Source organism: Sphingomonas sp., assembly GCF_017745215.1.
Lineage (GTDB): Bacteria > Pseudomonadota > Alphaproteobacteria > Sphingomonadales > Sphingomonadaceae > Sphingomonas.
This window is the reverse complement of sequence record NZ_JAGHZV010000001.1, coordinates 277,857-333,368: the sequence shown is the minus strand read 5'-3', so window position 1 is coordinate 333,368 and position 55,512 is coordinate 277,857. Positions and strand designations below refer to the sequence as shown.

Sequence of the window (55,512 nt, the reverse complement as noted above, 5' to 3'; positions counted from 1 at the left end):
GCCGATGCGCAGCTCGACGTCGTCGGCGCGCGCACCTTCCTTTCCGAATGCGCCGCAGACGGCAGCGAATATGTGCTGGTGCTGCGTCCCTCGGGCGCCGAGTCGATGCTTTTCCTCCCTTCGCGCCGCCGCTTCTGGGCGCGGCTGCGCGATCCCGCGACGGGGGTCGAGAGCGTCGAGCAGTTGATCGCGCGCGAGGCTTCTCGGCTCGGCCTGCGCACCGTCGCCCCGGTCGAGCCCGGCCAGCGCCTCGTCGCCCCCGGCCCCGAGCCGATCGAGCTGGGCAACGATTCGGCCGAGCTCGAGTCGATGATCGCGCGCGCTTGGTGCGTCGTGCTGATGATCCCCCCGGGTGCCGCGAATACGCCGGTGTTCGGCTGGGAAGTGCAGGAGATCTTCCGCAAGGGGCTGATCGGCCGCGCCGCGCTGCTCCTCCCGCCGCGCGAGCTCAAGCGCGCCGCGGCGATCGACAGCCTCGTCGAGGCGCTGGTGCCGCATGCCGATCCCGACGAGCGGATGCTGCTCGCCGAGCATCTGATGGGCGAGTCGATCCTCGTCCATCTGACTCCCGAGCCCGAGAGCTGGGGCGGCGCCTCCGGCCGCTTCGGACCCTTCGCGCGCGGCGCCGGCCGCGCCTATGCCCGCGCGATCGCCGCCTGCCTGCGCGAAGTCGCCGCGGTGATGCCGCCGCGCCCCTCGCGCTACCCCTATTTCCACGCGACCCGCGGCCGGATGGGTCCGCGGCTCACGATCGTCCCGCCCGCCGCCGAGGCCCGCGACGCCGCGACTCGCGGTCGCGATTCGTGACGAGTCCGAAATAAATTTCCTCACTTGAACGAGAACGACTCGAATCCCGAACAACAATTCGCGGAACGTTCCGCAATATCCGTTGCGGAGTCGATATAAGTCGAGTCGTCGTCGAGTCCTGATCTAATTCAGCACTATCAATTTCGTATTTCTACTCTTGGACTCACTTGCCATCGACTCTGATCGTCGCTAACCAAGCCGACATCTAGGGAGGTGGGACATGTCCAGGATCGAGATCGTCGATCGTGATCCGCGGCATCGCAGCATCACGCGAGGAACCTCCAGCTGATCGCCGTTGCGGTCGGGCGCCGGTCTACGGTTGCCGGACTGCCACCGGGCGGCGCGGGCGTGGTTTCCCATCCCGCGTTTCTGCGCCGCCCGGAAGGCCTGCTTCATCGTCTGCGCGCATGATTTGCAATGTGGGATTTCGTCTGCTTGGCTGTCGCTGCCGGGCTTGCCTGGCCGCTCTTTGAACCCGGCAGGATCGCAAGACCGGAATCGCCGCGACGCGTCGTGACTCTTGTGACTCTTCGGTATTCGGATACCGTCAATCGCGCCGACTCGGGATCCCCGGGGAAGGCCCTGCGATCGGGCCCGGCCGCCCAGCCAGTTGCGGTTCATCGCGCATCGGCATAGCAGCGAGCATGCGCATTCTCCTCCCCCTGCTCGCAGCAGTCTCGATGGTCGCCGCTCCGCTCCTCGCCGCCCCGGATCCGACCCCCGCCGTCGCGCCGGTCCTGACGACGCCCGAGGCGAAGGACGCCTGGACCCACGCCGAGCCCCAGGTCGCCCGCGTGACGCACGTCTCGCTCGACCTCGTCGCCGACTTCACGGCCAAGCGCATGTCGGGCACCGCGACGCTCGACATACTCGCCGCGCCGGGCGCGACGCAGATCATCCTCGACGACGATGGGCTCGAGATCGCCGGCATCACCGACGGCGCGGGCAAGCCGCTCGCCTACAAGGTCGGCGAGAGGGACAAGGACACCGGCGCGCCGCTGACGATTCAGCTGTCAGGCGCCACGAAGATCGTGATCCGCTACACCTCGGCACCCGATGCCGGCGCGCTGCAATGGCTCACCCCCGAGCAGACCGCGGGCAAGAAGAAGCCCTATCTCTTCAGCCAGGGCCAGCCGATCAACAACCGCAGCTGGATTCCCACGCAGGACAGTCCCGGCATTCGCCAGACCTGGGACGCCAGGATCACCGTGCCCGACGGCCTCGTCGCGGTGATGAGCGGCGACCGGATCGACGGCGCCAAGGGCCAGAAGGCCGGCAAGTCCAGCAATGGGGGCGGCCTTCGCAGCTTCCGCTTCCGCATGGACAAGCCGGTGCCGCCCTATCTCATCGCGATGGCGGTCGGCGACCTCGCGTTCAAGGCGGTCGGCCCGCGCTCGGGCGTGTGGACCGAGCCTTCGATGCTCGATGCCGCGGCCTATGAGGTCGGCGATGTCGAGAAGATGATCGCCGCCGCCGAGGCGCTCTACGGCCCCTATCGCTGGGGCCGCTACGACATGCTCGTGCTCCCGCCGAGCTTCCCCTATGGCGGGATGGAGAACCCCACCCTCACCTTCCTCACACCGACGATCCTCACCGGCGACCGTTCGAACACCGACGTCGTCGCGCACGAGCTCGCGCACAGCTGGTCGGGCAACCTCGTCACCAACGCGACCTGGTCGGACTCGTGGCTCAACGAGGGCTTCACCACCTATTTCGAGAACCGCATCATGGAAGCGGTCTACGGCCCCGAGCACGCCGCGACCGAGGCGGACCTGCTCTGGGACGGCCTCGTCAAGGACATCGCCACTGCCGGCGGGCCGGAGGCGGCGACCACTCGGCTCCACGGCGATCCCGGGGCGACCGCGGGGCAGCTCGACTATTTCAAGGGCTCGACCTTCCTGCGCACGATCGAGAAGACCGTGGGCCGGGCGAAATGGGACGCCTACCTCCGCGGCTATTTCGACCGCCATGCCTTCCAGCCGCAGACCACTGCGGGCTTCCTCGCGGACCTGCACGAGAACCTGCTGAAGGGCGATCCCGCGCTGGAGCTGAGCCTCCAGCTCGACCGCTGGGCCTATGCCTCGGGCCTGCCCGACAATGCGGTGCGGGTGCGGAGCGAGACGCTGGCGGCGATCGACGCCAAGCTCGCGGCGGTGAACGCCGGCGGCCCGGTCTCGGCGGTGAGTCCGAAGGGCTGGACGACGCAGGAGTGGCTGCGCTTCCTGAACGGGCTCGACCGCAAGCAGAGCGCGGCGCGGCTGAAGGAGCTCGACGAAACGCTGGGTCTCACCGGCTCGAGCAACGCCTATGTCCTCTCGGCCTGGTCCGAGCTGGCGATCGCCAACCGCTACGAGCCTGCGCTGCCGGGAGTCGAGCGGCTGGTGACGCACGTCGGCCGCGGGCTGCTGATCTACCCGGTCTATCGCGCGCTGGTGAAGCAGGGCGACTGGGGCAAGCCGCTGGCAGGCAAGTATTTCGCCGAGGCGAAGGCGGGGTATCATCCCGTCGCGGCGGCGGGCGTGGCGCGGATCGTGGGGGAGTAAGGTTCTGCTTCTCCCCAATCCTCAACCGTCATCCCGGCGAAAGCCGGGACCAAGGGCCACGAGCGACGTCCTTCACTACCCTGGGCCCCGGCTTTCGCCGGGATGACGGTTAGTTGAGGCGACTTTGCCGGCTCGCCACCCAACCCAGCCAAAGCCACCCGACGATCAACCCCAGCCCGCCCAGCGGCGTCACCGCACCGAGCCACCGCGGCCCGCCCAGCGCCATCGCATAAAGCGTCCCCGCGAACAGCGCCCCGCCGACGACGAACAGCCACGCCGGCACCCGCGCCTGCATCCGCACCGCGACCAGCGCCGCGACGGCATGGACGAGCTGGTAATGCCCGCCCGTCCGCAGCCACTCCGCCGCCTCGCCGCTCGCCCCGTGCGCGCCGAACGCCCCAGCGATCACCGCCACCGCGCCCGAGAGCGCCGCAAGCACCGTCACCAGCCTCATCGCCAAATCCCCAATTCGCCGAGCACCCGCGGCCCGCTGTCCACCACCAGCGCCGCCGCGACCAGCAGCGAGGCGAAGCTCATCACCAGCACCGCGCCCGCCAGCATGTCCTTCGCGACGCGGATCGCGGGGTGGATTTCCGGATGAAGCCGGTCGATCACGGCTTCCACCGCCGAATTGACCAGCTCGAGCGCCAGCACCAGCGCGCAGCTGATCGCCACCGCCGCCCACCACACCGGCGCCGGCCGCAGCACGACCAGCGCGACGAGCGCCAGCCCGGCGAGCGCGCTCTGCGTCCGGAAGCTCTTCTCGCTCCGCCAGCAGTCGCGGATCCCGGCCAACGCGAACCCCATCCGCTCGCGGAAGCCGCGGTTCTTCATTTGCCGCCGCTGCCGATGTCCGCCTCGTTCGCCGCCGCCTGGCTGCGGTGGGTGAACATCGTGTCGATCGCCGCGCGCAGGTCGCCCGTTTCCTTCTGCGCCTTCAGCCGCTCGAGGTCGCGCTTGCGATATTCCGCCTCGGTCTTGTCGATCTGCGCTTGGTCGACGCCGACCACTTCCATCGCGCGCCGCGCCATCACGATCGCGCTTTCGAGCAGCTCGCGGATGATCCCCGCCACCGGCGCACCCTTGAGCTTCATCACCGCGCGCCGGTCATAGGCGCGGATCAGGATGCTCGCCTTGGGGAAGGCCTGGTGGATCGCCTCGGCCAACTCGGTGTCCATCTTGTCGCCGTCCTGGCAGAACAGCAGCAGCTCGGCATCGTCGGCGCCCGCCAGCCGCAGGATGTCGAGCCGCGAGCCGTCGCCATAATAGACCTTCATCCCGAAGGTGCCGGCGATCTGGATCATCTCCGGGTCGGTGTCGACCACCGTCACCGGGATGTTCTGCGCGATCAGCATCTGCGCGACCGTCTGGCCGAAGCGGCCATAGCCGATCACCACCGCGTTCGAGCCTTCGGCGCGCGGCCCGTCGAGCCCCACGGCGCTGGGCTCGGGCTCGGCGCGCAGCTTGGCGGTGGCCATCATCAAGAACGGCGTGGTCGCCATCGAGAGCGTGACGATCGCGCCGAACACGCTCGCCGCCGCGGGCTCGATCAGATAGGCGGCCTGCGCCTGGGCGAAGAGCACGAAGCCGAACTCGCCGCCCTGGCTCAGCAGCACCCCCAGCGCGAACGCGCCGCGCCGGCTCATCCCGAAGGCGAGGCCGAGGCCCATGATGATCAGCGTCTTGAGCGCGATCAGCGCCAGCGCCATGCCGAGCACGAAGAACGGCCGCTCGGCGATCGCGTGGAGGTTGAGCGTCATGCCCACGGCGAGGAAGAACAGCCCGAGCAGGATCGAGCGGAAGGGCTCGACGTCGGCCTCGATCTCGTGGCGATAGGGCGAGTCGGCGAGCATCACGCCCGCAACGAAGGCGCCGAGCGCGGGCGAGAGGCCCAGCATGTCCATCAGCGCCGCCGCCGCGATCACGGTGAACAGCCCGGCGAAGACGAACATCTCGCGCTCGCCGAGGTTGCCGATCAGCCGGAACAGCGGGCGCAGCGCATAGCGGCCGGCGAGCACCAGCCCGACGATCGCGCCCACCGTGTAGAGCGCGAGCAGCCAGCCCGGCGTGCCGCTCGCGTCCGCCGGGTTGCGCGACATCGCCGCGACGATCGTGATCAGCGGGACGATCGACAGGTCCTGGAACAACAGGATCGCGAAGGCGCGCTCACCGAAGGGGGTACGCAACCGGCCGGCCGACTGGAGCAGCGGCAGCACCTGCGCGGTCGACGACAGCCCCAGCGGCAGGCCGAGCGCGAGCGCCGCCTCCCAGCTCGCGCCGGTCGCAACCTTGATGAAGCCGGTGAGGACGAGGCCGCACGCGGTCACCTGGAGCAGGCCGAGCCCGAAGATGTCCTTGCGCATCCGCCACAGCCGCGTGGGGCTCAGCTCGAGCCCGACGACGAACAGCAGCAGCGCGATGCCGAGCTCGGCGACGCCCAGCTTCTGCTCGGCATCGCCGACGAGGCCGAGCAGCTGCGGCCCGACCAGCGCGCCCGCGACGAGATAGCCCAGCGTGGCGCCCAGCCCGAAGCGGCGGAACAGCAGTACGAAGGCGAGCGCGAAGCCGAGCAGCGGCGCGCCGTCGTGGAGCAGCGAGGGGGTGTGGCTCTCCATCAGGCGGGGCCTCCGCGCGCGGCGGCTTCGGTCGCTTCGGCGGCGGCTTCGAAGGCGAGGCGGATCGAGGCGTGGCGCGCGCGATGCGGGATCGCGGGCGCGAAGATGTCGAGGCCCGGCCATTCGGGCGGATCGGCGCGCTCCTCGGCGAGCCAGGCGGCCAGCTGGTCGCGCGCCGCGGCGATCTCGGCGGCGGTCTTGCCCGTCGCGTCGGCCGCCATCAGCGCGGCCGAGGCCTGGCCCAGCGCACAGGCGCGCACGAGCATGCCGACGCCGCTCACCCGCCCCTCGCCGTCGACGTCGACATCCACGGTGACCCGACTGCCGCACACCGGCGAGCGCTTCTCGACCGAGGCCATCGGCGCGTCGATCCGGTCGTGGAAGGGGATCGAAGCGGCGAGCCGGAGAATCTCGGTGTTGTAGAGCGGCGCGTTCATTGCGAGCGGTTTAGGGCAGGCGAACGAGGGGCGCCACCCACTCGGTGGAGTGACAACCGCCACCCAAAACGAATCGCCTGCTTAGGAAGAACAAAATCCGCGGCTCTCACGTCGAAGAATTGAGAAGACATTAAAACAGTTCAAAATCATTCATCGATTCGCGATTCTCAAAATTATCAAATAATTTCATAGTGTTAGTGGTATATTTCCTATGACAGCGACCCGTGGCATATCCTCCTCAATCGGAACGGTTGCGGAAAGGTTGCTTGGGAAGCATGGACGCTACAACTCTCGCTTGGGCAGGGGTCGCAGCCACTATTATCGGCGGCGTATTAAGTGGCTACGTATCGAGGACGGACGCCTTTGATCGACTTCTATGGCACCGGAAACGAGTGCAATTTGCGGGAACCACTTGGGAATCAACTTGGACCGAAGTAGATAAGAACGGCAATTCCGTAAACTTGTCCGAAACTTTCATATTTAAAAAACAAATTGGAAATCGCATCGCGGGCATGATCGAGATGTCGCAATATCCTGATAGAATATGGTATGTCGAGGGAGATTATAATGAAAGATTCTTGAGGTTATTTTGGACACCATCTAAAGAATCTTCGGACAGATTTTTTCTCGATTATGGCGTATATTTTTTCGAACGAGGTGGCGATGGGACTTTTACAGGATACGCAACCGGCTTTGATGCCGAACAAAATAGGGTAATCGTCGTGGAGCATCATCTTCAATTGAGACGAATTAACTAGCAGCACAATGCTCGGTAGCCACTAAGTTAATATCTTGGATAAAATTCTCAATCCGCCGACGTCGTCACCCCACCCGCCTCGCTCGAATTCCCGAACACCGACTCCCCCTTGCTCCGCCGCGTGACGAACTCGGCCAGCCACTGGCTCGTGCCCTGGAGCAGCGGGTAGCTCATCGACTGGGTCATCCATTGCGGGCGGTTCTTCGGGCCGCCGCCGATCGTGTCGATCACCAGCACGAGCAGCAAGAAGCCCAGGCTCACCAGGATCAGCCCCTTCAAGGCGCCGAACCCCAGCCCCAGCGCGCGGTCGAGCGAACCGAACACGCTCGCCCGCGCCCGCGCCCCGATCGCGCGCGCAAGCATCCGACCGCCGAAATAGGTCACGCCCTCGATCAGCGCGAAGGCGAGCACCGCAGCACCGCCCCAGGTGCCGACCACGCCCGCGAGACCCGTGGTCAGCGGCGCGTGGAGCAGCTTGAGCATCACCACCATCGCCACCCAGACGAGCAGCGCGAGCACTTCGGTCACGAAGCCGCGCCAGGCGCCGAGCACGGCCGATCCACCCACGGCGAGCAGCACGATGATGTCGAGGCTGGTCACGTCACTCTCCCCCGGCGGCCGATCCGCTGCGCCAAGCGCTATCCGCGCCCGAGGAGATGGTCAACGAAAGCCCCGAGCGTGCGGAACCCCGCAAGCTCCAATCCCCCACCCTCGCCCTGCGACGCCGGCGCCAGCGCGCGCCCGAAGCCGAGCTTCGCCGCCTCGCGGCACCTCAGGTTCCCATGCGCCACCGGCCGGATCTCGCCCGACAGCGCGATCTCGCCGAACGCGACGCAGTCCGCCGCCATCGGCCGCTCGGCCAGCGCCGAGACCAGCGCCGCCGCCACCGCCAGGTCCGCCGCGGGGTCCTGCACGCGGTAGCCCCCGGCGATGTTGAGATAGACTTCGCACGCCGAGAAGCTCAGCCCGCAGCGCGCCTCGAGCACCGCCAGGATCATCGCCAGCCGGCCCGAATCCCACCCCACCACCGCGCGCCGCGGCGTCGCGCCCGAGGCCAGCCGCACGGTGAGCGCCTGCACCTCGACCAGCACCGGCCGCGTGCCCTCCAGCGCGGGGAAGACGATCGTCCCGGTCACGCTCTCGTCGCGGTGGGTGAGGAACAGCGACGAGGGATTGGAGACTTCGCTCAGCCCCTCGTTCGCCATCGCGAACACGCCGATCTCGTCGGTGCCGCCGAAGCGGTTCTTGGTCGCGCGCAGGATGCGGTACTGGTGGCTGCGCTCGCCTTCGAACGCGAGCACCGTGTCGACCATATGCTCAAGCACGCGCGGGCCGGCGATGCTGCCGTCCTTGGTGACGTGCCCCACCAGCACCAGCGCCGTCCCGCGCTCCTTGGCGAAGCGGATCAGCTCGCCCGCGCTCGCACGCACCTGGCTCACCGTGCCCGGTGCGCCTTCGATCAGGTCCGAATGCATCGTCTGGATCGAATCGATCACCAGCAGGTCGGGCGCCGACCCCTCGCCCAGCGTGGTGAGGATGTCGCGCACCGACGTTGCCGCGGCGAGCTGCACCGGCGCCTGCCCCAGCCCCAGCCGGCGCGCGCGCAGCCGGACCTGGTCGGCGGCTTCCTCGCCCGAGACATAGGCCACCCCGCGCCCCGCGCTCGCCAGCTTGGCAGCGGCCTGGAGCAGCAACGTCGACTTGCCGATCCCCGGATCGCCGCCGATCAGCGTCGCCGAGCCTTCGACGAAGCCGCCGCCCAGCGCGCGGTCCAGTTCGGCGATCCCCGTCGCCATCCGCTCGGGCAGCGCCACCTGGCTGTCGAGCCCCGACATCAGGATCGCGCGCCCGCCCGACTGGAGGTTGTGCCGCGCCTGGAAGGGGGTCACCACCGCACCGGCATCCTCGACCAGCGTGTTCCACTCGCCGCAATCGGCGCACTGCCCCGCCCATTGCGACGAAACCGACCCGCAGGCCTGGCAGACATAGCGTTTCTTGGGCTTGGCCATCCCTGCAGCGCTATCCCATCCGGAACGAAATGGGAACGATGTTTTCACGCCGGCGGAACGGCAGCCCCACCCCGAACGCTGTTGCGCGCACAACCCTCGGGAGCGCGACGATGAAGAACGCCTATGCCATGCTTGCCGTCAATATGGTCGCGGGGCTGGCGATCATGTATCTGGCGATGTTCGCCATGATCGATGGCGCCGCGGATTTCTTCAATAATCTCAACATGCTCTACATGGCAGTGCTGATGGCTGCGCCGATGGGCATGCTGATGGTCGCCACCATGCCCGTCATGTATCCGGACCGTTCGACCAATCTCGTGCTCCATGTCGTGTTCGTGCTGCTCTTCGCGCTCGCGCTGTTCGGCATCCGCCACCAGGTCGGCATCGGCGACCGGCAGTTCCTGCGCTCGATGATCCCGCACCATTCGGGCGCGATCCTGATGTGCCGCAAGGCATCGCTCGAGGATCCCGACGTCGTCCGCCTCTGCGAGCGGATCCAGCGCTCGCAGCGCGAGGAGATCGATGAGATGAACCGCCTGCTCGCGCGGCGATGAGCCCGCACCGCGCAACCGTCGCCGCGGTCCCGGGTTTTTGTCTCAATCGTGCCGCAACCATGACACAGAATTGGGGTCAAGGGGGCCTTAATGACCGACACCTATGCCAAGCTCATCGCGCCCAGGCCCGAGACGCCGCTCAACTGGCTGCTCCGGCCCAAGGTGGACGCCGCCGAGGCGAACCTCTACGTCCGGCGCCCGATGAAGCCCACCGATCTCCGCGTCGCACTGTTCAGCGGCAATTACAATTATGTCCGCGACGGCGCGAACCAGGCGCTCAACCTGCTGATGCAGCACGTTCTCGACCTCGGCGGCAAGGTGCGCGTCTATTCGCCGACCACCAAGACCCCGGCCTTCGCGCCGGTGGGCGACCTGGTGAGCGTGCCCGCGCTGCCGATGCCGGGGGGGCGCGACGAATATCGCTTCGCCACGCCCGGCATGCCCGCCAAGATCCGCAAGGACCTCGAGGCGTTCGCGCCGAACGTCGTTCATTGCTCGGCGCCCGAATTCCTAGGGCACGCCGCGGTCAAATGGGCCGAGAAGAACGACGTGCCCGCGGTCGCCTCGGTCCACACGCGCTTCGAGACCTATCCGCAATATTATGGCATCGGCTTCCTCGAGCCGACGCTGATCCGCGCGCTCACCCGCTTCTACAACCGCTTCGACGCGGTGATGACCACCGGCCCGATGATGAGCGCGCTTCTGCGCGAATGGGGCGTGCATGCGCCGATGTCGATCTGGTCGCGCGGCGTCTACCACCAGAAGTTCAACCCCGGGATGCGCAGTCTCGAATGGCGCCGCTCGCTCGGCATCGCCGACGACGAGGTCGCGATCGGCTTCCTCGGTCGGCTGGTGCTCGAGAAAGGCCTGGGCGTGTTCGCCGACGTCGTCGCGAGGCTTGAGGCGCGCGGGGTCAAGCATCGCGTGCTGGTGATCGGCAAGGGCCCGGCGCGCGACTGGTTCGCCGAGCGCGTGCCCGGCGCGGTGTTCACCGGCTTCCAGTCGGGCGAGGCATTGAGCCGCGCGGTCGCTTCGATGGACGTGTTCTTCAACCCTTCCGTGACCGAGAGCTTCGGCAACGTCACGCTGGAGGCGATGGCCTCGGGCGTCTCGGTGGTTGCGGCCTATGCGACCGGGCCGGTCGGCCTCGTCGAGGACGGCGTCAACGGCATCCTCGTCCAGCCCGACAGCATGGACGGCTATGCCGACGCGCTCCAGCGCTTCGCCGAGGACCACGCCTTCCGCCGCGCGGCGGGCGAAGCGGGCGCACGGATCGCACAGCGCTACCGCTGGGACCTGATCAACCAGGCGGCGGTGGATACCTATTTCGAAGCGGCGGCGCGGCACGGGAAGTAGGGCCCTCCACGTCACCCGATACAACCGTCATCCCGGCTTTCGCCGGGATGACGGCTTTTGGATTGGCCGGCTCAGTCGTCCTTCAACAGCTCGCTGAGCGACTCCGCGCCCTCGCGCTTCAGCAGCGTCGAGAGCTTCATGTCGCCGCGCGCGCCCTCGGCGAACCCGTCGCCATAGGTTTCGCGCTGCGTGGACACCTGCGTGTTGCCGTGCTTGCGGCTGATCGTGCCATCCGCGTTGCGATGGCGGCCGTCGAGGCCGGGTTGCCGATGAGACATGGAATCCTCCTCGCGCGCCATAACGCACGATCGGACTCGGGGGTCCCGTCAACCCCAGGCGTAGACCAACGGCCCCTCGCGGAAAGCGAACCGGTCGACGTGTCGTTCGACCGCGCCCTTGAGCGCTTCGAGCTGCCCCTCGGCGCTCGCATCGATGCGGATCGCGAGCAGCTCGGGCTCGGCGTAGAAGGTCACCAGCGCGTCGCCCGGCCAGTCGGCGCCGCGCGCGTCGCGCGGGAACACCACCGTGCCGTGCTCGGCGTTGAAGGTGACCGTGAGGTTGTGCTGCCAATGCTTGCACAGCTGCTGGAGGTAGCGGCTGGCATGCGCGGTCGGCACGCGCGCCGCCGCAGTCACGCGGGTGGTCGTCATCGTCTCGTCTCCGGTTGCCGGCGGCTGGAGCAATGCCAACCGCCGGCGCAATACTTCGATCCGCGGCATCAGAGCCGTTCGATCTTCTGCACCGCTTCGTCGAGGATCGCCGCGATCGCGTGGAGCGTGTCGCTGTCGGCCTCGCCGTCGCCCAGCTTCTCGCCGAGCACCGCGCGCAGGTTGCGCATCGCGCGGCGGATCGGGCCGCCGCCGCTCGCCCGCGCGCGCATCGAGCCCAGCTCGGCGAGCCGCGCGAACAGCGCCTCGACTTCCTCCTCGCGCTCGGTGAGATGCGCGCTGCCCGCGGCGGTGATGCCGAACACCTTCTTGGCGCCCTCGGCCTGCTGCTCCTCGATCTGGCCCATGTCGCTGAGCATCGTCAGCGTCGGATAGATCACGCCGGGGCTCGGCGCATAGACGCCACCCGAGCGCTCCTCGATCTCGCGGATCAGGTCGTAGCCGTGGCGCGGGCTTTCCTCGATGAGCTTGAGCAGGATGAGGCGAAGCTCGCCGCCGTCGAACATGCGCCGGCGGCGCCCGCCGTCCTCCTCGCCGCCCCAGCCCTGGTTGCCCATCGCCCAGGCCATGGCGAAGCCGCGCGGCCCGTGACGGCCCCAGCCGCCTCGCCCGCCGCCGCCGCCGCCGCCGCGGCCTCCGAACTCCCGGCCCCCGCAATCGTGGAACTCGCCGTGGTAGCGATGATGTCGTCCAAACATGTATCATTACTCCTTGAGTGACTCTTGATGCTATTAAGATATATCTTGAGATAGCATGTCACAAGGCCCCTTTTCCGGAGCCGGGTCATTTTCTCTAAATCGTCATCCCGGCGAAGCCGGGACCCAGGGCCGCGAGCGACGCCTTCCGTAACCCTGGGTCCCGGCTTTCGCCGGGATGACGGCTTGGGGCCGATCCAGTCTCATCCCGCCCTGGACGCCGCTCCCCTTGAGGGGAAGGGGCTTAAGTTCTTCCGGAACCTACCAGGAACGCCTATCTACCCCCCATGGCCGACCTCTTCGCCGCCGACCCTGCCTCCACCCCGGCCGACGCCCCGTCCGCAAACGCCCCGCTCGCCGATCGGCTGCGGCCACAGCAGCTCGCGGACGTCGTCGGCCAGGACCATCTCACCGGCCCCGAAGGCGCGATCGGGCGGATGGTCGCGGCGGGGAAGCTCGCCTCGATCATCCTCTGGGGGCCGCCCGGCACCGGCAAGACCACGATCGCGCGCCTGCTCGCCGATGCCGTCGGCCTGCGCTTCGTCGCGATCAGCGCGGTCTTCTCGGGCGTCGCCGACCTCAAAAAGGTCTTCGCCGAGGCCAGGGAATATGGCCGCCTCGGCCGCCGCACGCTTCTGTTCGTGGACGAGATCCACCGCTTCAACCGCTCGCAGCAGGACGGCTTCCTGCCCTTTGTCGAGGACGGCACCGTCACCCTGATCGGCGCCACCACCGAGAACCCCAGCTTCGAGCTCAACGCCGCGCTGCTCAGCCGCGCGCAGGTCCTCATCCTGCGCCGGCTCGACCATCAGGCGCTCGGCCTGCTGCTCGACCGCGCCGAGGCATTGCTCGAGCGCCCGCTCCCGCTCACCCCCGAGGCACGCGACGCACTTATCGCAAGCGCCGACGGCGACGGCCGCTTCCTGCTCAACCAGGCCGAGACGCTCTTCTCGGTGAGCTTCCCCGAGCCGCTCGATCCCGCCGCGCTCGGCGCCTTCCTCCAGCGCCGCGTCGCGGTCTACGACAAGGACCGCGAAGGCCATTACAACCTCATCTCGGCGCTCCACAAATCGATGCGCGGCAGCGACCCCCAGGCTTCGCTCTACTATCTCGCGCGCATGCTCACCGCGGGCGAGGAGCCGCTCTACGTGCTCCGCCGCATCACGCGTTTCGCCAGCGAGGACATCGGCTTGGCGGACCCCCAGGCGCTGGTCCAGTGCCTGGCGGCCAAGGACGCGTACGAGTTCCTGGGCACCCCCGAGGGTGAGCTCGCGATCGTGCAGGCGTGCCTCTATTGCGCCACCGCCCCCAAGTCGAACGCCGCCTACAAGGCCGCCGGCGCCGCGTGGCGCGTGGCGAAGGAGACCGGCTCGCTCAGCCCTCCGCAGAACATCCTCAACGCGCCGACGAAGCTCATGAAGGAGATCGGTTACGGCAAGGGCTATGCCTATGACCACGACACCGCCGAGGGCTTCTCGGGCTCGAACTACTGGCCCGAGGAGATGAGCCCACAGACCTTCTACACCCCCAGCGACCGCGGCCATGAGAAGCGCATCCAGGAGCGGCTGGCGTGGTGGGACGAGGTGCGGCGCGGGAAGGATTAGGCTGGATCGGCATTCAGAACCGGGGGTGCCCCTCCCCACTGAATATTGTCGTCACCCCGGCCTTGTGCCGGGGTCCACGGGAAGGCGAGGGCTGGGATGGAAGCCTGGGTTCAGCGGCGCGGCTAACGGGACCCCGGCACAAGGCCGGCTGACCGACCTACTGCGATGTACCGCACGATCATGGCGGGCGCTGAAGCAATACCGGTTCGACCGCTTGATGAGGGGCGACCAGCCCGGAGTTGGTTTCATCGGATATCGAACTCCGAGACATTGCAACGATCGATGTCCCGGGGCACTTCCGTCGCCATGAGCGAGGCGATCTATGGCCCGATCGCGACGGCGATCGGTGCGGCAATATTCGGTTGGCTGCTTTTATCGGGCTTCAAGAGCGGCAGACTCGAATGGCCTTACTACGCGATTACTCTCTCGGGCCGCCGCGCTGATCAGCCCTCGCGGTTTTGGGTCTTGGCCTTTGCGATGGGTTTGCTGATACTGATGTTGATAATCGGGACGATCGCACAGATCGCCTGGCCGAACGGTCTCTAAGCTGCAGATGGCTATCCCAGCTGCTCCGATACCGCGTCCCATCTTCCCAAATAGGACATGCTATGCTTCGGTCGGCAGCATGAAGCCGATCCGCCTGCGCCGCCGCACCGCCCCCGCAATCCCCCTGTGCGGAGGACGATTTTTTGACATGGTGAGTGTCAACCACTGTCAACCAAACCACCTCGCCGCCCTGTTCCTGGCGCTGCTCGCCGCCACCCCCGCCGCCGCCCAGCAGCTCCCGCCGCCGCGGCCCAACCCGGCCTACACCCGCGCCGTCGCGGCGGGGTACAAGGCGGCGATGCTGTGCAGCGCAATCCTCAACGCACGCGCGATGGGCGCCGACCGCAGCCGCGCCAGCGTCGAGGCGAACGAGCTCAAGGGCATCTATGCGGAATATGATTCGCTCGTCGGCGGCATGCCGGCCGAGATCCTCGCCGATCGCGTGCTGGTGCGGTTCGACGAGAAGATGCCGCCGCGCGTCGCAGTGAGCAGCGGCTTCGGCGGCTGCACCAACCTGCCGATCGGCACCCCCCCGACGGCACCGGCGCCGGCGAGGTTCCCCCGCCCCGCCCCGGCGCCCGCCGCCGCGCGCTGGCCGGTCGCCGACAGCGCCATCCCCGCCGCGAGCGCGCCCGAGTTCGACGTCCTCCTCGATGGCGCCTTCGGCCGCCGCTATGGCGCGGGCGGCAACACCACCGCGGTCGTGATCGTCCGCGACGGCAGGATCGTCGCCGAACGCTATGCCCCCGGCTACGACCCGCTCACCCCGCAGCGCACCTGGTCGGTCGCCAAGAGCATTGCCGGGACGCTCGCCGGGATGGCGGCGAAGCGCGGCCTGCTCGTCGCCAAGGCGCCCGCGCCGGTCCCCGAATGGCGCGCGCCCGGCGATCCGCGCGGCAAGCTCACACTCGACAATCTGCTGCGAATGGCGAGCGGGCTCCACAGCGACACCGCCGGCAACCGCACCGACGCCGTCTATTTCGGCGGCACGGCGGTCACCGAGGAGACCGTCGCCTGGCCGCTCGAAGTCGCGCCGGGCACGCGCTTCCGCTACGCCAACAACGATATATTGCTCGCGATGCGCGGGCTTCGCGCGCGGCTGATCGCCAGCAAGACCGGCGACATCCGTTATCCCGAGCAATGGCTGTTCGCGCCGCTCGGCATGCGCCACACGATTGCCGAGCGCGACTGGCGCGGTAATTTCGTCCTCTCGAGCCAGGTTTGGGCCAGCGCGCGCGACCTGGCGCGGCTCGGCATGTTCTGGATGGACGACGGCGTGTGGAACGGCCAGCGGCTGCTTCCCGCCGGCTGGATGCAGTACATGACCGCGCCCAGCGGCCCGCAACCCGAGGGCAGCCCGGGCTATGGCGCGACGATGTGGCTGTTCGGGCCGAAGTTCGGCCTGCCCGCCGGAAGCTTCGCCGCGCAGGGCAACCGCGGCCAGCTGGTGATGGTGGTGCCCTCGCGCCGGCTGGTGATCGTGCGGCGGGGCGAGGATCCGGCGGGCGCGACCTTCGACGTGCCGCGCTTCACCGCCGATATCCTGAAGGCGATCGAATGACCGACTGGGACGACGCCGTGGCCCATGCCTGCTCGCTCCATGAGGTCTATATGGAGAAATGGTGGGGTACGCTCTGCCCCAAGGTGAACGGCAAGGGCTTCATGTCACCGGGCCGCGAGGCGGGCAGCTTCGCGCTGTCCGTGACCCATCCCGAGAAGCAGATGCTGCTCGAGACCGACCCCGGGACCTTCTGGGAGACCGATCACTACCGCAACTATCCGATGCTGCTCATCCGCTACGGCACGGGTTCGCGCGAGCGGATCGAGCTCTACATCCAGCGCGCCTGGTGGGACCGGATGAGCAAGGCGCAGCGCAAGGCCTCGGGGATGACCGAGCGGCCGTGACACCGTTCGCCGAGTTCGTCGCGATCGACTGGTCGGGCCAGGCGGTCGAGCGGCCCAAGGGGCTCGCCGTCGCGCGCGCCGTGCAGGGCACTGCCGCGCCCGAGCTGGTCGAGCACCGAGGCGGCTGGTCGCGCCCGGCGATCCTCGACTGGCTGGTCGGCCTCGCCGACGCCAGCACCCGCGCGCTGATCGGCCTCGACCTCTCGCCTGCCTTCCCGCACGCCGACCACGGCGCCTTCTTCCCCGGATGGGCCGAGAGCCCAGCCGATGCCAAGGCGCTCTGGGCGATGGTCGACACGCTCTGTGCCGCCGACGAGCACCTCGCCGCGAGCAGCTTCGTCACTCACCCGGAGGCGCGCCGCCACTTCCGCCAGCTCGGCGATTGCGGCGATCGCTTCCCCGCCGGCCGTGGCCGCTTCCGCGTCTGCGAGCACGGCCAGGCGGAGATGGCGCTGTCGCCCTACAGCTGCTTCAACCTCGTCGGCGCGAGCCAGGTCGGCAAGTCGAGCCTCACGGGCATGCGCGTGCTCCACCGCCTCGCCGGCCGCGTCCCGGTCTGGCCGTTCGACCCGGTGCCCGAGGCAGGCCCGCTGATCGTCGAGATCTACACGGCGCTCGCCGCGCGGACCGCGGGGCTGCGCAAGGGCCTCTCCAAGGTCCGCGACGGCGCGACGCTCGATGTGCTGCTTGCGGCGCTCGGCTCCGATCCTCATGCGCCGCTCGCACGCTACGACGACCATGCCACCGATGCGATCCTCACCGCCGCCTGGCTCCGCCACGTCGCGGATGACGCGCGCCTCTGGGATCCGCCCGGCCTCGGGACGGTCGCGCAAACCGAGGGCTGGACCTTCGGCGTCGTCTGAAGCAAGGGAGCGCGAGGCGCCGGTTTAGCTCAGCTGGTAGAGCAGCGGTTTTGTAAACCGAAGGTCGCGGGTTCGAATCCTGCAACCGGCACCATCCCGCAAGAGATCAGGAGACACGATGCCCGGGCTCTATTTCGAGGAATTCGAGGTCGGCCGGATCTTCGCCCATGCGCTCCGCCGCACGGTGACCGAGGCGGACAATGTCTTCTTCTCCGCGCTCACCCACAACCCCGCCTCGCTCCACCTCGACGAGGAATATTGCCGCGAGCACACCGAGTTCGGCACGCGGGTCGTCAACAGCTGCTTCACGCTGGGGCTGATGGTCGGCATCTCGGTGGGCGATACCACGCACGGCACCACCGTCGCCAACCTCGGCTGGGACGAGGTCCGCTTCCCCGCGCCGCTCTTCCACGGCGACACGGTGCGCGTGGAAAGCGAAGTGCTCGAGCTGCGCGAGAGCAAGTCGCGGCCCGAAAACGGCATCGTGATCTTCGCGCACCGCGCTTTCAACCAGCACGGCAAGCTCGTCGCCAGCTGCAAGCGCTCGGCGCTGATGCTGCGCAAAACGGCCGCGAATGCCGCGTGACGAAGCCGCCGCGCCGGGCTAGCCTCGGCGCGAGGAACGGGGGGATTTGGACGATGCTCGAGACGTTGACCCATGAGAGCTTCGAGCCGCTGGTCGGCACCGGCTTCGCCATCGAGGTCGACGGCCATGAGGATGTGCTCACGCTCTCCGAAGTCCGCGTCGGCAAGCCGATCGAGGGCTTCCGCGTCCCGTTCAGCCTCACCTTCAACGGTGCGCGTACCGACGCGCTGTTCCACTCGCAGACGCTGAGCGTGCGCCACGACACGCTGGGCGAGCTCGCCTTCATGATCTCGCCGCTCACGCGCAACGCCGACGGGACCTTCCAATATCAGGCGGTGTTCAACTGACCTTGGCGGGGCGCCGCATCGCGACGTCGATGCCGTCCATGCCGGTTTCGACGAAGCCCTTGCGGGCATAGAGCCGCCGCGCCGGATTCTCGGGCCGCACCTGCAGCCGGACGTCGCTCCCCTCGGCCTCGGCGCGCTCGATCAGCCCGTCCAGCAGTGCGCCGCCGATCCCCTGGCCCTGCGCCCCGGGCAGCACCGCGACGTCGACCACCAGCCATCCCTCGGGCTCGCGCACGACGCAGAAGCGGCCCACCGCCTCGCCGCCGCGCTCGACGATGTGCCACTCCGCCTCGGGATAGCTGCCCCGATACTGCATCCGCTGGGCGTTGAACTGCATCCCCAGCATCGTCTCGAGCTGCGCCGGCGGAAGGCCGAGCATCGCGAACTCGGGGCTGCGGACCGCCGTGAACAGATGGCGGAGGAACGGCTCGTCCGCCTCGACCTCGGGCCTGAGCTCGATCACGCGGGAAGGACGAGACGGTTCTCGGCGAGCTCGGCGAGGAAAGCGAGCGTCTCTTGCTCGATCCGCCCCGAATCGCCTTCAAAATGCTCGCGAAGTTCTTCGAAAAGAACGGAGACCTGCTTCGGCGCGGCGAGTCTTCGCCAGATTTCGGTGCCGATCTGGTCGAGTCCGAAATAGACGCCGTCCTCGATCCGGATCAGCACGACTTCACCGTCGACTTCAGTCGCCAGCGCTTCGCTGGTCCGCACGATTATGGCGTCGGGCGCAATATCCATGCGCCTTGCTACGCTGGTCTCGCGTGCACCTCAACCGGAGACGATGCCATCCTCGACTCGAATCACCCGGTCGCACCAGCGCAGGCTTTCCTCGCGGTGCGAGATCATCACGATCGTCGGGCGCGGATCGAGCGCGGCGAGCCGGTCGAGCAGCGCGGCCTCGGCGGGCGCATCGATTGCGTTCGCCGCTTCGTCGAGCACGAGCAGCCGCGGCTTGCGGAGCAGCGCGCGGGCGAGCCCGATCCGCTGGCGCTCGCCGCCCGAGAGCAGCGTGCCGCGCTCGCCCATCACCGTGTCGAGCCCCTGCGGCATCCGCGCGACCAGCTCGGCGGCGCCCGCCTGGGCCAGCGCGTCGGCGATCGCTGCGTCGCTCGGCGCGTCGTTCGCCCAGAGGAGATTGGCGCGCACCGTGTCGTGGAAGAGGAATCCCTCCTGCGAGACATAGGCGATGCCCTGCGCCCAGCCGGCGCGGCGCGCATCGTCGAGCCGCTCGCCGCCGATGCGGACCTCGCCCGACTGCGGCTCGAGCAGGCCGACGATCAGGTCGACGAGCGTGGTCTTGCCCGCGCCCGAGGGGCCCGCGATGCCGACGAAGCTGCCAGGCGCGATCGCCAGGCTCGCATGGCGCACGCCACGGCCGCCGGGATGCTCATAGCTCGCATCGATCACGTCGATCGCGCCGGCGGGCGGCGCCACCGGCGCGATCGCCGAAGCGCTGCCGCCGTCGAGCAGCTCGGCCTCGAGCCCGCGCATCGATTCGAACGACGGCAGCGCGAAGACGAGCTGCTGGCCCGATTGGTAGAGCTGCATCGCCGGCCCGCTCATCCGCCCGAAGACGAGCACGAGCGCGATCAGCAGCGCAGGCGGCACCTGGAGCCAGGCGAAGCCGGCGAGCACCACGCCCGCGCCGAGCAGGCTCGAGACGAGACCGAACACCAGCCGCCCGCGCGCCTGGCGGACCTGGAAGCGGAGCTGCCCCTCGCGCACGCGGCGCTGGATCGTGGCGAATTCGGCGACGAAGGCCGGGCGGGCGTTCTGCGCGGCGGCGGTCTTGAGTCCGGCGAGGAAGCCCGCGGCGCTGCCCATCAGCGCCTGGTTGGCGCGGACCATCGAGCCGCCGAGATCGTGCGTGGTGCGCTGGGTGATGACGAAGGTGACCGCACCGATCGCGACGAGCACCATCGCCACCGCCGCCAGCGCGGGTGCGAGCGAGAAGGCGATCGCCGCCTGGATCACCAGCATCGACGCCTGCACCACGCCCTGGATCAGGAAATAGGAGGCCGAGTTGAGCCGCTGGATCTCGCTGGTGATGAGGTTGGTGACGCGAGCGTGGCGCAGGCCGACGACGCGTGGCCAGGGCGCCTCGGCGATGATCTGCATCGCCCGCGCGCGCTCGGCTTCGATGAAGCCGGTCTGGAGATGGCCCAGGCTAGTGTCGCGGCCGTAAGCGACGACGCTGCGCAACACGCTGAGCGCGACGAAGGCCGTGAGGAGCAGAAGAAGCTGCTGCACCGGCGTAACCGCGCCGACGCCCGCGAGCGTGCGGCCGATCCAGCCCCGATGCGCCTGCCCCTGGGCGGCGGAGACCACGACGTTGAGGATGGGGACGAGCAGCAGCAGCCCGAAGCCGTCGAGCACCGCGCCCGACGCGACCAGCGCGCCCGCGCGTACCCCGCGCCATCCGGCATAGTCGGCATAGGCGCCGAGCAGCGCGCGGCCCGAGGCGATCAGCCCGGACGAGGAGGTGCGTGGGGGTTCGGTCACGGCCCCGGCCGTATCGCCATTCATCGAGCGGTGCGAGTCGGGGGTCGAAAAGTCACAAGAGTCACGACCCGTCGCGGCGTTTTCGACATTCAGGCTCCGTCCGGTTCAGAGAGCGGCCGGATTGCTCCAGCCGCACCAGCCAAGCAGGCGAATTCCTACATTGCAAGCCGGACCATCGAGCGTCCGCGACAATCAGCGCCGCACGTCGAATCCGCCTTCGAGGAAGGCGTCGATGTCGGCCTGGCGGAAGAGGCTCATGTCGCCGGGGAGCGAATGCTTGAGCGCGGTCAGCGCGAGGCCCGATTCGGCTGCGGCCCTGATCCCGCCGGGCAAGCCGTGGAGCACACCCGCGGCGAAGGCGTCGCCCGCGCCGATGCGGTCGACGATGCCGGCGATCTGGGCTTCCTCGGTCTGGTGCCACTCGGCGCGCGTGTCGATCCGCGCGGCGACGCGGTGGCTGTCGGCGTCGTCGACGTGGCGCGCGGTGGAGGCGATCACCTCGAGCTTGGGAAAGGCCGCGAACGCCGCCTCCGCCGCTTCGCGCCGGCGCTCCGATCCGTCGCCCGAGAATTGCGTGCCGAGCAGCAGCGAGATGTCGCGGTGGTTGCCGAACAGGATGTCGGCATGGCCGATCAGCGTGGTGAGCACCGATTTGGGGTCGCTGTCCCAGGCTTCCCAGAGCTTGGCGCGGTAGTTGCCGTCGAACGAGACAGGCACGCCGGCTGCGGCTGCGGCTTCGGCGGCGGCGATCGCCGCGGCGCTGGTCGCGGGGCCGAGCGCCGGGGTGATGCCCGAGAGGTGAAGCCGGCTCGCGCCCTGCAGCAGCGCGGGCCAGTCGAAGGCATCGGCGGGCGCGGTGGCGAAGCTCGAGCCGGCGCGGTCGTAGACGATCTCCGAGGCGCGCAGGCCGGCACCGGGCGCGAGGAAATAGAGGCCCATCCGCCCGGCGAGCGTCTGCACCCCCGAGACGTCGGCACCATGCCCACGGATCGTGCTCACCGCGGCGCGGCCGAGCGCGTTGTCGGGAACCGCGCTCACCATCCGCACGCTGTGGCCGAGGCTGGCAAGGCCGACGGCGACATTGGCCTCCGCACCGCCGACGCAGACGTCGAGCCTCGGCGACTGGAGCAGCAGTTCGCGGCCCGGCGAGGAGAGGCGGAGCAGCAGCTCGCCGAAGAAAACGATGGTCATTCCATCCCCAATTCTAAACCGTCATCCCGGCGAAAGCCGGGACCCAGGGTTACAAAGGACATCGCTCGCGGCCCTGGGTCCCGGCTTTCGCCGGGATGACGGCTAGTGGTGCATTCTTGCGTCGACACGCTCAAGCCGCCGCCGCAACCGGGGCCGGCGCCGGCTCGTCGAGCTTGTACGCCTTGCGCACCAGTCCGTTGGTGAGGTCGTACGCCAGTTCGGCCGCTTCCCAATCGAGCAGCCGCCCCTCCGCCACCAGCCGCGCGAGGAAGGCGCAGTCGACGCGCCGCGCGACGTCGTGGCGCGCGGGGATCGAGAGGAACGCCCGCGTGTCGTCGTTGAAGCCGACGGTGTTGTAGAAGCCCGCGGTCTCGGTAGTCATCTCGCGGAAGCGGCGCATCCCTTCGGGGCTGTCGTGGAACCACCAGGCCGGGCCCAGCTTGAGGCAGGGATAGTGCCCCGCTAGCGGCGCCAGCTCACGCGCATAGGTCGTCTCGTCGAGCGTGAAGAGGATGATCGAGAGATCGGACGAGGTGCCGAAGCGGTCGAGCAGCGGCTTGAGCGCGTTGACATAGTCGGTGCGCAGCGGGATGTCCGCGCCCTTGTCGCGGCCATGGCTCCTGAACAGCCCGCCATTGTGGTTGCGGAACGAGCCCGGGTGGATTTGCATCACCATCCCGTCCTCGGCGGACATCGCCGCCATCTCGGTGAGCATCTGCGCGCGGAACAGCTCGGCATCGCCGGCGGTCCAGCCGTCCGAGAGGATGGTGTTGAATAGCCGCTCAGCTTCGTCGGCGCCGAGGTTCGCGGTCTGCGCGGTGATGTGGCCATGATCGGTCGCGGTCGCGCCCGCCGCGCGGAAGTCGGCGCGGCGCTTGCGGTGCGCGGCGAGATAGCCCTTCCAGCTGTAGACGTCCTCGCCCGTCTTCTCGGCGAAGACCTTCATCGCGCCCCTGAACTGCTCATGCTCGACGTCGATCACCGCGTCGGGGCGATAGGTGGTGACCACCCTGCCCTTCCAGCCCGAGGCGTGGATGGCATGGTGCGGCGAGAGGTCGTCCTGCGGCCCCTCGGTGGTGGCGAGGAACTCGATCCCGAACCGGTCGAACAGCGCGCGGGGCTTGAACGCGTCGGTCGCGAGCTTGGCGTTGATCGTGTCGTAATAATGATCCGCAGTCGAGGCATCGAGCGCCACGTCGAAGCCGAACACTTCGCCGAACACATGCCCCAGCCATAGGCTCGACGGCGTGCCGCGGAACAGGTGCGCGTTCTCGGCGAAGATCCGCCACGACTTGCGCGGATCGGTGTCCGGCCGGCCACCCAGGTCGGGCACGCCCAGGTCCGCCAGCGCAATGCCCTGCGAATAGAGCATGCGGTAGATGTAGTGGTCGGGCGCGAGGAACAGCTCGGTGGCGTTCGACCAATTGGCGTTGGTCGAGAACCAGGTCGGGTCGGTGTGCCCGTGCGGGCTGATGATCGGCAGGCCCGCCACCTCGGCGTAGAGCGCGCGCGCGATGCCGCGCGTGCGCTCCTCGGCGGGGAAGAGGCGGTCCGGGTCGAGCTTCAGCGGGCGGGACATCGGGGCACTCCGTCAGGCGCTCAGCGCGGCGCGTTCGAGCCGCGGCGAGAGCAGGTGGACCGAAAGCAGGGCGAGGAAATAGGCTGCGCCGGCGACGATGAACAGCGGCGCATAGCTGCCGATCGCATCGAGCACGTAGCCGGCGTATTTCGAGAAGACCATGCCGCCGACCGCGCCCAGCGTGCCCCCGATGCCGATCACCGAGCCGACCGCGAAGCGCGGCACGAGGTCCGAGGGGAGCGCGTAGAGCGTCGCCGAGAAGCTCTGGTGCGCCGCCGCCGCGACGCCGATCGCGAGCACGCTGATCCAGAGGTTGCCGTAGAAGGTGGTGAACACCACCGGCAGGACGAAGCACGCCGAGATGAGCATGGTGAGCTTGCGCGCCTTGTTGACGCTCATCCCCGCGCCCATCAGCCTGCCCGAGAGCCAGCCGCCCGCGACCGAGCCGACGTCCGAGATCAAATAGATCGCCGCGAGCGCGATCGCCGCGGTGGGCGTGTCCCACGAAGTGAGGTTGAGGCCGTATTGCTTGCCGAGGTAGCTCGGCAGCCAGAAGAGGTAGAACCACCAGATCGGGTCGATGAAGAACTTGCCGAGCGCGAAGGCCCAGGTCTCGCGCTTGACGAGCAGCTTGCCCCAGAGGTTCTTGATCTCGACGCTCGGGTCGGCGGGGTCCTGGGTGATGTGCGCGAGCTCGGCCTCGCCCACCTTGGGGTGCGCGTGCGGCTTGTCGCGGTAGATCGCGAGCCAGGCGACCAGCCAGGCGATGCCGAAAACGCCCGTCACCACGAAAGTCATCCGCCAGCCGATCGCGGGCACCATCGCCCAGATCAGCAGCGGGGTGAGGATCGCGCCGACGTTCGAGCCCGCGTTGAACAGCCCGATCGCGAAGGCGCGTTCCTTGGCCGGGAACCAGTCGGTCACCGCCTTCACGCCCGCGGGGAAATTGCCCGATTCGCCGATGCCGAGGCCGAAGCGCGCGAGCGCGAACTGGGTGACCGAATGGACGCCGCCGTGCGCGACATGGGCGATCGTCCAGATGACGACGGCGATCGCATAGCCGAAGCGCGCGCCGATCGCGTCGACGATCTTGCCGAAGCCGAGATAGCCGATCGCATAGGCGCACTGGAACCAGAAGACGATGTTGGCATAGTCCGTCTCGGACCAGCTCAGTTCCTTGGCGAGATCGGGCTTGAGCACCGCGATCATCTGGCGATCGACATAGTTGATCGCGGTCGCCGCGAACAACAGCCCGCAGATCGTCCATCGATAGCGCCCGACACGCCCCGCGGCGGCCTTGATCGCCGCTTCTCCGCTCCCCGACATCCTCGTCCTCTCCTCGTCCCGCCCGGTCCTGTTAACGCTAACGGACGCCCGGGCAAACTCCCAATGCGGGCATCATCTTCCCCGCGAACGCCTCGCCGTTCAAGCGATGACACCGGTTACCTGCCTCTCCCATGCCTGCGCCGCGGTCAAGCGCCGACGCGCATTCCGGCCGTTCCGGGGCGGAAACGTCATGGGCATGACGACAAATCGGGCTATCGTGGCGCGTCCCCAGGGAGAGACGACGGCGATGACACGAATCCTTGCAACGCTCGCGATGCTGCTGCTCGGGCTGAGCGCGCTCCCGGCCGAGGCGCAGAAGGCGAAGGCGAAGCCCCAACCCACCGGCCGCTTCCTCCACCTCTCCGACATCCACTTCGACCCGATGGCGAACGCGCGGCTGGTGCCCGCGCTGGTCGCCGCGCCGGTCGACCAATGGGAGTTGATCCTCGTGCGCTCGGCCAAGGCGCCGCCCGCGCAGATGAACGAGGACGCCAACTACGCGCTGATGCGCTCGGCGCTGACCGCCGCCGCCGCCCAGCGCTACGACTATGTGCTCTACACGGGCGACTATCTCGCGCACGACTTCCACGACCGGTTCAAGCTCGCGGGCGGGCAGGAGAAGGACTATGACGCCTTCGTCATCAAGACGCTGCAGTTCATGAACCGCGAGATGGCGAAGGCCTTCGCTCCCGCGCCGCTGATCACCAGCTTCGGCAACAACGACACCGATTGCGAAGGCAATTACCAGATCGACCTCAACGACCCGATGCTCGCGGCGGTTGGCGGTGCATTGCCCGAGATCCGGCGCGATCCCCAGGCGATGAAGGACTTCGCGACCGGCGGCTATTACCGCATCGTCCATCCGACGATCCCCGGCCGCGACTTCATCGTGATGGACGACCTCTACCTCTCGGCCAAGTACAAGGCCGAGTGCGGCAACAAGACGCCCAATCCGGGCGCGACGCTGCTCGCCTGGCTCGAAGCGACGCTCAAGGCCGAGCGCGCCAGCGGGCGGACCGCGACGCTGGTGCTCCACATCCCCCCGGGGATCGATCCCTTCCTCGCCGCGGGCAAGCCCAACGGCTCGTCGCTGTTCCTCACGGTGGAAGCGAATACGAAGCTGCTCGCGCTGCTCACCGCCTATGCCGATGTGGTGCGCGACATCTACGCCGGGCATACCCACACCGACGAGTTCCGCATCGTCCCCGATGCTTCGGGCAAGCCGCTGCTGCCGATCCGGATCGGCCCGTCGATCAGCCCCAACTACCTCAACGCGCCGGCCTATTCGGTGTTCGACTACGTGCCCGCGACCGGCGCGGTGCGCGACTATGCGACCTACACGCTGGGGCCGGTGGGCTGGACCCTCGAATATCGCTTCGGCGAGGCCTACGGCTTCGACGGCTGGACCGCCGATGCGCTGGCGAAGATCAACGGCGCGATGGGCTATTGGTTCGTCCGCAAACAGTACGGCAACTACATGATGGGCGACCCGCGCAACAACCTGATGGCGGGCGGCAACTGGAAGCTGTTCGCCTGCGCGCAGGTGGCGCTGACCGATGAGACGTTCAACGCCTGCACTGCGGCTGCTCCTGCGGGAAACTAGGGTCCCGACTACGACCCCGTCATCCCGGCGAAAGCCGGCATCCAGGGCCGCAAAGGTCATCGCTCGTGGCCCTGGGTCCCGGCTTTCGCCGGGATGACGGCTGGGGATTTCCTGCTCACCACGAAAACATCGTTCCGTCCTCGAGCCGCGCGACCGGGAGATAGGCCGGCTTGTACTCGAAGGTCGCCGCGAGCGTCTCGTCGATCTCCACGCCCAGTCCCGGCGCGTCGCCCGGGTGGAGCGCGCCGTCGGCGAAGCGATAGGCATGCGGGAAGACCGCGTCGGTCTCGGCGGTGTGGCGCATATATTCCTGGATGCCGAAATTGGGCACCGCGAGGCCGAAGTGGAGCGCCGCCGCCATGCAGATCGGCGACAGGTCGGTCGCGCCATGGCAGCCGGTGCGGATCTGGTACATCTCCGCCAGGCTTGCGACGCGGCGGAGGTGCGTGATGCCGCCGCCATGGACCACGGTCATGCGGATATAGTCGATCAGTTGCTCCTCGATGAGCTGCTTGGCGTCCCAGATCGTGTTGAAGACCTCGCCCACCGCGAGCGGCGCGGTGGTGTGCTGCCGGATCAGCCGGAAGGCCGACTGGTTCTCGGCGGGCGTCGCATCCTCGAGCCAGAAGGGGCGATACTGTTCCAAGTCTCTGCCCAGCCGCGCCGCCTCGATCGGGGTGCAGCGGTGGTGGATGTCGTGGAGCAGGTGGACGTCCCACCCGAGCGCCTCGCGCGCCTTCTCGAACAAGGGCGGGACCGATCGGAGGTATTTCTCGGTCGACCAGAGGCTCTCGGTCGGCAGCGCGGCGTCGGCGGGCTCGTAGAAGTACTTGTCCTTGGACACGCCATAGGTGCCCGCGAGCCCCGGCACGCCCGACTGGAGGCGGATCGCCTTGTAGCCCTGCGCCTGGTAGCTCAGCGCATTGTCGATCGTCTCCTCGATATCGCGACCGTTGGCGTGGCCATAGACCATGCAGCTCTCGCGGCTCGCCCCGCCGAGCAGCTGATAGAGCGGCAGCCCGGCGACCTTCCCCTTGATGTCCCACAGCGCCATGTCGACCGCCGCGATCGAGGCCATGGTGACCGGCCCGCGACGCCAGTAGGCGCCCTTGTAGAGATAGTTCCAGATGTCCTCGATCCGGTGTGCGTCGCGCCCGATCAGCAGCGGGATCACATGCTCCTGGAGATACGCCACCACCGCGAGCTCGCGGCCGTTGAGGGTCGCGTCGCCGATGCCGGAGACACCTTCGTCGGTCTCGATCTTGAGCGTGACGAAGTTGCGACCCGGGCATGTGACGATGACGCGGGCTGATGTGATCCTGGGCACGGACGAACTCCGGAAATTGGCCTGACCAATATCGACTTCACCGCCCGCCCCTGTCAATGCTACAGACGGTCGGGGAGCCAGGTCGCATGCAGTTCGAAGGCAACAAGCTGTACCAGCGCGTCGCCGCGGCGATTGCCGAAGCGATCGAGGCCGGGCGCTGGCCCGAAGGCTCGCGGCTGCCCGGCGAGCGCGACCTGGCCGAGGAGCACAAGGTCAGCCGCCCGACGATCCGCGAGGCGATGATCGCGCTCGAGATGCGCGGCTGGATCGAGGCGCGGCATGGCTCCGGCCTCTACGTCCGCCCGCGCCCCGCGGCCCGGGAGCCGATCGCGCGATCGCTCGAGTTCGACGTCGGCGCCTTCGAGCTCACCGAGGCGCGGATCCTGTTCGAAGGCGAAGCGGTGGCGCTGGCCGCCATCACCATCACCGACGCGCAGCTCGCCGAATTGGAAGCCATTCTCAACGAGATGGACGGCAACGACCTCGACCGTGTGTTCGACGCCGACCGTCGCTTCCACCAGCTGATCGCTGCGGCGACCGACAATGCCGCGATCCGCAGCGTGGTCGATTATCTCTGGGACCTGCGCACCAGATCGCCGATGTGCGTGGCGATGTTCGGCCGCGCCCGGCGTAGCGGCGTGACCACCCGGATCGAGGAGCATCGCCCGATCCTCGAGGCGCTGCGCGCGCACGATCCCCAGGCTGCGCGCGCGGCGATGCAGGCGCATCTGCGCGGGGTGATCGAGGATGTGCTCGAAGCCACCGAGCTCGAGGCGATGGAACGCGCGCGCACCGAGGGCGATGCGCGCCGCGACCGGCTGAAGCGGCGACTCGACCGCGGGGACAGCTGAACGAAATTGGCCTGACCAGCGCCGATCAACGCCGCCCGCGCACCGCCAGGATCATCACCGCGCCGACGCCGGTGAATCCCGCCAGCGCGAGCAACGCTCCGTCGAAATCGTGCGGCGTCGCGAGCAGCCAGGCCATGCCGGGGCCGAGGAACTGCGGCAGCGTGTTGGTGAGGTTCATCAGCCCCAGGTCGCGCCCGCGGTGTCGCGCATCGGGGAGCAATTGCATCGCGAAGCCGATCTGGATCGACAGGAACACCTGCGCGCCGATCGAGTAGAGCGCGAAGGCCGCGGCGCCCCCAACCCAGTCGCGCGCGAGCGCCATCGCCACCAGTCCCGCCGCCGCGACCAGCGCCGAGCCGAGCAGGAAGGGCTTGCCGCGCCGCGCGCGATCCGACCAGCGACCGAGCAGGATCGCGATCGGGAGCGGTATGAACAGGCTGATCGTCAGGATCGTGCCTACCCGCTGCGCGACGACGTGAGGCGCCGTGCCAGGGGCGATGCTTTCGAAATAATAGACGAGATAATAGCTCAGCATCGCGCTCGCCGCCTGGACGAGCAGTCGCGAGGTCCAGGCGATCACCAGGTCGCCGCGGAGCAGCTGGCGCTGGGCAGAGCTCTCGGGCGCGGGCTCGGCCATCGCGCCGCGGACGAACAGCAGCGGCACGACGAACAGCGCGACGACGCCCGCGATCACCGCGAGCCGCCCCTCTTCGGCCACGGACAGCCCGACCAGCACGGTCGACATCGCGGCGCCGAGCGGGTGGCCGATCGCGAGCAGCCCGCCGGCGGTGCGCTTGTGCGCGTCGGGAATCTCGTCGGCCATGATCGCGAACATCGGCGCGAGCAGCGCGTTCACCGCGACCTGGAAGCAGGCGATCGCGGCGACGATCGCCGCGGGCGTGGTCGCTGCCGCGACGCCGGCATAGGAAAGTGCCGTCGCCGCGAGCCCCGCCCCGAGCCAGGTGCGGCGGCCGTGGCCGCGAGCGAGCGCGACGTCGCTCAGCCAGCCGAAGAGGATGTTCGAGCCGCTCGCGGCGATCGCGCCGACGATCACCGCGGCGGTGAGCACGTCGAGCCGCGCGTCGCCCGCCATCGCTTCGATCTTGACCGGGAGCAGCAGCGAGAGGAGCGGCAGGAAGGCGATCACGCCGCCGGCATTGGCGAACCCGTTGGCGAGCAGCAGCCGCGTCACGCGCGTCTCGAGCGGCCGTGGCGCCGCGCCTTGCTCCATCTGCCCCTCGTCCCCTCTCCCCGGCCCGGGCGGTTGTCCGCCCTGGGCCGGGGGCGACCCTAGGGCTTCATCGTCGCGGCGTCGAGGTTCGCCTCGAGCATCATCGTCCGATCGGCGGAATCATGAGCGATCGCAACATTGTAGCGCCCGCCCCCGACCCGCCAGCCGGGCAGCCTGGTGTCATAGTCGGCAAGGATGCGCGGCTCCGCGACCAGCGTCACCTTGCGCACTTCGCCGGGCGTGAGCGTCACGCGCTGGAACCCCGCGAGGCGCATCGGCTTGCCCGATCCGTCGCGCGACACATACAGCTGCGGCACGTCCGCCCCTTCGCGCGCGCCGGTGTTGACCACTTCGAAAGTGACGCTGAGGCGCTTGCCGCCGGTCACCACCGGGTTGCGATAGGCGAAGCTCGTGTAGCTGAGCCCGTGGCCGAAGGGGAACAGCGGCTTCAGCCCCTGTTTCGCATACCAGCGATAGCCGACGTCGCTGCCCTCGGGGTATTCGACCGGGAAGCTCTGGAGCACATGGCCACCCGCCGCGCCGGGGTCCGCCGCCGCCTGCGCCTCGAGCGCGCTGAGCCTGTCGAGCCCGACCGGCGCCGGGCGCACCGGTTGCGAAGCGGCGGCGGGGAAAGTGATCGGCAGCCGGCCCGAGGGATTGACCTTGCCGGTCAATATGTTGGCGATCGCCTCGCCGCCGCGCTGGCCGGGATACCATGCCTGGACGACAGCCTTCACCTGGCCGAGCCACGGCATCAGCACCGGCCCGCCGGTCTCGAGCACCGCCACCGTGTTCGGCTGGGCGGCGGCGACGGCCGCGATGAGCGCGTCCTGATGGCTTGGGAGCCGCAAGTCGGGCACGTCGTCGGCCTCGGTGGCCCATTGCGTCGCGAAGACGATCGCGAGGTCGGCGGCAGCGGCGCGTTCGGCGACCTGGCTAAGGTTGCGCCCGTCGACAAACTCGACCGCGACGCCGGGCAGCGCCGCCTGGAGCGCCTTGAGCGGCGACGAGGCATGGTAAGTGATCCGCGCGAACGAGGCCGAGCCGCCGGTCGACAGCGGGATCTCGATCGGCGCGCCGCCGACGCCGCGCACCTGGCTGGACCCGCCGCCCGAGAGCACGCCCAGGTCGGCCGCGCCACCGATCACGACGATGCGCTTGGCGCTCGCCGCGAGCGGCAGGATACCGCCTTCGTTCTTGAGCAGCACGATCCCCGCCTCGGCGGCGCGCTGCGCGACGTCGGCATGCGCGGTATAGTCGGGGGTCTCGCTGGTGGCGGGCATCGGCGTGTCATAGGCACCGGTCTCGATCAGCCCGGTGAGGTAGCGCACCACCATGTCGTCGATCCGCGCGATCGGCACCTGGCCCGACTCGATCGCGGGCTTGAGCGCCTCGGGCGAGAAATACATCCCCGAATCGAGTTCCTGCCCCGATTGCTGGTCGAGCCCGGCGTTGGCGGCCTTGACCGTGGTGTGCACCGCGCCCCAATCGCTCATCACCCAGCCACGATAGCCCCAGTCGCGCTTGAGCACCTGGTTGAGCAGGAAGTCGTTCTCGCACGCCCAGTCGCCATTGACCTTGTTGTAGGCGCACATCACCGAGCCGGGCTTGCCCTGCTCGATCGCGATCTCGAACGCGAGCAGGTCGCTCTCGCGAAGCGCCGCCTCGTCGATCCGCGCGTCGAGCACCATCCGGCCCGTCTCCTGCGCGTTCAAGGCGAAATGCTTGATCGTCGAGACGATCTTGTTCGACTGGATGCCCTGGATGTGCGCCCCGGCCATCGTGCCGGCGAGCAGCGGGTCCTCGCCGAGATATTCGAAGTTGCGCCCGCCCCAGGGATCGCGCGTGAGGTTCACGCCGCCCGCGAGCAGCACGTTGAACCGCTTCGAGCGCGCCTCCGATCCGATCATCGCTCCCCCGGCGCGCGCGACCTCGGGATCGAAGCTGGCGGCGGTCGCGAGGCTCGAGGGCAGCGCGGTAGCGACGTCGCCCTTGCGCTGCTCGATCTGGTTGGCGACGCCCAGCGACGCATCGCTCTCGCGCACCAGCGGCACGCCGAGCCGCGGAATGCCGTCGATATGGCCCGCGGCCTGGATCAGCTCGTTCTGGGTCTTGCCGGCGGCGCGCGGCGGGAAGAGGCCGTGGAGCAGCGCGATCTTCTCGTCGAGCGACATCTTCGCGACGATCGCCCTGGCGCGCGCGCGGGCGTCCTGGCCCTTGGCCGGGCTGGCAGTCTCCGATCCGCCCGGACTCGCCTGCGCCCCGACAGCAATCGCGCAGACGGCCAGGCCTGCGGCCAACAAAATTCTGGTCTTCAAGGAACCCCTCCACGGCGTTTTCGATCGCCGGCCTCTGCCGACTCGCGTTCCATCTTACAAAAGCAGATATTGTGAACGTTCTCAATGAGAGCGTTCACAATGTTAGCGCTCACATCCGAAACCCCTGGAAATCCTCGGGTTCTGCGCTTGACAACGTTGTACAAACGAGTCAGGTGAACGTTATCAACGAGCGTGGACAGGGGAATGTTCGCGCCGAAGAGGGAGGGGACAGATGCGCAGCTATCAAGCTCGCTCGCTTACGAAATTCATCCTGAGTGCCTCGGTGCTGGCGATCGCCGCGCCGGGCATTGCCATGGCGCAGGACGCGCCTGCCGACTCGACGCCCCAAAGCGCACCGGCCGGCGACCAGGGCGAGGAAATCGTCGTCACCGGCATCCGCGCCTCGCTGCGCGAAGCGATCGACATCAAGCGCAACAACATCGGCGTGGTGGATGCGATCTCGGCCGAGGACATCGGCAAGTTCCCCGACACCAACCTGGCGGAATCGCTCCAGCGCATCACCGGCGTGTCGATCGACCGCTCGAACGGCGAAGGCTCGTTCGTCACGGTCCGCGGCTTCGGCCCCGAGTTCAACCTGGTGACGCTGAACGGCCGCCAGATGCCCACCTCGACGCTCGGCGACGGCGGCAGCGCGCCGTCCAGCCGCTCGTTCGACTTCGCCAACCTTGCGTCGGAAGGCATTGCCGCGGTCGAAGTCTACAAGACCGGCCGCGCCACGATCGAATCGGGCGGCATCGGCTCGTCGATCAACATCCGCACCCCGCGCCCGCTCGACAAGCCGGGCCTGCACGGCAGCGTCTCGGCCAAGGCGGTGCTCGACACGTCGCAGAACGGCAAGGACAGCATCACCCCCGAATTCTCGGGCATCGTCAGCGACACGTTCGCCAACGACATGATCGGCGTGCTGGTCACCGGCACCTATCAGAAGCGCCGTGCGAGCGTGAACCAGGCGAACGTCGGCTGGCGCGATGGCTATCTCGGCAACGAGAACAACTGGGGCTCGCTCGCCCAGCCGGGCGACGCGCGCTACGCCAACATCACCAACCATCCCGACGCGACCGACGTCTACGAGGTCCCGCAGAACGCGTCCTACGACCTCAACGACATCACCCGCGAGCGGATCAACGGCCAGGCAGTGCTGCAATTCCGCCCGGCGAGCAACTTCACCGCGACGATCGACTATACCTATTCGCGCAACACGGTGGAGGTCCGCAACTCGAACGTCGGCATCTGGTTCAACCACAACGACACGTCGAGCGCCTGGACCGACGGCCCCGTCGCCGGGCCGATCTTCTACACCGAGCGCTTCCTCCACCCCGCTGCCCCGGGCTTCCCGGCGCCCAACGAGGCGAAGGACCTTTCGTACAGCGGCGCGCTGACCAAGAGCCGCAGCGAGAACAAGTCGATCGGCGCCAACATCCAGTGGAGCCCGTTCGATCGCTTCACCATCGAGGCCGACGCGCACAGCTCGACCGCGGAATCGAAGCCGGTCAACAAATACGGCAGCAGCGTTTCGGTGGGCAACGCGATCTTCGGCATCCGGGACCAGACGATCAACTTCGACCATTACCTGCCGACGATCTCCTACAATATGTGGCCGGGCGCGGCGTATAATGCGATGGACGCCTCGCTGATCACGCCGACCGGCAACGCCTTCCGCACCGCCTATTTCAAGGACCGGATCCGCCAGGGCCAGCTCAAGGGCCGCTACGACGGCGAGGGCCTGTTCGACAGTCTCGACTTCGGCGTCTCCTATATCGAGAACAACGTCCGCTCGGCGTTCGGCGTGATCCAGAACGACACCTGGGGCGGCGCCGGCCCGGCGTCGGACATCCCCGACGACATCTTCCACCTCGTCACCCTGCCCGACAAGTTCGCCGGGCTGACCGGCACGCAGGGGATGATCCCGAGCTTCTACACCTTCGACTTCGAGCGGATGGTGCAGCTGATCGACTCGAAATACCACACCTGCGGCGGCGACAACGACTGCACCGCGCCCTTCACCACCGACCGACGGATCACCGAGAAGACCTGGGCGCCCTATATCCAGTGGACGGGCACCTTCGACCTGCTCGCGGGTCCGGCGCACATCGTCGGCGGGCTGCGCTACGAAAGCACCAAGGTCGACTCCAAGGCGCTGGTGCCGGTGCCCAGCGGCACCGAATGGGTGGGCGACAACGAGTATAACCTCGTCCAGTCGGGCAACAGCGACTTCACGGCGTTCAGCGGCAAATACCACAATTGGCTGCCCTCGGCGGACTTCGACTTCGAGCCGGTCGAGAACGTCAAGCTGCGCTTCTCGTACAGCCACACGATCACGCGCGCCGATTATGCCAACATGCAGGGCGGCCGCACGCTGGACCAGCTGTTCCGCGTCGGCGGCGGCACCGGCCTCCAGGGCAACCCGGGCCTGGTCCCGTACAAGTCGAAGAACATCGACGTGTCTGCGGAATGGTATTACAACCGCGACAGCTATGTCTCGGTGGGCTTCTTCCACAAGGACGTGGCGAACTTCATCTCGACCACGCGCTTCGACACCAACGCGTTCGGCCTGCGTACGCCGGTCGGCGGTCCGCGCTACAATGCGGCGGTCGCGGCGCTCGGCGCCAATGCGACGGTGGGGCAGATCCGCCAGTACATCTTCTGCAACTATCCGGGCACGGTGGTCGTCACCGGCGGGACCAATTGCGGCGGCAACGCGGTGGGCCGGATCATCACCCAGCCCACCGATCCGCTGCTCAACTTCCAGATCACCACGCCGGTGAACAGCAGCCAGACCGCGTCGCTCTACGGCTGGGAGTTCGCGATCCAGCATCGCCTCTGGAACACCGGCTTCGGAGTGATCCTGAACTATACGATCGTCAACGGCGACGCGACCTACGACAACACCAAGCCGTGGAACGTCACCCAGTTCGCGCTGACCGGGCTTTCGGACAGCGCCAACGCGGTGCTCTATTACGACAAGAACGGCCTCCAGGCCCGCGTCGCGTACAATTGGCGCGACCAGTTCCTGGCGGGCACCGGCCCCAACCCCTCCTACACCGAAGCCTATGGCCAGCTGGATGCGAGCGCGAGCTACGAAGTCATCCCCGGGCTGACGGTCTTCGCCGAGGGCATCAACCTGACCGGCGAGAGCCGGCGCGGCCATCGTCGCTCCGATCGCAACGTGACCTTCGCCTCCCCAGGCTACGCGCGTTACTCCGGAGGCGTGCGCTTCTCCTTCTAGGTCCCGGAGAAGCACCGATGACGGGAAAGTCACCCTCGCGAGAGGGTGACTTTTTCGCTTCTGGGCCGACCCCTGAACCGTCATCCCGGCGGAAGCCGGATCCAGGGTTGCAGAGGACGTCGCTTGTGGCCCTGGGTCCCGGCTTTCGCCGGGATGACGTTTCGAAGTAGCGTGAAACTGCGCTAGAAAGCAGCGCGTTAGGCAGAGGGCGAGTGAAAGCGGCAGACAAGCCAGTCACGCGGGTCGTGGTCGTCGGGGGTGGGACCGCCGGCTGGCTCGCCGCCTGCCTGATCGCGGCGCGCGCCGATCCCGCTGCGCCGGCGCCGCTCCAGGTGACGCTGGTCGAATCCCCCGACATCCCGACGATCGGCGTCGGCGAAGGCACCTGGCCGACGATCCGGCGCACACTCGCGCGGATCGGCATCGCCGAGCCGGATTTCCTCCTCGCCTGCGAAGCCTCGTTCAAGCAAGGCTCGCGCTTCGACGGCTGGCGCACCGGCGCGGCGGGCGACTCCTACCTCCACCCCTTCACCGCCCCGCTCGACGCCGCGCCGCGCGACCTGGTCTGGGCCTGGCAGCGCGAAGGCGACGGGCGCGGCTTCGCCGAGTCGGTCTGCCCGCAGACGCGCATCTGCGGGCTCGACCTCGCCCCGCGCCAGCGCGCGATGCCCGACTATGCCGGCGCGCTGAACTATGCCTATCACCTCGATGCGACGAAGCTTGCCCAGCTGCTCACCCGCCACGGGATCGAGCGGCTCGGGGTGCGCTGCATCCGCGACACGGTGGTCGCGGTCGACCGGGTCGAGGACGGCGACGTCGCCGCGGTCCGCACGCGTGATCACGGCGCGATCAAAGGCGACCTGTTCCTCGACTGCACCGGCCATGCCGCGCTGCTGATCGGCGGCCAGTATGGCGTGCCCTTCGTCGATCGCAGCGATATCCTCTTCAACGACCGCGCGCTCGCGGTGCAGGTGCCGGTCGCGCCCGACAGCCCGATCCAGTCGCAGACCAACGCCACCGCGCATGCCGCCGGCTGGATCTGGGACATCGGCTTGCCCAGCCGCCGCGGCGTCGGCTGCGTCTATTCCTCGCGCCACCTGAGCCACGATGCCGCTGCCGGCACGCTTACCGCCTATCTCGCGCGCACCGCGCCCGAAGCCGGCCCCCTCGCCTTCCGCCAGCTCAGCTTCCGCTCGGGGCATCGCGAACGGTTCTGGGAGCGCAACTGCCTCGCGGTCGGGCTCGCCGCGGGCTTCCTCGAGCCGCTCGAAGCCTCGGCGATCGTGCTGATCGAATTGTCGCTGGAGGCGCTGCTCGCCAACTTCCCCGCGACGCGCGGCGCGATGCCCGCGCAGGCGCGCCGCTTCAATGCGCTGTTCCGCTATCGCTGGGACCGGATCGTCGAGTTCCTCAAGCTCCACTACGTGCTGAGCGAGCGCCCCGAGCCCTATTGGCGCGACCACCGCGATCCCGCGAGCGTGCCCGATCGCCTGGCCGAGCTGCTCGGCCTGTGGCGCCACCAGCCGCCCTCGAGCTGGGACCTGCCGATGGTCGAGGAGATCTTCCCCGCCGCGAGCTACCAGTACATCCTCTACGGCATGGGTTTCCCGCCACCCGAGGCGAGCCCGCTCCGCGGCGAGGCCAGCGTCGCGCTCGGCCCCGTCGGCCAGCGCGCCCGCACGCTGGCTTCAAGCCTGCCCAGCAACCGCCTCTATCTCGACGCCCTCAAGGCGGCGAGCCTTGGTCCCGCCAGAGAAAGCCTGTCCTGATGCCCGATCATGCCCTGCTCACCGCCGAAGCGCACCGCGATCTGAGGATTCGCGAGGAACGCGGCGCGGCGCTGGGTGACGCGGTGATGTGCTGCGTGACCTTCCCCGACGAATTCCGCCGGGTGCAGGACGACTATCCCATCCTCTTCCGCCTCAACGCCGAGCGCGACGCCTTCACCGCCTATGCGATGTTCGGCTTCGAGGACGGCGAGAACCTGTTCCTCGACGGCGAGCGCTGGGATGCGGGCTATCGGCCGCTGGCGATGGACATCCAGCCTTTCCTGATCGGCCAGCCAGACGGCGAGGGCAATCGCCAGGTCCATGTCGACCTCGCCAGCCCGCGCATCGCCGCGGCCGAGGGCGTGCGGCTGTTCGACGAGGACGGCCGCGCCACGCCGTTCCTCGAAGCGGTCGCCGACAAGCTCGGCGCGCTCGACCAGGCCTATACCGGCGCCGAGGCCTTCCTCGCCGCGCTGGCACGTCACAGACTGCTCGAGCCGCTGACGCTCGAGATCACGCTCGAGGACGGCTCGATCAACCGGCTGGTCGGCTTCCACGCGCTCGACGAGGCGCGGCTGCAGGCGCTCGACGCCGCGACCCTGGGCGAACTCCACGCCGCCGGCCATCTGATGCCGCTGTTCATGGCGGTGGCATCGCTCGGCAAGCTGAGCGGGCTCGTCGCGCGCAAGAACCGGCGGGTCGGCCATGGCTGAGGCCGATCCCGGCATCTTCCGGGGATTGGCGCAGATCCCCGAGGCGACGGTGGCCGACGCCGCCGACCTCGACGCCAGGTTGCGCGCGGCCAAGGCGCCGTTCGTCGTGCGTGGGCTCGCCGCCGGCTGGCCGCTGGTACAGGCCGGGCGCGAGTCCGACCGGGCAGCCCGCGCCTATCTGCTCGAGCATCGCCGCGACGTGCCCTTCACCGCCTCGGTCGGCGCGCCAGGGAGCGACGGGCGGCTGTTCTACGACGAAGCGATGGGGATGAACTTCCGCACGATCCGCGCCAAGCTCCCCGAGATCTTTGCCGAGATCGACGCCGAGGAAGGCAAGGCCGACGCGCATCCCGTCTATCTCGGCTCGGTCGATGTCCACGAGTTCTTCGCCGGTCTCCACGAAGCCAACCATGTCGAGCTCGGCGACCGCTCGTGCCTCGCGAGCATCTGGATCGGCACCCCCACCCGGATCGCCGCGCACAACGACTTCCCCGACAATCTCGCCGTCGTTGCCGCCGGGCGCCGCCGCTTCACGCTCTTCCCGCCCGACCAGTTCGCCAACCTCTACCTCGGCCCCGTCGACAATACCCCCGCCGGCCGCGCGGTGAGCATGGTCGATTTCCACGCGCCCGATTTCGATCGTTTCCCCGCCTTCCGCGAAGCGCTCGCCCAGGCGCAGACAGTCGAGCTGGGGCCCGGCGACGCGATTCACATCCCCTCGATGTGGTGGCACCATGTCGAGGGGCTCGCCCCCTTCAACATCCTCGTCAACTACTGGTGGCGCGACACCCCGCGCTGGCTCGGCCAGCCGCAGGACGCGCTCAACCACGCGATGATGGCGATCCGCGACCTGCCCGAGGACGAGAAGCGCCACTGGCGCGCGCTGTTCGACCATTATGTCTTCGCCAACACCGACGCGGTGACGGCGCACATCCCCGAGAAAGGACGTGGCGTGCTCGCTCCCCACAGTGCCGAAAGCGCCGCGCGGATCCGCGGCTACCTCCTGCGGCAGCTCAGCCGATGAGCGACAAGCGCCTGCGCCGGATCGTGATCGCCGGCGGCGGCACCGCAGGCTGGATGGCGGCCGCCGCGCTCGCGCGCACGCTGGGCCCGGCGATCGACCTCACGCTCGTCGAATCCGATGCGATCGGCACGATCGGTGTCGGCGAATCGACCATTCCGCCGCTCGTCGCCTACAACCGCCTGCTCGGCATCAACGAAGCCGAGTTCATGCGCGCGACGCAGGCGACCTTCAAGCTCGGCATATTGTTCGACGACTGGAGGGAACTCGGCACCCGCTATTTCCACTCGTTCGGCATGACGGGGAAGGACCATTGGTCCGCCGGCTTCCAGCATTTCTGGCTCTACGGCCGCACCCGCGGCCACGACCAGTCCTACGACGATTACTGCCTCGAGCTGGTCGCCGCGATGCAGGGCAAGTTCGCGCACCTGCCCGAGGACCGGATGAACTATGCGTACCAGCTCGATTCCGGCCTCTACGCGCGGTTCCTGCGCCAGATGGCCGAGGCCGACGGCACGAAGCGCGTCGAAGGCAAGATCGCCAAGGTCGAGCTCAACGGCGAGACCGGCGACATCGAAGCGCTCACCCTCGACTCGGGCACGCGCATCGAAGGCGACCTGTTCCTCGACTGCACGGGGTTCCGCGCGCTGCTCATCGAACAGCACCTCCATGCGGGCTTCGACGACTGGACGCACTGGCTCCCCTGCGATTCCGCCATCGCGATCCAGACCGCCAGCGTCGCCCCGCCGGTGCCCTACACCCGCGCGATGGCGCACGACGCCGGCTGGCAGTGGCGCATCCCGCTCCAGCACCGCGTCGGCAACGGCATCGTCTATTGCAGCCGCTACCTCGACCATGACACCGCGCTCGAACGCCTGCTCGGCAATATCGAGGGCGAGACCTTGGTCCAGCCCAACAAGCTGCGCTTCGTCACCGGCGCCAGGCGGAAGCAATGGCACCGCAACTGTATCGCGATCGGCCTGTCCGGGGGCTTCATGGAGCCGCTCGAATCGACGAGCATCCACCTGATCCAGCGCGCCGTGCTCCGCCTGATCCGGATGCTGCCGCTGGCCGAGGTCTCCGCCCGCGACGTCGCCGAGTTCAACGACCAGCAGTTCCAGGACATGCTGCAGATCCGCGACTTCCTGATCCTCCACTACAAGGCGACCGAGCGCGGCGATTCGCCCTTCTGGCGCCACTGCCGCGACATGGGCATTCCCGACAGCCTCGAGCAGAAGATCGAGCTGTTCCGCGAGACTGGCCGCGTCTTCCGCCGCAACGAGGAGCTGTTCGCCGAGAACAGCTGGGTGCAGGTGATGATGGGCCAGGGCATCCTGCCCCGCGCCTGGCACCCGATCGCCGAGAAGCTTCCCGATCCCGAGCTGGCACGGTTGCTGTCGACGATTCGTGACAACGTTTCCCGGACTGTGGCAGGACTCCCCGATCATGGCGCCTATGTCGCCCGCTATTGCGGCGCGGCGACCGCGGAAGCCGCCTGAACGAGGGACCGCGAGTTGGCACGGCGCAAGCAATCCGTCACGATCAAGCATGTCGCGGCCGATGCCGGCGTGTCGCTCCAGACCGTCAGCCGGGTGATCAACCGCGAGCCCAACGTCCGCCCCGAGATGGCCGAGCGCGTCCAGGCCTCGATCGACAAGCTCGGCTATGTCCCTTCGATCGCGGCGCAGCGGATGGGCGGCTCGCGCTCCTACATCATCATGGCGCTCAACGACCGCGAGCGCACGATCGAAGGCTGGCAGAACCAGCAGGGCACCGACTGGGTCGACCAGATGCTGCTCGGCGGGCTGCTGAAGTGTGCCGAGCACGGCTATCGGATGATCATCGAGCTGGTCGACACGCACAGCGACCATATCGAGCGCGAGCTGCGCGCGGCGATCGCGGCGGTTCAGCCCGATGGGGTGCTGCTCACACCGCCCCACTCGCAGAACCCGCTGATCATCGAGCTGCTCGCCGAGCAGAAGATCAGCTTCGCGCGGATCGGCTCGCTCGCGCCGGGACCCGGCTTCAAGCTGACGATGGGCGACGACCGTGCGGCTCGGCTCGCGACCGAGCATCTCGCCGGGCTCGGCCATCGGCGGATCGGCTTCATCGGAGGATCGACCGAATATGAGCTGAGCAACTGGCGCGTCGAGGGCTGGCGCGCGGCGATGAAGGCGGCGCGGCTCGAGACCGACGGGCTGCTCTACGAAGGCGACTTCGGCTATGCCTCGGGTCGCGCCGGCGCGATCGCGCTGCTCGAGGCCGAGCCGCGCGCGACCGCGATCATCGCGTGCAACGACCAGATGGCGCTCGCTGCTTTGGAGGTCGCGCGCGAGCGGCGGCTGAGCGTGCCCGGGGACTTGTCGCTGATCAGCTTCGACGACACGCCGATCGTCCATTTCACCCATCCGCCGCTGGCGGCGATCAGCCAGCCGATCGCGGCGGTCACCTCGCGCGCGGTCGAGCTGATCATCGACGACCGCGCCGGCCGCGCAGTGCCCGAGACGCCGGTGGTCGTCCCCGCGACGCTCGTCCAGCGAGGTTCGACGGCGCCTCCGCGGCACTGAAGCCGCACGAAATCGGAGCGTTGCCCCCTATCGGACGAAGTTCGACCTCAAATAAAGCCCCGCGGCATCTTGAGCGAACGGCCGCGAACTGCGGGAAATGGGTGGAACGCAGACACACGATCAACCTGAGCTCAGACTGTGCGCAGTCTTGCCCTTCCAAATGAGATCAGAAGCCCGGCGACCCAACCCGTTACGGACCACGCGACGAAAGTGACTAATAAATAGCTGCCGACCCCGGCAAATCCTGGCGCGTTTTGCAAAACGAATATCATCGGCCTTTCGGCCAAATACAGCGTGTGATCAAATACAACCACAATCCATTTCAAGGTTTCCGAGCTTTCATAGAACTGATCATCTTCGCGATCGGCAACGACGTACAGGAGGTTGAGGAAGGTCATCAAGGCGCCAAACCAGACTGCTTTTGACCAGGGCTGCAGGGATCTGGGCTTATCGCGTGCCCCTAGCGACCGCGCGCAATAGCCGGCGATCGCAGCAATCGCCGCGATCAGCGCGTACCATGCGATCTGCGACCCGGCCGCACCCTTGAGAAAATCCCATACCGACAGCTGCAGGGTCGTCTTGCCGGAGGGATAGGCGTAGCAATACCACCAGGTCACATCGAAAGGGTCGTCGGAGCCGTTATCCCAAAAGCCGACGGCAAAGCGATCGGATGGCGCTTCGACGCCAACGCCGTCACAGCCTCCCGGCGCGAATGCCCACATGTGAAAGCCCTTGATATTGGTCGTGGGCTCATGGTCCGGGTCAGCGGCGCTCGGCTCGGCGTGCGTTGCGGCCAGGCTTTGCGCAAATTGTTCGGCGAGAGCATGTGCGGCACGGTTCCTGGCCGCCTCAATCGGCAGCAGCGCCAGAATTGCCACCGCCATGAAGATCGCGAAGCCGGCCGCGAGGGTGCACATCCAGGCGAAGACGGCGGCCGCGAGGGTGAATATCCGAGCGAATATGTCGCGCATGCGTCCTCCACCAGTCGGTCAAACGACGAAGGGCGTCATGTGCTAGGTGCCGTGACGGGCGCGTCAAGGAGGGGGCACGACTCGAACGAAGAGAGAATGGTGCCCCTGGCCGGACTCGAACCAGCATGCCTTGCGGCAACCGATTTTGAGTCGGTCGCGTCTACCATTTCGCCACAGGGGCAGCGGGGGACGGCGCTAGACCAAGGCGCCGCGCGCCGCAAGCCGCTCAGGGCTGCTTGGGCGGCGGCAGCTTGTCTGCGGGTGGGTTGTTGTTCCCCGGCTGAGGCGGCTGCTTGCCGTTCGGCGGCGGCGCGCTGCTCAGCGAGCTGCCGCCCGCGGGATTGTTGGGCGAGCCCGTCGGCGAGGGACTCGGCTGCGGCGTCGGGCTGCCAGCCGGCTTGCCCGCGGGGGCCTGGCCCGCCTTGGCCCCGGGCGCACCACCCCCATTGGGCTGCTGGCCGTTCGGCGCCGCGTTGCTCGCCGGCGCAGGCTGGCTGTTGTTGGTCAGCGGACGCTGGCGTGGCGGCGGGGCGCGCGGCGTGGGGATGTTCGGGACATAGCCCCCCGGGCCCTGGCCCACACCCGGCCCCATGGTCGGCGGGGTGCTGCCGAGCCCCGGCGCACTGGTCGGCGGGAAGCGGCCGAGCGGGTAGTTGCCGTCGGGGTAGCCCGGCGGATAGGCAGGGCCATTGTCCTGCGGCGGATAATAGACGCTGCCCGGATCGCCGCCGAGATTGTCGGCCGGCCCGCGGATTCCCAGCCGCTCGGCGACCGAGGGGAAGACCAGCGCCTGGAGCATCATCAGCCCCTGCGGCGAGATGCGGAACGGCCCGATCGGCGCGGCGCCCGCGCGCGGCACATAGATCGCCATCAGCGGCCGGTCGGCGCTCACCGTGCGGCCGGCCGCGGTCACGTCGATCGCGCCGGGGAGCGTGCGGCCCTGCGTCGCGGCGCCGGGGCCGCGCAGCACGATCAGCGTCGCGGTCTCGGGATCGCTCTGCACGCGCCGTCCGATCGAGGGCTCGCTCAGCCCGATCAGCACCGCCACCTGCCCCACCGCGCCCTCGACGATCGTCCCTCGGATGCCGATCGAGGCGACCGGCGTGCGGATCGACGAGCCCGTCCCGCGATCGGGCCGCCCCGACATGAAGCGGAACGCGCCCTTGGTCACGCTCGCGCCGAACTGTCGCCCGCGGCCGGGATCATAGACATAGCGGTCGATCGTCACGCGCGCATTGGCGCCGACGCTGAATACCGACTTGTCGAGCAGCAGCACCTGGAGCTGGCTCTTGGCGCCGGTCTGCACCAGGTCGTTGATCGCGACGCGCTGCTTGAGCTGCATCGGGCGGGGGAGCGGCTGGCCGGGCTTCTTGGCACGGACGTCGTTCCTGACCGCGGTGGCGACGCCGACATCCTGCGCGGCAGCGGGCGCGGCGATCGCGACGCAGGCCAGCGCGGCGAGGATCATGCTGCGCATCACGGCCTCCCCCGCGGGCGCGCGACCGGCCCGCAGGCCTTGGTCACTTCGCTCCACGCCTCGTCGCCGATGCGGATCGCATTGAGCTCGGTGAGCTCGACATAGGCGCCGTTCCGGTCGTCGAGCCGGCAGAGCAGCGCGACGTGGAGCACGATCGCATCGTCGACCTCGGGATGCGCGACGAGCAGCCGCTCGACCGTGGCGACCGCGCCCGAGAGGTCGCCATCCTGCATCTGGTCGCGCGCGAGGCTCAGGCTCGCCTGCGGGTTGAGCCCGGTGTCGGCGAGCCGGTCGAGCTCGGCGAAGTCGTCGTGCCGCTGGGCATAAGCGGGCGCGGCCAGCGTCGAGGCCGCCAGCGCGGCCAGGATCAGGACGGACAGGCGATGCAGCACGGCGCTCCCTCCTTGTGCCGGCTTCACGAGTCGGCGTGGGAAGAGGGGTATCATCGTTTCGGGCGTGGGCGAAATCCGGGCGGCGCCGCTCGGAAGAGAGGCGCCCTTGTGTATTGCTGATGTAATACAGTTTACACGGTTTACACCAGTCATGCGAAAAAAATCGGCTCGGGATAAGCAAACGCGCACGGGAGCCTTGATGTGTGCTGCGGCGGATCGACGATGCGAAAGAGCAGCGGCGAGCTTCGCGCCTCAAATCCTACTTTTCAACCCGTGGGTCGGGCTATTCGAAGCCGGTCGGCCTCTGCATCGAGTGTCGGTTGCCTTGGGATCGCGCCAGTTAGCTCCGCGGCCCCTGGCGACGATAGCTCAGCGCCTCGGCGACATGAACCCGCCCCACGCCGTCCGCGCCCGCGAGATCGGCGATCGTCCGCGCGACCCGCAGCACGCGCGTGTAGCTGCGCGCCGAGAGCCGCATCACTTCGGATGCCTGGGCGAGCAGCTTGCGGCCGGGCTCGTCGGGCAGGCAATGCGCGTCGAGCAGCGGCCCTTCCGCCTCGGCGTTGGTGCGCGCCGCCACCTCGGCATAGCGCGACGCCTGCACCGCGTGCGCCGCGGCGACGCGGGCGGCAACCTGGGCCGAGCCTTCGGCGGGCGGGGGCAGGACGAGATCCGCCGCGCTCACCGGCTGGACCTCGACATGCAGGTCGATCCGGTCGAGGAGCGGGCCCGAGACCTTGGCCTGGTAGTCGGCGGCGCAGCGTGGCGCGCGGGCGCAAGCGAGCGCGGGGTCCCCGAGATGCCCGCAGCGGCACGGATTCATCGCCGCGACGAGCTGGACGCGCGCCGGGAAAGTGACATGGGCATTGGCGCGCGCGACGCTCACCGTGCCGCTCTCGAGGGGCTGGCGCAGCGAATCGAGCACCGCGCGCTGGAACTCGGGCAGCTCGTCGAGGAACAGCACGCCGAGGTGCGCGAGACTGACCTCCCCCGGCTTCACCCGCAGCCCGCCGCCGGTGAGCGCCGCCATCGACGCCGAGTGATGCGGCGAGCGGAACGGCCGCGCGCGAGTCAGCCGGCCGCCACTCAGCGTCCCCGCCACCGAGGCGACCATCGACACCTCCAGCGCCTCGCCCGCGTCGAGCGGCGGCAGGATCCCCGGCAGGCACGAGGCGAGCAGCGACTTGCCCGCGCCCGGCGGGCCGACCATCAGCAGATTGTGCCCGCCCGCCGCGGCGATCTCGAGCGCGCGCTTGGCGGTCTCCTGGCCCTTCACTTGCGCGAGGTCCGGGCCGAAGTCCGGCGCGTCGACTTCGCCCGGCGGCGGCGCGCTCAGCAACTGGTGGCCCTTGAAATGGTTGAGCAGCCCGATGAGGTCGGTCGCGGCGATCACTTCGACCGAGCCCGCCCAGGCCGCCTCCGGGCCTTGCGCCGCGGGACAGATCAGCCCCTTCCCCACCTCCGAGGCATGGAGCGCCGCGAGCAGCACCCCCGGTGACGGCGCGATCCGCCCGTCGAGCGCGAGTTCCCCCACCACGACATAGCCCGACAGGGTCTCGGCATCGATCACCCCCATCGCGCCGAGCAACGCCAGCGCGATCGGCAAATCGAAATGCGAGCCTTCCTTGGGCAGGTCGGCGGGTGAGAGGTTGAGGATGATGTGCTTGGGCGGCAGCGCCAGCCCGATCGCGGCGATCGCGGCGCGCACCCGCTCACGGCTCTCGCCCACGGCCTTGTCGGGCAGCCCGACGACCATGAACTTGGGCAGCCCCGCGACGAGGTTGCACTGCACCTCCACGGCGCGCGCCTCGAGCCCGAGATAGGCGACCGTCGATACGCTGGCGACCATGCGAAACTCCCCCCGCAGGCTGCATAGCGCGATTCGTCGGGTTCGGAACGGAATCGCACCCGAAACGGCGCGAACTGTCCCAATATCGTTACACGCCAGGGGATTGGCTCCGATCGTTAACGACGTTTAACGATTGACGGTTTCGCAACATTAAGGGCATGTTGCAGAAACATTAACTGGGGGTTGAGGATATGAAGGGCTTGATTCTGGGGGCGGCTGCGCTCGCCGCGCTGATCGCCACGCCGGCTTCGGCGACCGTTTTCACCAATGGCGGCACGCAGATCACCGTCGTCGACGGCGGCGAGACGACGAGCGACATCGTCGTCAGCGGCCTGGTCGGGACGATCAGCAAGATCACCATCTCGCTGTACGGCCTCAGCCACACCTATCCCGACGACCTGGTGCTCGGCCTGCTCGGCCCGACCTCGCAGGGCCTGGTGTTCATGAGCGGCACCGGCGGCAGCACCGACGTCAACAACATCAACCTGACGTTCGACGATGCGGCGAGCGGCCAGACGCCCCAGTCGTTCACCCCCGCCGGCGCGCTGAACGGCGGCACCTATCAGGTGTCCAACTACGGCGCCTATCAGTTCACCTTCTACCCGAACCTCTCGAACTTCGCCGGCTACAACGGCACCAACCCGAACGGCACCTGGACGCTGTTCGTCGACGACGTCTTCCCGGCGGACGGCGGCAAGTTCGCGGGTGGCTGGTCGCTCGACATCACCACGCTGAGCGCCGCGGTTCCCGAGCCGGCGACCTGGGCGATGATGATCCTCGGCTTCGGCATGGTCGGGGGCGCGCTGCGCTCGACGCGCCGCCGCCCGGCGCTCGCCGCCGCCTGACCTGACCGCTTCGACTGCGAAGCACGCGCGAGCCGGGCTCCCCAGGAGCTCGGCTCGTCGCAGTTTCGGCGCCGCGCGTATTGCAGAAGCAATACACCCTTCCCACTTCGGTGCCGATGCAGAAGGCCCCACGCAATCCGCTGGTCCGCACGCTCCTGCTCCTCTTGGGGCTGCTGGTGATCGGCGTCTCGCCGCTGGTCGGGATCATCCCGGGTCCGGGCGGGATCTTCGTCTTCGCGGCGGGGCTGGTGCTCGTGCTCCAGAATTCGGGGTTCGCGCGCAGGCATTTCGCCCGCGCCAAGCGGCGCTGGCCGAAGTTCGGCCATTATGCCGACATGGCGCTGCGCCGCCGAAGCTTCCGCCGCCGCCAGGCGCGTGCCAGGGGAGTCGAGGCGCGTTGACTTCGCGCTCGGGCTTCTCTATGGGCGCCCGACACGAGGCCGTCCCTGTGGCGGCCCTTTTCCATTCTGTGCACTTGAGGATGAGCGATGAAGCGGACCTTTCAGCCGAGCAACCTGGTGCGTGCGCGCCGGCACGGCTTCCGCGCGCGCATGGCGACGCCGGGCGGCCGCAACGTGATCCGCGCCCGCCGCGCCCGCGGCCGCAACAAGCTGTCGGCGTAACCGCCGTACCGCTTGCGCGGCTCACGCAGCGCAAGGACTATCTCGCCGCGAACAGCGCGAAGCGGGCGCCGATGCCGGGCTTCGTGCTGCTGGTTCGCGCGCGCGAGGATGGCGATCCCACGATCCGCATCGGCATCACCGTTTCCAAGAAGGTCGGCAACGCCGTGACGCGCAACCGGATGAAGCGCCGGTTCCGCGCGCTGGCCCGCGAGCTGCTCGCGGCGGAGGGCATCCCCGGCGCCGACCATGTGCTGATCGGCCGCCAGGCCGGGATCGAGCGGCCGTTCGCCGAGCTGAGGGCCGAGCTGGTGAAGGCGCTGGCCAGGGTGAGGCGGTGAGCCCGCGATGCTGACTCGCCTCCTCATCCTGTTCGTTCGCGCCTGGCAGGTCGGCCCGTCGGCGGTGCTGCCGCCCAGCTGTCGTTTCCAGCCGAGCTGTTCGGCCTATGCAATCACTGCGCTTCGCCGCTATGGCGCGCTCAAGGGCGGATGGCTCGCCATCAAGCGAATCGCACGCTGCCACCCCTGGGGTGGCCACGGCTATGATCCAGTGCCGTGAACCCATGCGCTTTTCCGGGGATTAGTCGGTGAAAGAAGACCAGAAGAACCTGATTATCTTCTTCGTGCTCGCGGCCGTGCTGCTGTTCGCATGGAGCCCGGTGGTGAACCATTTCTTCCCCACCCCCGCCAAGACGGTGAAGGTGGAGACGACGGCGTCCAAGAACGCCGAGCGCGGCCAGCCCGCGCCCACTGCCGACGGCGCCAAGCCGACGCTGACCGTCCAGCAGGCGCTCGTCGGCGGACGCGTCGCGATCGAGACGCCCGACCTCAAGGGCACGATCAACCTCAAGGGCGCGCGGATCGACGATCTCGTGCTCAAGCGCTACGCCGAGACGGTCAAGACGGACTCGCCGCCGGTCCGCCTGCTTTCGCCGGTCGGCGCACCGGGCGCCTATTTCGCCGAGTTCGGCTGGCTGGGCAGCGGCGTCCAGGCGCCGACCGCCGACACCGTCTGGCAGGCGAGCGCGCCCAAGCTGACCCCCACCACACCGGTCACGCTCACCGCGACCAACGCCACGGGCCAGACCTTCCGCATCGATCTCTCGGTCGACGAACATTACATGTTCACGATCCGCCAGAGCGTTGCCAACGCCGGCAAGACGCCGGTGTCGGTCACGCCCTACGCGCTGGTCAACCGCGCCGAGAAGTCGAAGGACCTCGACCAATGGGCGGCGAACGTCGGCCCGATCACCACGAGCAACGGCTCGGCCGCCTATCTCAACTACAGCGACGTCGAGAAGGCGCCGCAGGAAGCCGATTCGCTCGGCGGCTGGGCGGGCTTCACCGACCATTACTGGCTCACCGCGCTGGTCCCCGACCAGGGCAGCAAGGTCCATTTCTCGCAGCGTCAGGGCCCGTCCAAGGCCTATCAGGCCGACACGCACCTCCAGGACGCGCTCCGGGTCGCGCCGGGTCGGCAGGTCACCTACACCAGCCGCTTCTTCGCCGGCGCGAAGGAAGTGAAGGTGCTCAACGGCTATGAGAAGGCGCTGGGCATCAAGACCTTCGGCCTCGCGATCGACTGGGGCTGGTTCTCGATCGTCGAGCAGCCGATCTTCTATTATCTCGATTGGCTGTTCCGCCTGATCGGCAATTTCGGCGTCGCGATCATCCTGCTCACGATCACGATCCGCGGCCTGCTGTTCCCGATCGCGCACAAGCAGTTCGAATCGATGGCGAAGATGCGCATCCTCCAGCCCAAGATGAAGGCGCTGCAGGAACGCTACAAGGACGACAAGGCAAAGCAGCAGCAGGAGATCATGAAGCTGTACAAGGAGGAGAAGGTGAACCCGCTCGCGGGTTGCGTGCCGATCCTCCTGCAGATCCCGATCATGTTCGCGCTGTACAAGGTGCTGCTGCTGACGATCGAGATGCGCCATGCGCCCTTCGCGCTGTGGATTCACGACTTGTCGGTCCCCGATCCCGCGAACCTCGTCAACCTGATCGACTATCTCTTCCACATCCCGCTGCCTGGGTTGTTCGCGCTCGGCGTCTTCCCGCTGCTGCTCGGCGTCTCGATGTACTTCCAGATGAAGCTCAACCCCGCGCCGATGGACGAGATCCAGAAGCAGGTGTTCGCGATCATGCCCTGGATGCTGATGTTCGTGATGGCGCCGTTCGCGGTGGGCCTGCAGCTCTACTGGATCACCTCGAACTGCATCACCATCCTGCAGCAGCGCTGGCTCTATTCGCGCCATCCGCACATGAAGGAGCCGGCCGCCAAGGCGGGCGTCTCGAAGTAGGCCGGTGGCGTTCGATCCCGAGCTCGTCGAGGCGGCGCGCAAGGCCTTTGCGGGGCCGGTCGGCTTCCTGAAGTCGGCGCCCAAGCTCGAGCACCTGCCCGCGCCGGACGTGCCCGAAGTCGCGTTCGCCGGGCGCTCGAATGTGGGCAAGTCGTCGCTGCTCAACGCGCTCACGGGACGCAACGGGCTGGCGCGCACCTCGAACACGCCGGGGCGCACGCAGGAGCTCAACTTCTTCGACGTGGGCGATCCGCTGAAGTTCCGGCTGGTCGACATGCCGGGATACGGCTTCGCCAAGGCGCCCAAGGACATGGTCCGCCAGTGGCGCTGGCTGGTGAACGACTATCTGCGCGGCCGCCAGGCGCTCAAGCGTGCGCTGGTGCTGATCGATTCGCGCCACGGCATCAAGGACGTCGACCGCGACATCCTCGACATGCTCGACGCGGCCGCCGTGAGCTACCGCATCGTGCTCACCAAGGCCGACAAGGTGAAGGCGAGCGAGCTGGCGCGCGTCGCCGAGGAGACCGCGGCCGAGGCGCGCAAACGACCCGCCGCGCATCCCGAGATCCTCGCGACCTCGAGCGAGAAGGGCATGGGCGTGCCCGAGCTGCGTGCGGCGGTGCTCGAAGCGATCGGCTGATCCCTGAACGGTATCGACATTCAGTTTGGAGGGCGCGTTCCATCGAAAAGCCCGTTGATTGGCGCCCGAGCGGCAACACCCTGACCGTCACCATAACCTAGACCGTCATCCCGGCGAAAGCCGGGACCCAGGGTTACAGAAGGCATCGTTCGCGACCCCGGGGTCCCGGCTTTCGCCGGGATGACGAAAAAGAGCGCGGGAGGCCTCTCGTAAGAGCCCTCAGAAGAAATCCCTCAGCACCACCGGCAGGTGCGCCCCGTCGGCGCGCACCAGGTCCAGCGTCTCCCCGGCGCGCATCCGCGTGAAGCTGGCGTAGCGCGAGCGGTAGAAGTCCGGCGTCACCGGCATGTCGCCGATCGCGACCACCGCATCGCCTTCCTTCCAGCCTGCCGCGGCGCCCGGCCCGTCGGGCGAGACATAGACCACCTTCAGCCGATCGTCCGCCAGTTCCATCCGCATCCCCAGCCGGTCCTTGGGCAGCGGCTCGGCGAGCGCGCGGCGGTTGGGCGTCAGCCACAAGGTGTTCGTCCCGAAGTCGACCGCCACCCGGAACCGTTGCAGCAGGTCGATGCCGATGTTCGCGCCATCCATCGGCAGGTCCTTCGCCGATTCGTTGAGCAGCGCGGGGACGCCCTGGAAGGTCTGGCCGGCAAAGCTCAGGCTTGGCAGCGTGACGAGGCGGCGCTGGGCCATGCCCCCTACGCCACCAGCATTGCCGCGCGCCCATCGCAGCCCGCCGATCGCCGGGTCGCTCGACCACACCGGCTGCGAGATCGCCAGCGAGCCGCCATGGCCCAGGTCGAAGTCGGCCATGATCGGCGCCGCCGCACCGACCGCCAGCGGCACGCGCCGGATCGGGCCCGACTGGGTCATCGCGATCCGCATCGCACCCGCCGGCGCCGCGAAGCCGTCGCGCGGGCGGAAGCGAATCTCGTGCCGCTCGAAATCGACGTCGACGATCCCCGCGTCGAACGCTTCGCGCCCGAGCACCAGGTCGATCCTGCGCCCGATCGCCCGCGAGATCGGCGTCAGGTCGATCACCACCACCGAGGCGCTGACCGTGAGCGGGCCCACGCCCAGCTTCGTCCCATGCACCATCCGCCCGGGGATGGTCCCGCTCATCCCGCGCACGCTTGCGTCGATCCCGCCGGTCACGCCCGCGCCCTCGGCGAAGCTCGCGTCGACCACCGAGGCGCCCGCGCCGCTGTCGAGCATCACCTCCGCCGGATGGCCGTTGACCGTGCCGTGGAGAAAGATGCGGTTGCCGCGGAACAGCTCGAACGGAACCGGGCGACGGTCGGACGAGAATTCGGCGCCGGGCGCGGGCACCGCCTGCTGTGCCGGCGCCTGCTGGGCGAGCGCGCCGCCCACCGCCAGCGCAGCGACTGGGGCAGCGAGCAGAATCGAGGAACGAAGGGTCATTTCAGTCTCCAACCAAGGAATGACAAAGCGTCTCATTTGTGATACAGCAATTTATTATTGTATAACGATAAGGATTTTGTCAATGGCAGAAAGAACTCGCGAGCACATCGTGCGGCTCGCGCGGCGGTTGCGCCTGGGGATCTGGGTGGTGATCGCCGCGATCGTGCTGCTCTACGGCGCCGCGCGCTTGGGGCTCGGCACCTCGAACGTCCGCATCGTCGCGCGCGCCGCGGTCGACAGCGACATCCCCGAGCTCTGGTGGGCGCGCGACCTGGCGGCACTGCTGATCCTCGCCGCGCTCGTCCGCCTCGCCGGCATGCTCGGGCTGATCGCGCGCGGCCAGCGCTTCTCGCCGCCGGTGACGCGCGCCTTCCGCGGCTTCGCGCTGCTGCTCCTGCTCGCCGCCGCGGTGACGCTCGTCGCGCCCTTCCTCGCGCTCGCCTATGCCGAGCCGACCCACGGCCAGCTCCACATCGCGCTCAACTTCCGTGACGTGTGGACGATGTTCGTCACGGGCGCCTTGTTTCTCGTCGCGAACCTGCTCGACGAGGCGCAGCGCCTCGAAGCCGATCTCAGCGAGATCGTCTGATGGGTGCGGTTGTCGTGCGTCTCGACGTGATGCTGGCGATGCGCAAGGTCCGCTCGCGCGAGCTGGCCGAGCATATCGGCATCACCGAAGCCAATCTGTCGCTGCTCAAGTCGGGCAAGGTGAAGGGCATCCGCTTCGCCACGCTCGCGGCGATCTGCGACTATCTCGACTGTGTACCGGGCGACATCCTGGACTATGACGCGACCGCACCGAGCGTGGCGGAGTCGGACTGACGAGTCGCGCCGGACCAACGAGAAACGGGAGGACGCCATGGAGGCCCTGGAACTTCGCTCGACGATCACGTCGGACGGCAAGCTGAAGCTCGCGCTGGAAGAAGCGGCGCTGCCCGAGCCCGGGCCGGGCGAGATCGTCATCCGCGTCGAGGCGGCGCCGATCAACCCGTCGGACCTCGGCCTGCTGCTGGGGCCCGCAGACGTCGACACGATCGAGGCGGGCGGCACCGCCGATCGCCCGACGATCACGGCGGAGGTCCCCGCCCAGCGCCTGCCGCTGATGAAGGCGCGGCTCGACCAGTCGATGGCGGTGGGCAACGAAGGCTCGGGCACCGTCGTCGCCGCGGGCGAAGGCGCCGAGGGGCTGATGGGCAAGCTCGTCGCGCTCGTCCCCGGCGGCATGTACGCCACGCACCGCCTCGCCCGCGCCGCCGACGCCTGGGTACTGCCCGAGGGCGTCACTGCGGCCGAAGGCGCCTCGCCCTTCGTCAATCCGATGACGTCGCTCGCGATGGTCGAGACGCTGCGGATGGAGGGCCACAGCGCGCTGGTCCACACCGCCGCCGCCTCGAACCTCGGCCAGATGCTCAACCGTATCTGCCTCGCCGACGGCGTGCCGCTGGTGAACATCGTGCGCAGCGAAGCCCAGGCCGCGATCCTGCGGGGGCTCGGCGCCAAGTACATCGTCGACTCCTCGGCACCCGACTTCACCGCGGCGCTCACCGAAGCCGTCGCCGAGACCAATGCCACGCTCGCCTTCGACGCGGTCGGCGGCGGTACGCTGATCAACACGATCCTGCGCGCGATGGAAGCCGCGCAGCAGCGCAAGATGAAGGCCTACAGCCGCTACGGCTCGTCGGTGCACAAGCAGGTCTATCTCTACGGCATGCTCGACACGAGCCCGACGATGCTCGACCGCAGCTACGGCCTCGCCTGGGGCGTCACCGGCTTCCTCGTCTCGAACTTCCTGATGCGCGCGGGCGCCGAGACCGCGGCGCGGATGCGCGCGCGCGTCGCGAACGAGCTCAGGACCACCTTCGCGAGCAGCTATACCGCCGAGATCTCGCTGGCCGAGGCGCTCGATCCCGAGACGCTGCGCGCCTATGCCCGCAAGGCGACGGGCGAGAAATACCTGATCAACCCGGCGAAATAGAGGGCGGCATGGACTTTCGCTGCACACCGATCGGCCATGTCCGCGGCGGACGCGGCGAAGCGATCGACGACGATTGGGGCGCCAGCCGTGCGCGGATCGAGCTCGATCCCGCGCGCTTCACGCCCGATGCGCTGCTTGGGCTGGCCGACTTCAGCCACGCCGAAGTGATCTACTGGTTCGATCGCGTGCCCGATGCCGAGATCGAGACCGGCGCGCGCCGCCCGCGCGGCCGCGCCGACTGGCCGCTCGTCGGCATCTTCGCCCAGCGCGGCAAGGGCCGGCCGAGCCGGATCGGCGTGACGGTGTGCCGGATCGTCGCGGTCGAGGGCCTGGTGCTCGAGGTCGAGGGGCTCGACGCGATCGACGGCACCCCGGTGCTCGACATCAAGCCGGTGATGACCGGCTTCCTCCCCCGCGGCGAGGTCCGCGAGCCGGGCTGGGCGAAGGAACTGATGGCCGGCTATTGGTGAGGCAAGGTCGTTACGCCGCCGATAGCGCACATCTACTTATCCGTGGTGAACCCGGGCCTAACCACCGACCGATAGAGCAGGCTCGGTCATGGGCGTGTGGCAGCAACTCCGCTGGTCGGTTTACGACAAATGGGTCGATCTGCCCCCCGAGCAGGCGCGCGTGCAGGTCATCGCCGTCTCGCGCGGCTATGAAGTCTCCTTCGCCGCGATGGCGGTCGTCACCGTCGGGCTCACCGCCTGGCTGTTCAACTCGCCCTATCGGCTGTGGCTTTGCATCGGCATGGTCGCCAACCTCGCGCTCGGCGTCTTCCTGCTCTACGAGCGCAAGCAGGCGCGCGCCCGCGACTGGCGGATCGACGACCAGCGCCAGGCCGTGCGCGCGATCCAGTCGGTGATTCTCGAGGCCGGTACGGTCTCCGCGGTCTGGTTCGTCTTCCTCGGCAGCTGCGTGATGGGCGCCAACGAGCAACAGCTGATCGCCATCTCGGCGGTGATCACCGGCATGGTGGCGCTGGGCGCGCTGCGCTTCGCCGCGCTGCCGCCGGCGGCGATCCTCTATCTCCTCGTCGCGCTGTTCGTCACGCCGGTGTGCAGCTTCCGCCCGCAGGTGCCGGTCGAAGTCTATGTGCTCCTCGCGCTGTTCGTGTTCATGCTCGCGCGCATCGTGGTCAAGCATGCCGAAGTGGTGATCAGCGGCTTCCAGCAAGGCGAAGCGCTGGCCAGGGCCGCGGCCGAGCGCGACCTGCTCCAGGAAAAGGACGTCCGCGCGCAGATCGAGCGCCAGGCGCTCGCCGCCGAGGCGCGCCATCGCGGCCAGATCGAAGCCGCGCAGACGCGCCGCGCCGAGATCGAGCGGATCGCGCGCCAGTTTGAGGGCGGCTTCGTCCGCATGGTCACCGATCTCGCCGCCGCCGCCGACCAGACGCGCGAATCGGCGCGCCAGCTCACCTCGACCACGCTCGCCGCGCACGCCGAGGTCCGCGACGTCGCCGGTCGCGCCGGGCGCGCC

54 protein-coding genes, 2 tRNA genes and 1 pseudogene (2 of these 57 running past the window's edge) are annotated in these 55,512 nt (G+C 68.4%); 33 read left to right on the top strand and 24 right to left on the bottom strand.

Going from position 1 to position 55,512, the window contains the following annotated elements:
* On the top strand, positions 1-807 hold the 3' portion of the coding sequence (locus J7495_RS01660; RefSeq protein ID WP_294054325.1) for a hypothetical protein. Its footprint begins 276 nt before the window's first position; the window shows 807 of its 1,083 coding nt (coding positions 277-1,083); the start codon falls outside the window, past its left edge; the stop codon is at positions 805-807.
* 644 nt (positions 808-1,451) lie between these two features.
* Positions 1,452-3,350, top strand: coding sequence for a M1 family metallopeptidase (locus tag J7495_RS01655; RefSeq protein ID WP_294054324.1), 1,899 nt, complete (start codon positions 1,452-1,454; stop codon positions 3,348-3,350).
* Positions 3,351-3,459: 109 nt separating this feature from the next.
* On the opposite strand, the gene J7495_RS01650 is transcribed toward J7495_RS01655, so the two are convergent.
* From J7495_RS01650 to J7495_RS01635, 4 genes are read right to left on the bottom strand one after another with little or no spacing between them, the layout of a single operon-like run.
* The gene (locus J7495_RS01650; RefSeq protein WP_294054323.1) at positions 3,460-3,804 is read right to left on the bottom strand and encodes a DUF423 domain-containing protein; all 345 of its coding nucleotides are present in this window, start codon (positions 3,802-3,804) and stop codon (positions 3,460-3,462) included.
* Positions 3,801-4,184, bottom strand: a complete 384-nt coding sequence (locus J7495_RS01645; RefSeq protein ID WP_294054322.1) for a diacylglycerol kinase — start codon at positions 4,182-4,184, stop codon at positions 3,801-3,803. Before J7495_RS01645 ends, J7495_RS01650 begins: the two co-directional genes overlap by 4 nt.
* Entirely contained in the window at positions 4,181-5,965 is a 1,785-nt protein-coding gene (locus J7495_RS01640; protein WP_294054321.1) for a cation:proton antiporter, read from the bottom strand. Before J7495_RS01640 ends, J7495_RS01645 begins: the two co-directional genes overlap by 4 nt.
* A complete protein-coding gene (locus J7495_RS01635; RefSeq protein WP_294054320.1) occupies positions 5,965-6,402 on the bottom strand; it encodes an iron-sulfur cluster assembly scaffold protein in 438 nt (145 codons plus the stop codon). Before J7495_RS01635 ends, J7495_RS01640 begins: the two co-directional genes overlap by 1 nt.
* Positions 6,403-6,677: 275 nt before the next feature.
* Here J7495_RS01635 and J7495_RS01630 point away from each other — a divergent pair, with 275 nt between their 5' ends.
* Positions 6,678-7,160 (top strand): hypothetical protein, encoded by a 483-nt coding sequence (locus tag J7495_RS01630; protein ID WP_294054319.1) that lies wholly within the window; start codon positions 6,678-6,680, stop codon positions 7,158-7,160.
* Between the two features lie 47 nt (positions 7,161-7,207).
* Here J7495_RS01630 and J7495_RS01625 read toward each other — a convergent pair whose 3' ends face one another.
* Both J7495_RS01625 and radA read right to left on the bottom strand, forming a co-directional pair.
* Positions 7,208-7,759, bottom strand: a complete 552-nt coding sequence (locus tag J7495_RS01625) for a CvpA family protein (RefSeq protein ID WP_294054318.1) — start codon at positions 7,757-7,759, stop codon at positions 7,208-7,210.
* Between the two features lie 38 nt (positions 7,760-7,797).
* Positions 7,798-9,168, bottom strand: a complete 1,371-nt coding sequence (gene radA / locus J7495_RS01620) for a DNA repair protein RadA (protein ID WP_294054317.1) — start codon at positions 9,166-9,168, stop codon at positions 7,798-7,800.
* A 110-nt stretch (positions 9,169-9,278) separates the two neighbouring features.
* Between radA and J7495_RS01615 the strand changes: the two genes are divergently transcribed.
* Complete coding sequence (locus J7495_RS01615) at positions 9,279-9,722, top strand: DUF305 domain-containing protein (RefSeq protein WP_294054316.1); 444 nt, start codon at positions 9,279-9,281, stop codon at positions 9,720-9,722.
* A gap of 201 nt (positions 9,723-9,923) precedes the next feature.
* The gene (locus tag J7495_RS01610) at positions 9,924-11,078 is read left to right on the top strand and encodes a glycosyltransferase family 1 protein (RefSeq protein ID WP_294054503.1); all 1,155 of its coding nucleotides are present in this window, start codon (positions 9,924-9,926) and stop codon (positions 11,076-11,078) included.
* A gap of 71 nt (positions 11,079-11,149) precedes the next feature.
* On the opposite strand, the gene J7495_RS01605 is transcribed toward J7495_RS01610, so the two are convergent.
* The 3 genes from J7495_RS01605 to J7495_RS01595 all read right to left on the bottom strand — a co-directional run bounded on the left by J7495_RS01605 (position 11,150) and on the right by J7495_RS01595 (position 12,444).
* The gene (locus J7495_RS01605; protein WP_294054315.1) at positions 11,150-11,356 is read right to left on the bottom strand and encodes a hypothetical protein; all 207 of its coding nucleotides are present in this window, start codon (positions 11,354-11,356) and stop codon (positions 11,150-11,152) included.
* Positions 11,357-11,404: 48 nt separating this feature from the next.
* Positions 11,405-11,728, bottom strand: a complete 324-nt coding sequence (locus tag J7495_RS01600) for a DUF2218 domain-containing protein (RefSeq protein WP_294054314.1) — start codon at positions 11,726-11,728, stop codon at positions 11,405-11,407.
* Positions 11,729-11,796: 68 nt separating this feature from the next.
* Entirely contained in the window at positions 11,797-12,444 is a 648-nt protein-coding gene (locus J7495_RS01595) for a PadR family transcriptional regulator (protein ID WP_294054313.1), read from the bottom strand.
* A 284-nt stretch (positions 12,445-12,728) separates the two neighbouring features.
* Between J7495_RS01595 and J7495_RS01590 the strand changes: the two genes are divergently transcribed.
* The 8 genes from J7495_RS01590 to J7495_RS01555 all read left to right on the top strand — a co-directional run bounded on the left by J7495_RS01590 (position 12,729) and on the right by J7495_RS01555 (position 18,292).
* On the top strand, positions 12,729-14,045 hold the full coding sequence (locus tag J7495_RS01590) for a replication-associated recombination protein A (RefSeq protein WP_294054312.1): 1,317 nt from the start codon (positions 12,729-12,731) through the stop codon (positions 14,043-14,045).
* Positions 14,046-14,351: 306 nt separating this feature from the next.
* The gene (locus J7495_RS01585; RefSeq protein ID WP_294054311.1) at positions 14,352-14,591 is read left to right on the top strand and encodes a hypothetical protein; all 240 of its coding nucleotides are present in this window, start codon (positions 14,352-14,354) and stop codon (positions 14,589-14,591) included.
* A 148-nt stretch (positions 14,592-14,739) separates the two neighbouring features.
* Positions 14,740-16,152 carry a serine hydrolase gene (locus tag J7495_RS01580; protein WP_294054310.1) on the top strand — a complete coding sequence of 471 codons (1,413 nt, stop codon included), beginning with the start codon at positions 14,740-14,742 and terminating at the stop codon, positions 16,150-16,152.
* Positions 16,149-16,496 (top strand): hypothetical protein, encoded by a 348-nt coding sequence (locus J7495_RS01575; RefSeq protein WP_294054309.1) that lies wholly within the window; start codon positions 16,149-16,151, stop codon positions 16,494-16,496. Before J7495_RS01580 ends, J7495_RS01575 begins: the two co-directional genes overlap by 4 nt.
* Complete coding sequence (locus J7495_RS01570) at positions 16,493-17,359, top strand: hypothetical protein (protein WP_294054308.1); 867 nt, start codon at positions 16,493-16,495, stop codon at positions 17,357-17,359. The genes J7495_RS01575 and J7495_RS01570 overlap by 4 nt, the downstream gene beginning before the upstream one ends.
* Before the next feature lie 18 nt (positions 17,360-17,377).
* A tRNA-Thr gene (locus tag J7495_RS01565) sits at positions 17,378-17,453 on the top strand.
* A 24-nt stretch (positions 17,454-17,477) separates the two neighbouring features.
* On the top strand, positions 17,478-17,945 hold the full coding sequence (locus tag J7495_RS01560) for a MaoC family dehydratase (RefSeq protein ID WP_294054307.1): 468 nt from the start codon (positions 17,478-17,480) through the stop codon (positions 17,943-17,945).
* A 53-nt stretch (positions 17,946-17,998) separates the two neighbouring features.
* A complete protein-coding gene (locus J7495_RS01555; protein WP_294054306.1) occupies positions 17,999-18,292 on the top strand; it encodes a hypothetical protein in 294 nt (97 codons plus the stop codon).
* Here the strand turns inward: J7495_RS01555 and J7495_RS01550 are convergent.
* The 6 genes from J7495_RS01550 to J7495_RS01525 form a co-directional block, all read right to left on the bottom strand.
* Positions 18,285-18,755: a GNAT family N-acetyltransferase gene (locus J7495_RS01550; protein WP_294054305.1), complete on the bottom strand. Its 471-nt coding sequence runs from the start codon at positions 18,753-18,755 to the stop codon at positions 18,285-18,287. The two genes, J7495_RS01555 and J7495_RS01550, sit on opposite strands and share 8 nt — an antisense overlap.
* Positions 18,752-19,030, bottom strand: a complete 279-nt coding sequence (locus J7495_RS01545; protein WP_294054304.1) for a PqqD family peptide modification chaperone — start codon at positions 19,028-19,030, stop codon at positions 18,752-18,754. Before J7495_RS01545 ends, J7495_RS01550 begins: the two co-directional genes overlap by 4 nt.
* A gap of 30 nt (positions 19,031-19,060) precedes the next feature.
* Positions 19,061-20,794, bottom strand: coding sequence for an ABC transporter ATP-binding protein (locus J7495_RS01540; protein WP_294054303.1), 1,734 nt, complete (start codon positions 20,792-20,794; stop codon positions 19,061-19,063).
* A gap of 192 nt (positions 20,795-20,986) precedes the next feature.
* Positions 20,987-21,985, bottom strand: a complete 999-nt coding sequence (locus J7495_RS01535) for a sugar kinase (RefSeq protein ID WP_294054302.1) — start codon at positions 21,983-21,985, stop codon at positions 20,987-20,989.
* A gap of 130 nt (positions 21,986-22,115) precedes the next feature.
* Positions 22,116-23,564, bottom strand: coding sequence for a glucuronate isomerase (gene uxaC, locus J7495_RS01530; RefSeq protein WP_294054301.1), 1,449 nt, complete (start codon positions 23,562-23,564; stop codon positions 22,116-22,118).
* 12 nt (positions 23,565-23,576) lie between these two features.
* A complete protein-coding gene (locus J7495_RS01525) occupies positions 23,577-24,890 on the bottom strand; it encodes an MFS transporter (protein WP_294054300.1) in 1,314 nt (437 codons plus the stop codon).
* Between the two features lie 247 nt (positions 24,891-25,137).
* Here J7495_RS01525 and J7495_RS01520 point away from each other — a divergent pair, with 247 nt between their 5' ends.
* A complete protein-coding gene (locus tag J7495_RS01520) occupies positions 25,138-26,493 on the top strand; it encodes a metallophosphoesterase (protein ID WP_294054299.1) in 1,356 nt (451 codons plus the stop codon).
* Between the two features lie 115 nt (positions 26,494-26,608).
* Here the strand turns inward: J7495_RS01520 and manD are convergent, their stop codons facing one another.
* Positions 26,609-27,820: a D-mannonate dehydratase ManD gene (gene manD / locus J7495_RS01515; RefSeq protein ID WP_294054298.1), complete on the bottom strand. Its 1,212-nt coding sequence runs from the start codon at positions 27,818-27,820 to the stop codon at positions 26,609-26,611.
* Positions 27,821-27,906: 86 nt separating this feature from the next.
* Between manD and J7495_RS01510 the strand changes: the two genes are divergently transcribed.
* Positions 27,907-28,671, top strand: a complete 765-nt coding sequence (locus J7495_RS01510) for a FadR/GntR family transcriptional regulator (RefSeq protein ID WP_294054297.1) — start codon at positions 27,907-27,909, stop codon at positions 28,669-28,671.
* A gap of 25 nt (positions 28,672-28,696) precedes the next feature.
* Here the strand turns inward: J7495_RS01510 and J7495_RS01505 are convergent, their stop codons facing one another.
* On the bottom strand, positions 28,697-29,902 hold the full coding sequence (locus J7495_RS01505) for an MFS transporter (RefSeq protein WP_294054296.1): 1,206 nt from the start codon (positions 29,900-29,902) through the stop codon (positions 28,697-28,699).
* A gap of 59 nt (positions 29,903-29,961) precedes the next feature.
* On the bottom strand, positions 29,962-32,205 hold the full coding sequence (locus J7495_RS01500) for a beta-glucosidase (RefSeq protein ID WP_294054502.1): 2,244 nt from the start codon (positions 32,203-32,205) through the stop codon (positions 29,962-29,964).
* Positions 32,206-32,452: 247 nt separating this feature from the next.
* Here J7495_RS01500 and J7495_RS01495 point away from each other — a divergent pair, with 247 nt between their 5' ends.
* The 6 genes from J7495_RS01495 to J7495_RS01470 all read left to right on the top strand — a co-directional run bounded on the left by J7495_RS01495 (position 32,453) and on the right by J7495_RS01470 (position 41,537).
* A complete protein-coding gene (locus tag J7495_RS01495) occupies positions 32,453-35,467 on the top strand; it encodes a TonB-dependent receptor (RefSeq protein ID WP_294054295.1) in 3,015 nt (1,004 codons plus the stop codon).
* A gap of 212 nt (positions 35,468-35,679) precedes the next feature.
* The gene (locus tag J7495_RS01490; RefSeq protein ID WP_294054294.1) at positions 35,680-37,236 is read left to right on the top strand and encodes a tryptophan halogenase family protein; all 1,557 of its coding nucleotides are present in this window, start codon (positions 35,680-35,682) and stop codon (positions 37,234-37,236) included.
* The gene (locus J7495_RS01485; protein ID WP_294054293.1) at positions 37,236-37,949 is read left to right on the top strand and encodes a SapC family protein; all 714 of its coding nucleotides are present in this window, start codon (positions 37,236-37,238) and stop codon (positions 37,947-37,949) included. Before J7495_RS01490 ends, J7495_RS01485 begins: the two co-directional genes overlap by 1 nt.
* The gene (locus tag J7495_RS01480) at positions 37,942-38,973 is read left to right on the top strand and encodes a cupin-like domain-containing protein (protein ID WP_294054292.1); all 1,032 of its coding nucleotides are present in this window, start codon (positions 37,942-37,944) and stop codon (positions 38,971-38,973) included. The genes J7495_RS01485 and J7495_RS01480 overlap by 8 nt, the downstream gene beginning before the upstream one ends.
* Positions 38,970-40,469, top strand: coding sequence for a tryptophan halogenase family protein (locus tag J7495_RS01475; RefSeq protein ID WP_294054291.1), 1,500 nt, complete (start codon positions 38,970-38,972; stop codon positions 40,467-40,469). Before J7495_RS01480 ends, J7495_RS01475 begins: the two co-directional genes overlap by 4 nt.
* 15 nt (positions 40,470-40,484) lie before the next feature.
* The gene (locus tag J7495_RS01470) at positions 40,485-41,537 is read left to right on the top strand and encodes a LacI family DNA-binding transcriptional regulator (RefSeq protein ID WP_294054290.1); all 1,053 of its coding nucleotides are present in this window, start codon (positions 40,485-40,487) and stop codon (positions 41,535-41,537) included.
* 131 nt (positions 41,538-41,668) lie between these two features.
* Here J7495_RS01470 and J7495_RS01465 read toward each other — a convergent pair whose 3' ends face one another.
* The 5 genes from J7495_RS01465 to J7495_RS01445 form a co-directional block, all read right to left on the bottom strand.
* Positions 41,669-42,508 (bottom strand): hypothetical protein, encoded by an 840-nt coding sequence (locus J7495_RS01465; protein ID WP_294054289.1) that lies wholly within the window; start codon positions 42,506-42,508, stop codon positions 41,669-41,671.
* A gap of 97 nt (positions 42,509-42,605) precedes the next feature.
* A tRNA-Leu gene (locus tag J7495_RS01460) sits at positions 42,606-42,689 on the bottom strand.
* Positions 42,690-42,734: 45 nt separating this feature from the next.
* Positions 42,735-43,985 (bottom strand): FecR family protein, encoded by a 1,251-nt coding sequence (locus J7495_RS01455; RefSeq protein WP_294054288.1) that lies wholly within the window; start codon positions 43,983-43,985, stop codon positions 42,735-42,737.
* Positions 43,985-44,377 (bottom strand): hypothetical protein, encoded by a 393-nt coding sequence (locus J7495_RS01450; RefSeq protein ID WP_294054287.1) that lies wholly within the window; start codon positions 44,375-44,377, stop codon positions 43,985-43,987. The genes J7495_RS01455 and J7495_RS01450 overlap by 1 nt, the downstream gene beginning before the upstream one ends.
* A 340-nt stretch (positions 44,378-44,717) precedes the next feature.
* On the bottom strand, positions 44,718-46,226 hold the full coding sequence (locus tag J7495_RS01445; protein ID WP_294054286.1) for a YifB family Mg chelatase-like AAA ATPase: 1,509 nt from the start codon (positions 46,224-46,226) through the stop codon (positions 44,718-44,720).
* A gap of 191 nt (positions 46,227-46,417) precedes the next feature.
* Between J7495_RS01445 and J7495_RS01440 the strand changes: the two genes are divergently transcribed.
* The 7 genes and pseudogenes from J7495_RS01440 (at position 46,418) to yihA (ending at position 50,636) form a co-directional block, all read left to right on the top strand.
* Positions 46,418-47,071, top strand: coding sequence for a PEPxxWA-CTERM sorting domain-containing protein (locus J7495_RS01440; protein WP_294054285.1), 654 nt, complete (start codon positions 46,418-46,420; stop codon positions 47,069-47,071).
* Between the two features lie 116 nt (positions 47,072-47,187).
* Positions 47,188-47,472, top strand: coding sequence for a hypothetical protein (locus J7495_RS01435; RefSeq protein WP_294054284.1), 285 nt, complete (start codon positions 47,188-47,190; stop codon positions 47,470-47,472).
* Between the two features lie 87 nt (positions 47,473-47,559).
* Complete coding sequence (gene rpmH / locus J7495_RS01430; RefSeq protein ID WP_044332822.1) at positions 47,560-47,694, top strand: 50S ribosomal protein L34; 135 nt, start codon at positions 47,560-47,562, stop codon at positions 47,692-47,694.
* 26 nt (positions 47,695-47,720) lie between these two features.
* Positions 47,721-48,032 (top strand): annotated as a pseudogene (rnpA, locus tag J7495_RS01425) (ribonuclease P protein component); the annotation flags it as partial.
* Between the two features lie 7 nt (positions 48,033-48,039).
* Positions 48,040-48,252: a membrane protein insertion efficiency factor YidD gene (gene yidD, locus J7495_RS01420; RefSeq protein WP_294054283.1), complete on the top strand. Its 213-nt coding sequence runs from the start codon at positions 48,040-48,042 to the stop codon at positions 48,250-48,252.
* A 28-nt stretch (positions 48,253-48,280) separates the two neighbouring features.
* Positions 48,281-49,996 carry a membrane protein insertase YidC gene (gene yidC / locus J7495_RS01415; protein ID WP_294054282.1) on the top strand — a complete coding sequence of 572 codons (1,716 nt, stop codon included), beginning with the start codon at positions 48,281-48,283 and terminating at the stop codon, positions 49,994-49,996.
* Between the two features lie 4 nt (positions 49,997-50,000).
* Positions 50,001-50,636, top strand: coding sequence for a ribosome biogenesis GTP-binding protein YihA/YsxC (yihA, locus tag J7495_RS01410; RefSeq protein ID WP_294054281.1), 636 nt, complete (start codon positions 50,001-50,003; stop codon positions 50,634-50,636).
* A 219-nt stretch (positions 50,637-50,855) separates the two neighbouring features.
* Here yihA and J7495_RS01405 read toward each other — a convergent pair whose 3' ends face one another.
* A complete protein-coding gene (locus J7495_RS01405) occupies positions 50,856-52,058 on the bottom strand; it encodes an aspartyl protease family protein (RefSeq protein ID WP_294054280.1) in 1,203 nt (400 codons plus the stop codon).
* Between the two features lie 82 nt (positions 52,059-52,140).
* On the opposite strand from J7495_RS01405, the gene J7495_RS01400 reads away from it, so the two are divergent.
* The 5 genes from J7495_RS01400 to J7495_RS01380 all read left to right on the top strand — a co-directional run.
* Positions 52,141-52,647 carry a DUF2975 domain-containing protein gene (locus J7495_RS01400; protein ID WP_294054279.1) on the top strand — a complete coding sequence of 169 codons (507 nt, stop codon included), beginning with the start codon at positions 52,141-52,143 and terminating at the stop codon, positions 52,645-52,647.
* Positions 52,647-52,880 (top strand): helix-turn-helix transcriptional regulator, encoded by a 234-nt coding sequence (locus J7495_RS01395; protein ID WP_294054278.1) that lies wholly within the window; start codon positions 52,647-52,649, stop codon positions 52,878-52,880. The genes J7495_RS01400 and J7495_RS01395 overlap by 1 nt, the downstream gene beginning before the upstream one ends.
* Positions 52,881-52,917: 37 nt before the next feature.
* Positions 52,918-54,033, top strand: coding sequence for a zinc-binding dehydrogenase (locus J7495_RS01390; protein ID WP_294054277.1), 1,116 nt, complete (start codon positions 52,918-52,920; stop codon positions 54,031-54,033).
* 8 nt (positions 54,034-54,041) lie between these two features.
* A complete protein-coding gene (locus tag J7495_RS01385; protein ID WP_294054276.1) occupies positions 54,042-54,503 on the top strand; it encodes an SAM-dependent methyltransferase in 462 nt (153 codons plus the stop codon).
* 94 nt (positions 54,504-54,597) lie between these two features.
* Positions 54,598-55,512: the 5' portion of a methyl-accepting chemotaxis protein gene (locus J7495_RS01380; RefSeq protein ID WP_294054275.1), read on the top strand. Its footprint extends 675 nt past the window's final position; 915 of the gene's 1,590 nt are visible here — the first part of the coding sequence; it begins with the start codon at positions 54,598-54,600; its stop codon lies beyond the right edge, outside the window.

What these genes read in the sequence shown, in the direction of transcription:
- J7495_RS01435 (WP_294054284.1), top strand. Translation starts at nt 47,188, where the DNA reads ATGCAGAAGGCCCCACGCAATCCGCTGGTCCGCACGCTCCTGCTCCTC.
- J7495_RS01645 (WP_294054322.1), bottom strand. Translation starts at nt 4,184, where the DNA reads ATGAAGAACCGCGGCTTCCGCGAGCGGATGGGGTTCGCGTTGGCCGGG.
- J7495_RS01560 (WP_294054307.1), top strand. Translation starts at nt 17,478, where the DNA reads ATGCCCGGGCTCTATTTCGAGGAATTCGAGGTCGGCCGGATCTTCGCC.
- J7495_RS01525 (WP_294054300.1), bottom strand. Translation starts at nt 24,890, where the DNA reads ATGTCGGGGAGCGGAGAAGCGGCGATCAAGGCCGCCGCGGGGCGTGTC.
- rpmH (WP_044332822.1), top strand. Translation starts at nt 47,560, where the DNA reads ATGAAGCGGACCTTTCAGCCGAGCAACCTGGTGCGTGCGCGCCGGCAC.
- J7495_RS01575 (WP_294054309.1), top strand. Translation starts at nt 16,149, where the DNA reads ATGACCGACTGGGACGACGCCGTGGCCCATGCCTGCTCGCTCCATGAG.
- uxaC (WP_294054301.1), bottom strand. Translation starts at nt 23,564, where the DNA reads ATGTCCCGCCCGCTGAAGCTCGACCCGGACCGCCTCTTCCCCGCCGAG.
- J7495_RS01440 (WP_294054285.1), top strand. Translation starts at nt 46,418, where the DNA reads ATGAAGGGCTTGATTCTGGGGGCGGCTGCGCTCGCCGCGCTGATCGCC.
- J7495_RS01610 (WP_294054503.1), top strand. Translation starts at nt 9,924, where the DNA reads ATGAAGCCCACCGATCTCCGCGTCGCACTGTTCAGCGGCAATTACAAT.
- J7495_RS01635 (WP_294054320.1), bottom strand. Translation starts at nt 6,402, where the DNA reads ATGAACGCGCCGCTCTACAACACCGAGATTCTCCGGCTCGCCGCTTCG.
- J7495_RS01615 (WP_294054316.1), top strand. Translation starts at nt 9,279, where the DNA reads ATGAAGAACGCCTATGCCATGCTTGCCGTCAATATGGTCGCGGGGCTG.
- J7495_RS01520 (WP_294054299.1), top strand. Translation starts at nt 25,138, where the DNA reads ATGACACGAATCCTTGCAACGCTCGCGATGCTGCTGCTCGGGCTGAGC.
- J7495_RS01655 (WP_294054324.1), top strand. Translation starts at nt 1,452, where the DNA reads ATGCGCATTCTCCTCCCCCTGCTCGCAGCAGTCTCGATGGTCGCCGCT.
- J7495_RS01505 (WP_294054296.1), bottom strand. Translation starts at nt 29,902, where the DNA reads ATGGAGCAAGGCGCGGCGCCACGGCCGCTCGAGACGCGCGTGACGCGG.
- J7495_RS01405 (WP_294054280.1), bottom strand. Translation starts at nt 52,058, where the DNA reads ATGACCCTTCGTTCCTCGATTCTGCTCGCTGCCCCAGTCGCTGCGCTG.
- J7495_RS01455 (WP_294054288.1), bottom strand. Translation starts at nt 43,985, where the DNA reads ATGCGCAGCATGATCCTCGCCGCGCTGGCCTGCGTCGCGATCGCCGCG.
- J7495_RS01535 (WP_294054302.1), bottom strand. Translation starts at nt 21,985, where the DNA reads ATGACCATCGTTTTCTTCGGCGAGCTGCTGCTCCGCCTCTCCTCGCCG.
- J7495_RS01480 (WP_294054292.1), top strand. Translation starts at nt 37,942, where the DNA reads ATGGCTGAGGCCGATCCCGGCATCTTCCGGGGATTGGCGCAGATCCCC.
- J7495_RS01385 (WP_294054276.1), top strand. Translation starts at nt 54,042, where the DNA reads ATGGACTTTCGCTGCACACCGATCGGCCATGTCCGCGGCGGACGCGGC.
- J7495_RS01485 (WP_294054293.1), top strand. Translation starts at nt 37,236, where the DNA reads ATGCCCGATCATGCCCTGCTCACCGCCGAAGCGCACCGCGATCTGAGG.
- J7495_RS01555 (WP_294054306.1), top strand. Translation starts at nt 17,999, where the DNA reads ATGCTCGAGACGTTGACCCATGAGAGCTTCGAGCCGCTGGTCGGCACC.
- J7495_RS01495 (WP_294054295.1), top strand. Translation starts at nt 32,453, where the DNA reads ATGCGCAGCTATCAAGCTCGCTCGCTTACGAAATTCATCCTGAGTGCC.
- J7495_RS01445 (WP_294054286.1), bottom strand. Translation starts at nt 46,226, where the DNA reads ATGGTCGCCAGCGTATCGACGGTCGCCTATCTCGGGCTCGAGGCGCGC.
- yidD (WP_294054283.1), top strand. Translation starts at nt 48,040, where the DNA reads ATGCTGACTCGCCTCCTCATCCTGTTCGTTCGCGCCTGGCAGGTCGGC.
- J7495_RS01585 (WP_294054311.1), top strand. Translation starts at nt 14,352, where the DNA reads ATGAGCGAGGCGATCTATGGCCCGATCGCGACGGCGATCGGTGCGGCA.
- J7495_RS01650 (WP_294054323.1), bottom strand. Translation starts at nt 3,804, where the DNA reads ATGAGGCTGGTGACGGTGCTTGCGGCGCTCTCGGGCGCGGTGGCGGTG.
- J7495_RS01605 (WP_294054315.1), bottom strand. Translation starts at nt 11,356, where the DNA reads ATGTCTCATCGGCAACCCGGCCTCGACGGCCGCCATCGCAACGCGGAT.
- J7495_RS01595 (WP_294054313.1), bottom strand. Translation starts at nt 12,444, where the DNA reads ATGTTTGGACGACATCATCGCTACCACGGCGAGTTCCACGATTGCGGG.
- J7495_RS01580 (WP_294054310.1), top strand. Translation starts at nt 14,740, where the DNA reads ATGGTGAGTGTCAACCACTGTCAACCAAACCACCTCGCCGCCCTGTTC.
- J7495_RS01465 (WP_294054289.1), bottom strand. Translation starts at nt 42,508, where the DNA reads ATGCGCGACATATTCGCTCGGATATTCACCCTCGCGGCCGCCGTCTTC.
- radA (WP_294054317.1), bottom strand. Translation starts at nt 9,168, where the DNA reads ATGGCCAAGCCCAAGAAACGCTATGTCTGCCAGGCCTGCGGGTCGGTT.
- J7495_RS01545 (WP_294054304.1), bottom strand. Translation starts at nt 19,030, where the DNA reads ATGGATATTGCGCCCGACGCCATAATCGTGCGGACCAGCGAAGCGCTG.
- J7495_RS01390 (WP_294054277.1), top strand. Translation starts at nt 52,918, where the DNA reads ATGGAGGCCCTGGAACTTCGCTCGACGATCACGTCGGACGGCAAGCTG.
- J7495_RS01510 (WP_294054297.1), top strand. Translation starts at nt 27,907, where the DNA reads ATGCAGTTCGAAGGCAACAAGCTGTACCAGCGCGTCGCCGCGGCGATT.
- J7495_RS01640 (WP_294054321.1), bottom strand. Translation starts at nt 5,965, where the DNA reads ATGGAGAGCCACACCCCCTCGCTGCTCCACGACGGCGCGCCGCTGCTC.
- J7495_RS01600 (WP_294054314.1), bottom strand. Translation starts at nt 11,728, where the DNA reads ATGACGACCACCCGCGTGACTGCGGCGGCGCGCGTGCCGACCGCGCAT.
- J7495_RS01400 (WP_294054279.1), top strand. Translation starts at nt 52,141, where the DNA reads ATGGCAGAAAGAACTCGCGAGCACATCGTGCGGCTCGCGCGGCGGTTG.
- J7495_RS01590 (WP_294054312.1), top strand. Translation starts at nt 12,729, where the DNA reads ATGGCCGACCTCTTCGCCGCCGACCCTGCCTCCACCCCGGCCGACGCC.
- J7495_RS01395 (WP_294054278.1), top strand. Translation starts at nt 52,647, where the DNA reads ATGGGTGCGGTTGTCGTGCGTCTCGACGTGATGCTGGCGATGCGCAAG.
- J7495_RS01630 (WP_294054319.1), top strand. Translation starts at nt 6,678, where the DNA reads ATGGACGCTACAACTCTCGCTTGGGCAGGGGTCGCAGCCACTATTATC.
- J7495_RS01475 (WP_294054291.1), top strand. Translation starts at nt 38,970, where the DNA reads ATGAGCGACAAGCGCCTGCGCCGGATCGTGATCGCCGGCGGCGGCACC.